The following is a 55,892-nucleotide window of genomic DNA, read 5'->3' as shown; positions in this document are numbered from 1 at the left end:
ACGGCGCGCCAGCTGAAGAGCCGCTGCACGCGCTCGCGCCCGGCGCGTCCCATCTGCTCGCGGCGCGCCGGGTCGTCGAGCAGCTCGAGCAGCGCCAGCTCGAGCTCGCCGACGTCTCCTGGCGTGACGAGGAGCGCGCACTCACCGTCGGGGCCAACGACCTCGGGGATCGCACCGGCCCGCGAGACGACGAGGGGCGTCTCGCACGCCATCAGCTCGGCCGTCGGGAGCGAGAAGCCTTCGTAGAGCGACGGCACGCACGCGATCTCGGCCGAGCCCATCACCTGCACGAGCTCGTCCTGGGAGACGCCGCTGACGAAGGTCACGTGCTCGCCGATGCCGAGGCTGTCGATCAGCTTCTCCGTCCGGCCGCCGGGCTCGGGTCGGGTGACGAGCAGGAGGTGCACGTCGCGCTCGGTGCGCAGCTTGGCGAAGGCTTCGAGCAGCGTCGCGATGCCCTTCATGGGCGCGTCGGCACTCGCCATCGCCAGGATGCGTCCCGGCACGCGGGCCGAGGTCGGCGGGACGAAGGCGTCCTCGACACCGAGCAGGACCGTCTGCATGCGCGCCGGGTCGACCCCGAAGTCGACGGCGATGTCGCGGGCCGACGTGTCGGAGGGCGTGAGGATGGTGCGCGCCTGTCGGGCCACCTTCGCCTGCATGCGCAGGAAGCCGTACCAGCGGCGCAGTGAGAGCTTCTTGCGCAGCGTCGGCGCCGCCTCGATGTCGATGCGCCGGTCGAAGGTGATCGGGTGGTGGATGGTGGTGAGCAGCGGGAGGCCCATCTTCTCGATCTCGAGCATGCCGTAGCCGAGGACCTGGTTGTCGTGGGCGATGTCGAAGTCCCCGACCCGGTCCTTGAGGACGCGCGCCACGCGGGTGCTGAAGGTCTTGGGCTCCGGGAAGCCCGCGGTCCACATGGTGAGGACCTCCTCGACGTCGATGAGGTCGCGGATCTCGCTCGGCTTCGGCGTACGGAACGGGTCGGGCTCGCGGTAGAGGTCGAGGCTGGGCACCTTGGTCAGGCGGACGCCCTCGTCGAGCTCGGGATAGGGCTGGCCGGAGAACACCTCGACGTCGTGACCCAGGTTGACGAGCTCTCGGCTGAGGTGCCGGACGTAGATTCCCTGGCCGCCGCAGTGGGGCTTGCTGCGGTACGACAGCAGTGCGATGCGCACGTGCGGCGACCTTTCTCGAAGTGGCTCTCTCGAAATGGAACGTGTTCCCATTATGTCCCACGCGTTGATAGCCTGTTCCAGGGTGTTCAACCGGCCGGACCGGGACCCTGTTCCACCTCCGGGTCGTGCCGCGCGTCACACACATCTGTCCTCGCCAGCCATCCTGGAGGCCGCCGTCATCGTGGAGACCCGGTGAGCATCCACGCACTGACGACCGAGGACCTCGGCTCGTCCGCCCAGCGCGAACGGCGCGAACGCATCCTGGACGCCACAATCACGCTTGCCAGCCAGGGCGGGTTTGATGCCGTGCAGATGCGAGCGGTCGCCGACCGGGCCGATGTCGCCCTCGGCACGCTCTACCGCTACTTCCCCTCCAAGATCCATCTGCTCGTCACCGCCCTGGCCCGGGAGTTCGAGCGCACCGAGGCAGCACTGGCGGACTCCAGGATCGAGGGCGACACGCCCGCCGACCGGGTGGTCACCGTCCTGCGGTGGACGACGAGCGGCCTGGAGGACGACCCGCACCTCACCGAGGCGCTCACTCGCGCGTTCATGTTCGCGGACAGGTCCGTCGCCACCGAGATCCGCCTGGTCGCCCGACTGCTCACCCGGATCGTGACCCACGCCATGCATCCCGACCGCGACGAGGTCGACGACGAGGACGTCGCGATCGCGCGGGTCGTCGGCGACGTGTGGCTCGCCTCGTTGGTCGGCTGCGTGACCGGGCGGAGCACGACTGCGGAGACCGTGGCGCACATGGAGCGCGCAGTCCGGCTGATCGTGCGCTGACAGGCGTCAGAGCTCGCTTGAGTGCCCCGGGAAGACGTGCGCGCTCGGGTCGATCACCACGGCCGCGTTGTTGACGGCCGTCGCCGCCTCGCCGAAGCCGACGGCGATGAGCCGGACCTTGCCGGGGTATTCGGTGATGTCACCGGCAGCGAAGACGCGGGGCAGGTTGGTGCGCATCGCGGAGTCCACGACGACGTGCCGCTTGTCGGTGGTGATCCCCCACGTCTGCAGTGCACCGAGGTCGGCGATGAACCCGAGCGCGGCGACCACGGCCTGCGCCGGCCGGACGATCGGCTCCTGACCGTCCACGACGATCTCGACCTCCTCCACCGAGGTCTCCCCGCGCAGGGCCGTGACCTGGGCCTTGGTGATGATCTCCACCGAGGACTCCCGGACCGCAGCCACGGTGCGCTCATGGGCCCGGAACGCGTCGCGGCGGTGGACGAGAGTGACCGACCTGGCCATCGGCTCGAGGTGCTGGGCCCAGTCGAAGGCGCTGTCACCGCCGCCGACGATGACGACGTCCTTTCCGTGGTACGGCGCAAAGCTGGGCACGAAGAACTCCAGCCCACGGCCGGCCCACCCGTCACCAGCGGGTAGCGGACGAGGGCTGAACTTCCCGATCCCGGCCGTGATCATGACCGCGCCGGCCTCGATCCGGGTGCCGTCGTCGAGTCCGACCACGACCCGGTCGCCCTCATGGGTGAGGGTCGAGGCAGTGCGGTCGAGGTAGTAGTCCGGCTTGGCCGTGTCGGCCTGCGTCACGAGGCCGGCCACCAGGTCCCGGCCCTTGATGGTCGGGAAGCCGGCGACATCCAGGATCGCCTTTTCGGGATACATCGCCGTGATCTGACCGCCCAACTCCGGCAACGAGTCGACGACGGCCACGCTGAGTCCGCGGAAACCGGCGTAGTAGGCGGCGAAGAGGCCCGTGGGCCCGGCGCCGATGATGAGCAGGTCCGTCTGCGGCACGGTCATCTCCCTCGCGAACTCAGACCTCCGCGGCGCGGAGACTCTGCACAGCTGCTGAGACGTTGCAACCTAACCGAGAGCGTCGACTCCCGCTATCGTCCAGTCGCCCTCGACACGTACGAGATCGACCACCAGGCGGTTGCGGACTACTTGCTCGGCCCTCGAGCGCGCCGAGGACGTCGTCTGGTTGATGAAGACCAGCACCTGCGCCTCGTCCTGGGTCGCCGAGATGATCGCCGAGGAGACGGCTGTCGCCTCCTGCGAGATCCGGTTCCTGGCCGTGTTGGCACGGACCTGCTTCATCGCCTGGGCGTATTCCTCCGCGAACTCCGGGGTCAGCTGTGTCGAGGCTGTCTGGATGTCCTCCTCGAAGCTGTCGTGGTGATAGGTCAGGACCCGTTGGCTGAGCTCGGCCGCCGACATGAGGAGCGTGCTGCGCGCGTCCGCGTCGAGGATCTGGGTCGACTCGAGAGCAGGCTCCGGCGCGGGACTGAGCACGTCGTAGCCCTTGAAGCCCACGAACACCGCCAGCCCGACAACCACGGCCGTCAGGAGCGCAGCCAGCCAAGCGCTGCCGAGCACTCCGGGCGGACGCCCGGTGGTCGGGTCGGTGGCTGGGTCGGCGGCCGTGCTCGTCGAGGTCGTCACGGTGGTCATCCCACGAACTGCAGACCGGCGGTGAGCCACCGGTCCCCTTCCTTGACCATGTCGAGCTGGATCCGCCACGGCACGGTGCGGGACGTGCCGTCGGTCGCGTTGCTGGTGACGACGGTGTCGGCCGCGACGAAGACACTGGCGGTGGTCGCGTCGATGTCGCTGATCCCGACCTCGAGCACGGTCGCCTCGGCAGTGGACTGCTGCGCCCGCGCCGAGCGCCGGAGACTGTCCAGCTCCTCGGCGTACTGCTGCTTGAACTCGCCGGTGGCCCCGTCCAGCACTACCTGCGCCTGAGCATCCACGTTGCCGTGGTCGATCCCCAGGAAGGCTTGCACCTGCGCGGTGGCGGCCCGGGTGACGTCGAGGCTGCGCTGGCCGTGCTGCTCCGCCTCGGTCGCGGTCGACTCCTCACTCTGGACGAGGAACGCGACCGTGGCACCGAGCGCGAGCCCGAGCACCATCAGGACCACGTTGAGCCGGCGTAGGTCCATCAGATGTCGCCCCTGGTGACGTCGTCGGTCCGAGGTGCCGGTGCACACTTCATGCTACGCATATTGGCAGGCCGACCGTGCTGACATCGCGCAGGGAGTCCCGCGCGGCACGGAGTGTTGCGCGCAGGCGACTGGCCGCACCACACACTGGTGCTGGGAACGCGATCACTCCTCGCCGTCGAGCAACCCGTCGCGCTCAGCCGCTTGCACGATGCGGCGGAGGTCCTCGATGTCACCGCAGCCAGCGTCGAGCTGAGCGTTGCGCTCGGAGACGAACGCGTCGCCGAGCGTGGCTCGCACCTCGACGCTCACCTCGTCGCGCGCCGGGTTGAGGATGGTCAGCTCCTCTTCGGTGAGGTGGTGGTTCAGCGCCGTCGCCAGCTCCTCGACGGCGTCGTCGAACTCAGAGGTGTCGGTCGCGTCGAGCTCCAGCACCTTGAGCATTGCCTCGTGCCCCTCGGCGTGCTCCTCCTCCCCGTGCTCGGCCTCATGTGCCGTGATCGCCTGCTCGCGCCGCAGGGTCGGGTAGACGTGCTTCTCCTCCGCCTCGGCGTGCGCGACGTGCAGTGCAGACAGCGCCCGGCGGACGCCGTCGCGGTCCGACGTGCTGTCGCGCAGGTCGCGGAGCAGCGTCTCGAAGCGCCGGTGGTCGTCGAGGATCAGGTCGATGACGTCGCCGGAGACGGGCCGGCCGAGGTCGATGGAAGTGCTCATGGGCGCGACGCTAGCTGCCCAGCCCGACGATGGCACCCTGCGCACCTCCCAAGAGGTTGTCCGCGCCTATGCTGACCGCATGTCGTCGTCCGGTGTGTGGGGTCGCTTCGACCATGACCCCCGATCACCGCAGTCGTCTCGGCTGCGGGCCTCCGACCGCGATCGCGACGTCGCCCACGGGGTGCTCGGTGACGCGTTCGCCGACGGCCGCCTCGACCACGCGGAGTACGACGTCCGATCGTCCGCGGTGATGGTGGCGAACGTCCTCGCCGAGTTGGTGCCGCACCTTGAGGACCTGGTCCCCGACGACCCCGGGTCGGCGATCGCCGCCCGTGGCCCAGAAGCGCTCGGTCTGCACGAACAGGCCGTAGACCTGTGGGCCAAAGACCGACGCGAGGCCGTCATGGGACTCGTCGGCATCTCCGTCATCACCTGGACCATCTGGGCCGCCACCATGCTCGGCGGGTTCCCGTGGCCGCTCTTCCCGATGCTGGCCGCCGCGATGAACACGATGCGCACCCAGCTCAACAAGAGGGACATCATCCAGGAGCACGAGCGCAAGCTCCTGAAACGCGAGCGCAAGGCGGTTGAGGCGCGCGCGGCGAGTGAGCTGGAGCCGGGCTCCGACGCCTGAGGCCTTCAGTGGGCGCCCGCGCTTGCACGGTCGGTGGTCGTGACTACTTCGTCGCCGGCGCTCGCACAGTTCGCGCGTCCCTCCTCATGTCTTCGCTGCCGCTCACTTGGTCGCCGGCGCTCGCTTCGCTCGCGCAGCTCCCCGCTCGTCGGGTGCGCCACAGACCTCGTTCCTCGGCCCGCGCGCACCGCTCCTCACTTCGTCGCTTCCATCATCTGGCGTAGTTCCTTCTTCAGCTCGTTGACCTCGTCGCGAAGGCGAGCAGCGACCTCGAACTGGAGCTCGGCAGCAGCCGCCCTCATCTGGTCGGTCAGCTGCTGGATCAGCTCGGCGAGGTCGGACGACGGGATCCCGGCCGCGTCCGGCAGCGAGTTCTTGAGCTTCGACAGGGCAGGCGTCGGAGACTTGCCGGGCTTGACTCCACCGGCCCGGCCCTTCTGACCCACGTCGGCCCAGGTCTGGAGGAGCTCCTGGGTGTTCTCGTCCTCGCGGGCCAGCATCTCGGTGATGTCGGCGATCTTCTTGCGCAGCGGTTGGGGGTCGATACCGCGCTCGGTGTTGTAGGCCACCTGGATGGCGCGTCGACGGTTGGTCTCGTCGATGGCCGCCTCCATCGAGGGCGTGATCTTGTCGGCATACATGTGGACCTGGCCCGACACGTTGCGAGCCGCGCGACCAATCGTCTGGATGAGCGACTTGTCCGAGCGCAGGAAGCCCTCCTTGTCGGCGTCGAGGATCGAGACGAGCGACACCTCGGGCAGGTCGAGACCCTCGCGGAGCAGGTTGATGCCGACCAGCACGTCGTATTCGCCCATGCGCAGCTCCCGCAACAGCTCGATGCGCCGCAGCGTGTCGACCTCGGAGTGGAGGTAGCGGGTGCGGATGCCGGCGTCGAGGAGGTAGTCAGTGAGGTCCTCGGACATCTTCTTGGTCAACGTCGTGACGAGCACCCGCTCGTTCTTGTCGGCGCGCGTGCGGATCTCGTGGATCAGGTCGTCGATCTGACCCTTCGTCGGCTTGATGACGACCTCGGGGTCGATCAGCCCGGTCGGGCGGATGATCTGCTCGACGGTGTTGTCCTTGCCGCCGACCTTGTCGAGCTCGTAGTTGCCGGGGGTCGCCGAGAGATAGATCGTCTGGCCGATGCGGTCGAGGAACTCCTCGAACTTCAGCGGTCGGTTGTCCATCGCGCTGGGCAGGCGGAACCCGTGATCGACCAGGTTGCGCTTGCGGGACATGTCGCCCTCGTACATCCCGCCGATCTGCGGGATCGCGACGTGCGACTCGTCGACCACGAGCATGAAGTCCTCGGGGAAGTAGTCGAGCAGGGTGTTGGGCGCCGTGCCGCGGGTGCGACCGTCCATGTGCATCGAGTAGTTCTCGATGCCCGAGCACGAACCGACCTGGCGCATCATCTCGACGTCGTAGGTGGTCCGCATCCGCAGGCGCTGCGCCTCGAGCAGCTTGCCCTGGCGCTCGAAGGTGGCGAGCTGGTCCTCCAGCTCCAGCTCGATCCCCTTGATCGCGCGCTCCATGCGTGCCGGGCCGGCGACGTAGTGGGTCGCCGGGAAGACGTAGAGCTCCTTGTCCTCGGTGATGACCTCGCCCGAGATCGGGTGCAGCGTCATCATCCGCTCGATCTCGTCGCCGAAGAACTCGATACGCACGGCGAGCTCCTCGTAGACCGGGAAGATCTCGAGGGTGTCGCCGCGGACCCGGAACGTGCCACGCGTGAAGGTCATGTCGTTGCGGGTGTATTGGATCTCCACGAGGCGGCGCAGGATCGAGTCGCGGTCGTGCTCCTCGCCCACCCGGAGGCGAAGCATGCGGTCGACGTATTCCTGGGGGGTGCCGAGGCCGTAGATGCAGGACACGGTGCTGACCACGATCACGTCGCGCCGGGTCAGCAGTGAGTTGGTCGCGCTGTGGCGAAGCCGCTCGACCTCCTCGTTGATCGAGGAGTCCTTCTCGATGTAGGTGTCGGTCTGCGGGACGTAGGCCTCCGGCTGGTAGTAGTCGTAGTAGCTGACGAAGTATTCGATCGCGTTGTCCGGGAAGAGCATCCGCAGCTCGTTGGCGAACTGCGCCGCCAGCGTCTTGTTGGGCTGGAGCACCAGCATCGGTCGCTGCAGTTTCTCGGCCACCCAGGCGACCGTGGCCGTCTTGCCGGTGCCGGTCGCGCCGAGCAGCACGATGTCCTGCTCGCCGGCGCCGACGCGCTCGGCGATGTCTGCGATCGCGGTCGGTTGATCGCCGGAGGGGGTGTAGTCGGAAACCACCTGGAAGGGGGCCACGCGGCGCTCGAGATCTGTCACTGGACGCATGCGTCGAGCCTACGGGTGACCACCGACAGTGAAGCCGCTCGCTATGTTGTGTCTGTGAGAGCCGACCGTCTGCTGAGAGTCGTGCGCCGTACCCTCATGTCGGTCTTCGGCTTCCAGATCGCCCTCGCGATCGCATTGTCCTTCGTCGACTCCTACCGCCGCCGGGGCAAGAAGCCCAAGCCGTTCCCGGTCACGCCGCCGCGGACCGTCGAGGTCGGCGAGGGCACGCTGACGACCTACACGTTCGGTCGCGACCTCTACGCCGACATGCTTGAGGCGATCAACGGTGCGCAGAAGCAGATCCTCTTCGAGACCTACATCTGGAAGGGCGACGAGGTCGGTGAGGACTTCAAGTCGGCACTGATCGCGGCTGCCGACAGGGGCGTCGAGGTCTATTGCATCTACGACGGCTTCGCCAACCTCGTCGTCTCCCCCGCCTTCAAGCACTTCCCGCCGACCCTCAAGGTGCTGCGCTACCCCGTCTGGACGCCCGGCCTGAGGTTCTGGCGCCTCCGGGGCTACGGCCGCGACCACCGCAAGATCCTCGTGATCGACGAGGAGGTCGGCTTCGTCGGCGGCTACAACATCGGCACTCCGTACGCCACCGAGTGGCGCGACACGCACATCCGCATCACCGGGCCCGGCGTCTGGGATCTCACCCGCGCCTTCGCCGACTTCTGGAACCTCAACCGTCGCAAGCGGATCGGCCACAGCGAGCGGCCGCTCCTCCTCGAGGCGGCGGCCTCCACGTGGGAGCCCCGGATCCGGTTCTCCCGCAACGTGCCGCGACTGTGGATGTTCCCCATCCGGAACATGTACCTCGAGGCCATCAATCGCGCGACGCGCAACATCTGGATGACGCACGCCTATTTCATCCCGGACCAGGACTTCGTGGACACACTCAAGGACGCCTCTGCGCGGGGGGTGGACGTCCGTCTGCTGGTGCCGCTGAAGTCCAACCACATCGTGGCCGACTGGATCTCGCGCGGCTACTTCTCCCAGCTCCTGACCGCCGGGGTGCGGATCTTCCGGTTCAAGGACGCCATGGTGCACGCCAAGACGTCGACCATCGACGGGAACTGGTCGACCGTCGGGACGGCGAACGTCGACCGGCTCAGCCTCCAGGGCAACTACGAGATCAATGTCGAGGTCATCGACGAGGGCATGGCCGAGGTGCTCGAGGAGATCTTCCTCCGCGACCAGTCGAACTGTCTCGAGCTCACCAGCCAGGAGTGGGAGGCGCGCGACCTGCACCGCAAGTTCACCGAGTTCGTGCTGGCCCCCCTGCGCCCACTCCTCTGAGGCCCGCTGCTGCAGTCAGCGACCGGGGGTTCGGCCGGGCAGGTGCGTACGCGGCGCCATCCTTGCGCCGTGGCGCGGGCGTCCTCCCTTGGCCAGCATGATGAGCACCACCGCCCGGTTGCGCTGCGGACGCCACGGCTCGAGGAACTCCGCCAGCTGGCGGTCGTCGAACTCCTCACCAGTCATCGCCCAGCCGACGTCCTTGGCGACGTGGTAGTCCCCGAAGCTCACCGCATCGGGGTCCCCGAGTGCGCGGGAGCGCACCTCAGCACTGGTCCAGGCGCCGATCCCCGGCAGGCTGCACAGGCGACGGTCGAGGTCCGCCGGCCCGTCGTGCCGCTCCAGCGCCTCTGCGACCCGCGCCGCGGTGACGATCGCCCGGGACCGCGCGTGGTCGATGTGCATCTCCAGCCACGCCCAGCTGGGGATCATCCGCACGGTCGCGGCATCGGGCGGCACCCACAGCCGCAGCTGCTGGGCGGGACCGGGCGCGTGGTCGCCGTACCGCATCACGAGGGCGCGGTAGCCCGCGAACGCCTCCTGGCCGGTGACCTTCTGCTCGATGATGCTGGGGATCAGCGCCTGCATCACGAGGCCGGAGGCACCGAAGCGCACGTGCGGGTGGCGCCTGCTGGCCTCGACCAGCAGGGGGTGGCGCGGCTCGAACGTCGACGGGTCGTCGTGCGCACCCAGCAGACTCGGGACGCTGTCGAGCGCCCATCGCGTTCCCGGGCCCCACGCGGCGGCCTGGACCTCACCACGGGGGCCCTGTCGGATGCTCAGCGTCGCAGCGCCCTCGGGGGTACGGATGCCACGCCAGTGCGTCCCGGTCGCGTCGTCGATGCGGTAGGACGGGTCACGGGCCCCGCGGCGTTGCTGGCGCAGCATGCGACCGACCGCGCACGGCCAGGACGGCTCCCAGGTCCGCGTCTGCTCCTGCATGCCCCGAACGGTAGGTCACGGCACCGACGGTCGATAGATTGCCCTCATGGCATCCAAGCGCGAGATCGAGGCCGGCATCGAGAAGGACTTCAAGAGCCAGATGTCGTACGGCGACTACCTGCGCCTGGACCTGCTGCTGGACGCCCAACAACCGCAGAGCGACCCGCTGCTGCACGACGAGCTGCTGTTCATCATCCAGCACCAGACCTCCGAGCTGTGGCTGAAGCTGATGGTGCACGAGCTGCGCTCGGCCCGGGACCTGGTCGCCGGCGACGACCTGGCACCGGCGCTGAAGCGACTGGCGCGGGTCAAGCAGATCCAGCGGGTGCTGACCGACCAGTGGTCCGTGCTCGCCACCCTGACGCCGAGCGAGTACGCCGAGATCCGGCCCTTCCTCGCCACGTCATCGGGCTTCCAGTCCGCGCAGTACCGCGAGGTCGAGTTCCTGCTCGGCAACAAGGACGCCGACATGGTGGGCGTCTTTGCGCACGACCAAGCAGCGCACGACGTGCTGGCCGAGCTGCTCAACGAACGGTCGCTCTACGACGAGTTCCTGGCCTACCTCGCCCGCCGCGGCTATGCCATTCCCGCCGACGTCCTCGACCGGGACGTGACGTCCCCGCACGTCTCGTCCTCGGGCCTGGTCGACGTCTTCGCCGAGGTCTACGCCGACACGACCAAGCACTGGGGCGTCTACGAGGCCTGCGAGGAGCTGGTCGACGTGGAGGACAACTTCCAGCAGTGGCGGTTCCGGCACCTCCAGGTGGTGCAGCGCATCATCGGTCACAAGACGGGCACCGGCGGGTCGTCGGGGGTCTCGTTCCTGCGCCGGGCTCTCGACCTCACGTTCTTCCCGGAGCTGTTCGAGGTGCGCACGCGGATCGGGGACTGACGGGTCCGGTCGGAGCGATTGGCTGCGACATACCGAGCGTTCCTGCTGCACATCAGGGCCCGCAGACAGCAGGATCGCTCGGACCTTCAGCGCGCCGGGTCGTAGGCAGACCGGGCGAAGGCACGTTCCTCGATCCGATCGTGCAGGGTGCCCTGCGGAGGCCGGGCGACCCAGAGCCGCTGCGACTCGGGCTCGAACGCGGCGCGGCTCCGGCCGGCCCGGACCCGCGCCGTCACGACTGGCTCGTCATCCACCTCCGCTCCGGTCACCCGCACCACCTCGATCCCGACCCTGCGCAGCGCGTCCTCCTTCACCACGTCCTTGGTGTGCCGCAGCGCTGCTCGGTGCTCGGCCCCGTCGAACTCGACGACGAGGCCGGCCACGAGGTCCAGCAGGTCGGCGATCCCCAGCAACCGGCCGGAGCGGTCGTAGATGGGGCAGTTGACCTGCCATGTCACCCCGGGCACCGCCGCGACGCAACGCAGGCGGCAACGCACCTCGTTGGGGGACAAGGAGTGCTCGCTCGCGGCATCCAGCACACCCGGAGCGAAGCGCAGACCGCTTGCGCGCAGCTGCCGGATCGAGACCAGCTCGGCAGCGCACATCATGTCGACAACGACGACTGCTTCCACGAAGCCCGGCGCCAGGCGCGCCGCGTCGGCGGTGGCCCACAGTTCGTCCACCGTGGCCAGTCCGTGTCGGATCGCGTGGTGCTCCGCAGGGATCGACCAGTAGGCCACCCTCAGGCCCGCCGACGCCAGCTGGCCGCGGGGGCCGACGCAGACCGGAACCCCGAGCTGGGTACGACCGTCCCGCTCGAGGCCGTCGAAGAAGTTGGCTCCGTTCAGCCGACATGCCGCCCAGCCCGTGATCCGGGCTGCTGGCCTCGACAGCCGGACTGAAGCCTCTGCGATCCGCTGCTCAGGATGGTCCTGGCGAGTCCCCGCCGGGACGTAGAACCCTGCGACGTACGCCGCCAGGCAGGCCCCCGCGCCTGGGCCGGGGTCGGCCCGGTCTTGCCGGTCGGATCGATGCGCACGGGCAGCACGAGTCGGCCGGGGTGAGGTGCACGAGGGTCCCAGCGGTGTGCCATCCGACGATCGTGTCCCAGCAGATTCGCCGGGTCGATCGTTCCTCCACAGCCTCGCCGGGCTTCCGAGCGAACCTGCTGCAAAACAGGCGCCCGGACAGCAGGATCGCTCGGAGGATCGGAACTCGCGCGGCCGTCGGTGAGCCCGGGCACACTGTCCTCATGCTGCTCGCCGACATTGTCGCCACCTCGACAGCCGTCGCTGCCACCAGGTCCCGCAAGGCCAAGGTCGCCGCGCTCGCCGACGCGCTGCGGGCTACGGACCCCGGCGAGCTGGAGACGGTGGTCAGCTACCTCGGCGGTTCGCTGCGGCAACGCCGCACGGGACTGGGCTGGCGGGGGCTCAACGCGCTGCCGGAACCCGCCACGGAGCCGTCGTTGACGGCGACCGAGGTGCACGAGGCGTTCGAGGCCCTCGCGCGGATCGCCGGGTCGGGCTCGCAGGCGAGCCGCAGGGTTGCCGTGGACGCGCTCTTCGCCCGCGCCACTGCGCCGGAGCAGGCGTGGCTGCGCGGTCTGGTCACCGGGGAGGTGCGCCAGGGAGCGCTGGACGCGCTCGTGCAGGAGGCGGTCGCCCAGGTCGCCGGGGTTCCGCTGTCCGCCGTACGCCGCAGCGCGATGCTCTCCGGCAGCACCCTGGCCGCAGCAGTTGCCGCGTTCGACGGTGGCGAGGCAGCGTTGGCGGAGTTCGGCCTCGAGGTCGGCCGGCCGGTGCTGCCGATGCTCGCGTCCAGCGCTCCCGACGTCGGGGCGGCCATGGCCAAGGCTGTCCCGAGCGGTCCGGTGGTCATCGACGCGAAGCTCGACGGCATCCGCATCCAGGCCCATCGGCATGGGGGCGACGTGCTGCTCGTGACTCGCAGCCTCGACGACATCACCGCCCGGCTCCCCGAGGTGGTGGACGTGGTGCGTGCCCTGCCCGGTGGCGACCTGGTCCTCGACGGCGAGGCCCTGATGCTCGGTCCCGACGGACGGCCACGGCCGTTCCAGGAGACGGCGTCGCGGACGGCGCAGTCGACCGGTGCCGCCGTGGTGCCCTACTTCTTCGACCTGCTCCACCTCGACGGCACCGACCTGCTCGACGCCCCTGGGCACGAGCGGACGGCCGCCCTCGACCGGCTGGTGCCCGAGCAGCACCGGGTGCCCCGACTGGTCACCGACGACGCCGAAGCCGCTGCGACCTTCGTCGAAGCCACACTGGCCAGCGGGCACGAGGGCGTCATCGTCAAGGACCCGGACGCCTTCTACGAAGCCGGCCGGCGCGGATCGGCCTGGGTCAAGGTCAAGCCGGTGCACACCCTGGACCTCGTCGTGCTCGCCGTCGAGCGTGGCAGCGGCCGCCGCAAGGGCCTGCTGTCCAACATCCACCTCGGCGCCCGCGACCCGGAGACGGGTGGCTTCGTGATGCTCGGCAAGACCTTCAAGGGGATGACCGACGACATGTTGGCCTGGCAGACGGAGCGCTTCACCGAGCTACAGGTCTCCGACGACGGGTGGGTCGTCACGGTCCGTCCCGAGCAGGTCGTCGAGATCGCCATCGACGGGGTCCAGCGCTCGGTCCGCTATCCCGGCGGCGTCGCCCTGCGCTTCGCGCGAGTGGTCCGCTACCGCGACGACAAGCGACCTGACGAGGCCGACACGCTCGACACCGTCCGAGCGTTCCTCACCTAGGCTCCGCCCATGGACGCTGACCCCACGATCTTCGGCGGACCGGCGTTGGAGGGACCGCCCGGCGACGGCCTCATCCGGTCCATCGAGGAAGAGCTCGACGTGAGGTTGCCCGCGGCCTACGTCGCGCTGAGTCGGATCCACAACGGCGGATACCTCGCTCGCAACGGCTATCCCTCCCCATCGCCGACGACATGGGCGGACGACCATGTCGGCGTCACCTTCATCGCCGCCATCGGCAGGACGGCACGGTTCAGCCTGTGTGGCGAGACTGGAAGCGCCTTCTGGGTCCACGAGTGGGGATACCCAGACGTCGGTGTCTACTTCGCTGACTGTCCCTCCGCTGGGCACGACATGATCGCCCTCGACTATCGAGTCCCCGGCGAGCCCAGCGTCGTGCACGTCGACCAGGAAGCGAGCTACCGGATCACCCCCATCGCCCCCGACTTCGTCACGTTCGTGAACGGCCTGGTGTCGGTTGACGAGTTTGCGTGGTGACGTCCGGAAGGGATGAATTTCCCCGTCGCGCCTGTGCAACTGCCTGTTGCTCGTGCCTAGACTCGTCTCCATGATCAGCCCCGTCGCCGATGAGACCCCGCGGGTCGACGGCCGCCGTTCGGCGGCAGCAGCCCGCCGACACCAGCGCGAGCGCGAGATCCTCGACGCGACGCGCGCGCTCTTCGACCAGCGGGGTGTGCGGGACGCACAGATCGAGGACATCGCCCAGGCGGTCGGCATCAACCGGGCCATCGTCTATCGCCACTTCACCGGCAAGGAGGAGCTCTTCGCCCTCACGCTGGTGGGCTACCTCGACGATCTGCGGGGGCTCCTGCGCGAGAGCGTGCACGGGCTCGACGCAGCCGAGGAACGGTTGCGGGCGACCGTGAGCGCCTTCGTCGACTTCGGCCTGGATCACCCCGCCTTCGTGGACTGCGCGCAGACGTTGATGCGGCGCACCGGTCCCGAGCTGCTCGAGGAGATCAGCGAGAGCGCGATGTTCCGTCTCGGCCGGGCGATCTCGAGCTGCCTCACCGTGGTGGCGCGCGTCCTCGATGACGGCATCGAGTCCGGCGACTTCCACGTCGAGGACACCACCCTGCTCGCCAACCAGCTCTACGCCAGCGGCCTCGGTTCCCTCCAGCTGGCGCGCGTCGGGATGCTGGTGAGCGAGGCCGCGCCCGGCATCCCGCGCATCCACCGCGTCACGGGCGAGCAGGTCAAGACCTATCTCGTCACCTCGGCGCTCGCCCTGGCCCACCAGGGCATCTGAGCACCAGGGCATCTGAGCACCAGACCGCTAGAGCCCCAGGTCGTCCAGCGCGGTCATCACTGAACCGTGGTAGGTCGGGAAGGCGAAGTGCATGCGTCGAACGGTCGACGGCGGGACCTTCGCGTGGATGGCGAGCGCCAGGAGCGCGACGAGGTCGCCGCCGGTCGGGCCGACGGCGCTGGCACCCACCAGCAGTCCCGTCGACGCGTCCGCGACCAGCTTGATGTGACCGAGGTTGCCGGCCCCGTCGAGCCAGCCCCGGGCGGACCCGCTGATGTCCGCGAAGCCGGTGCGGACGTCGAGACCCTGCTTGCTCGCCTGCTCCTCGCTCAGGCCGACGGACCCGATCTCGGGGTCGGTGAAGGTGACCCGGCTGACGGCGCGGTAGTCGGCGATCGGGCCGTCCTCACCCAGGATGTCGGCCTTCGCCACCTCGGCCTGGTAGCTCGAGACGTGGGTGAAGCGACCGTGGCCGGTGATGTCACCGATCGCCCAGAGCTTCTCCCCCGCCCGCATCCGCTCGTCGGTCTCGACCCGGGGTGCGCTCGGGTCCAGGCCGACGGCCTCGAGCCCGATGTCGGTGACGTTGTCGCTGCGACCCGCAGCCACGAGCAGTCGTTCCGCCTCGACGCGGAGGTCGCCTGCGGTGACGGTGAAGCCCGCGTCATGGTCGACTCGGGAGATCTCCACGCCTGTGTGCACGGTGATGCCCTCGTCGTCGAACACCCGCGTGACCAGCGCGCTCGACTCGGGTTCCTCCACCGCGAGCAGCCGGTCGGCCATCTCGAGGACGGTGACCTCGACACCGAAGCGGGCCATCGCCTGGGCGATCTCGCAGCCGATGGGGCCGCCCCCGATGATCGCCAGGCTCGCCGGCAGCTCGGTGACCTGCACGACGTCACGGTTTGTCCAGTACGGCGTCTGGTCGAGCCCGTCGATGGGCAGCACGAGCGGCTCGGTGCCGGTGTTGAGGACGACACCGCGGGCAGCGGTGTACGAGACGCCGTCGACCTCCACGACGCCGGGCGCAGTCAGCCGCCCGCGACCGCGGACCAGGCGCACCCCGGCTTTCTGCACCGCGTCCGCGTTGGCATCGTCGGTCCAGCCCTTCGTCGCCTCGTCGGTGATCCGACCCGCCGGACGGGACCAGTCCGGGGTCACCGACGCGGGCCCGCTGAGGCGGTCCGCGAGGTGCACGCTGCCGATGAGATGGGAGGCGCGGATCATCAGCTTGGTCGGCGTACACCCGTAGAAGGGGCACTCGCCGCCCACCAGGTGCATCTCGACACCCACGACGTCCAGACCCGCCTCGGCCAGCTCCGTGGCCAGCTCCTGACCTCCCGGACCGAGCCCGAGGACGATGACGTCACACGCGACGTGTTGGCTCATGCCAGGCCGCTCAACGGTCCAGGTGACGGGCCCGGGCGAAGCAGAAGAGTCCGTAGCACGCGATGCCCAGCGCGATCGCCAGCAGCATCGGCACCCCGAACGGCTGCTCGAGGACGGTCTGCAGGGCCTGGTCGAGGCCGCCCGACTTCTTCGCCTTGTGCGTGATCGCGGCATAGGCGAACAGCCCGCCGACGATCATGATCGCGATGCCCTTGGCGATGTAGCCGATCTTGCCGAAGAGGACGTAGGTGGAGCCGTCCTTGCCGGACTGACCCTGGGCGTCGAGGTGCTCGGTGAATTTCTCGGTCCAGCCTCGGATGATCAGCGAGATGCCGTACGCGATGACGCCCAGCGCCACCGCGCCGACGATCAGCTGGCCACCGGGCAGGCCCATCAGCTTGGCCGTCGTGGAGTCGGTGCCGCCGCTGGAGCCGTCTCCGGCTGCGGTCTTGATCGCGCTCCAGGCCAGCGCGCCGTAGATGACAGCCTTCCCGAGCGATCCGGCACGCTTGCGCCACTTCTTCTTGTCGTCGGACTCGTCGCGGTAGCCGGTCGCGAACTCCAGCAGCCGCCAGGCGACGAGGAGCAGCATGCCGATGGCGACCAGCCACACCAGGAAGGCACCCATCGGCTGCTCCGCCAGCGAGTGGAGAGCACCGGCGTTCGACGCGCTCTCCGACTTGTCACCCAACGCCAGCTGGGCGGCCAGCCAAGCGACAATCAGGTGGACGACCCCGTAGGCCACCAGTCCGGCGCGGACCGCGTGGTCAATCCAGTCGCTCTGGTCGGCTTTGCGCCCCAGCTCGTCAGCCTTCTCGGCAACTTCTCCCATGGGCACACCCAACCATGCGCACCGTGGGGCGCGGCTCACCCCTGGGGTCACGACGTCAGCGGGTCAGGCAGGCCCAGCGGGTGTGGCCTTGGCGATCGCGCCGAGGATGCCGTTGACGAACGTGGGCGACTCGTCGGTCGACAACTCGCGCACCAGCGCGATGGCTTCGGAGACCGCCACCGCGTCGGGCACGTCGTCGACATACGTCATCTCGAAGACGCCGATGCGCAGGACGTTGCGGTCGACCGCGGGCATGCGGGCCAGGGTCCATCCCTGGCTGTACGTCGACAAGACCTCGTCGATGCTGGCCTGGTGCTCGACGACCCCACGCACGAGCAGGTCCGTGTAGTCGTTCGTCGGGCCTTCGCCCTCCGCGATGGCGCGGTCGAGCGCCACGACGGCGTTCTCGCTGCGCATCTCCGAGGCGTAGAGCAGGTCGAGAGCGCGCTTGCGGGCCTTGCCGCGAGCAGACACTCTCAGCCCTTGACGCGGCCGAGGTAGGACGAGTCGCGAGTGTCGACCTTGACCTTCTCGCCGCTGGTGATGAAGAGCGGGACCTGGATCTGGTGCCCGGTCTCGAGCGTCGCAGGCTTGGTGCCACCGGTGGAGCGGTCGCCCTGCAGGCCCGGCTCGGTCTCGGCGATCAGCAGCTCGACGGAGGCCGGCAGCTCCACGAAGAGCACCCGGCCCTCGTTGGTGGCCACGATGGCGTCCTGGTTCTCCAGCATGAAGTTCTTCGCGTTGCCGACGACCTCGGGGGCGACCTCGAGCTGGTCGTAGGTCGAGGTGTCCATGAAGACGTAGGACGTGCCGTCGTTGTAGAGGTACTGCATGGTGCGCTTGTCGACGTTGGCCGTCTCGACCTTGGTGCCGGCGTTGAACGTCTTGTCGACGTTCTTGCCGGACTCGACGTTGCGGAGCTTGGTGCGCACGAATGCCGGGCCCTTGCCGGGCTTGACGTGCTGGAACTCGACGACGGCCCAGAGCTGGCCCTCGATGTTGAGGACCATGCCGTTCTTCAGGTCATTGGTGGTTGCCATGCGCGCCAGTCCGCCTTCTCGTCGTGTGTCTGCCCTCGACCCGACTCGGGCCGACCGCCAAGTCTAGAGGGCGGCCACGAGGCTTGAGGAAATGGGCGTCCCGTGACCATGACCTCTGACGTCATGGACCCCACGCGGTCCCACGTCGAGGCTGGACGCATGACAACGACAACGGACGCCCTTCACCTCCACGACGACCTCACCCACCCGGCCCTGCGGCCGTTCCTGCTGGGCGACGCCGCCCTCACCACCGCCAACGGCCTCGTCTACCTGCTCACCGCCCGATGGCTCGCCGAGCTCTTCGGGGTCGGCACCTCGGTGCTCCTCGGCCTCGGCGCCTTCCTGGTGCTGGTCGGCGCAGGAGTCGCCTACCTCGCCACCCGCCGACCCGTGCCGCGCACGGGCCTCCTCGAGCTGGCCGCCCTCAACGCCGCCTGGGTCGCAGCCAGCCTCGCCTATGCAGTGGCCGGCGACCTCACCACCGTCGGCCGGGTGTGGGACGTCCTCCAGGCGGTCCTGGTGGGAGCCTGTGCCGCCGGCCAGCTGTGGTTCGCGCGACGTGGCTGAGCTGGCCTGCCATCGTGGGCACATGACCGTCGAGCCCGAGCTCCTGCAGGACCACGTCGGGGCGTTGGTACGCCGCTGGCGCGAACGCCGTCGCCTGTCCCAGCAGGCGCTGTCGGACCGTTGCGGGGTGTCCACCCGGCACCTGTCCTGCATCGAGACCGGCAAGTCCGTGCCGAGCCCGACGATGATCGGCCAGCTGGGCAGTGCCCTCGATGTCCCGCTGCGAGTGCAGCGGCGGATGTTCACCGCCGCCGGCTTCGCTCCCGGCGCCACCGAGCTCCCGCTCGACTCCCCCGCGCTGGCCCAGGTGAACGAGGCTCTCGAGCTCATCCTGGCCGGCCACGAGCCCTACCCGGCGCTGGTCATCGACGGCGGGTGGGACCTGGTGGCGGCCAACGAGGCGGCATACCGCCTGCTGGCAGACATCCCCGCCGACCTGCTCGAGCCCCCGGTCAACGTCGTCCGGCTCACTCTCGACCCGCGCGGGCTGGCTCCCCGGATCGTCAACCTCGACGAGTGGCGGGCTGGGATCCTCCACCGCATCCAGCACGAGTTCGACACGTCCGGCGACCCGCGGCTGGGTGAGCTCCTCGCCGACCACCCCGCCCCGCAGCACTCCACGCCGCCCGACATCGTGCAGACCGTGCGGTTCCGGTATGGCGACGACGTGCTGTCGTTCCTCACGACGACCACCGTCTTCGGGACCCCCCGGGACGTGACGGTGGCGGAGCTGGCGATCGAGGCCCTCTATCCGGCCGACGCCGCGACCCGCGATCAGCTGACGGCGTCGGCGACCGCGGACAGTGCCTCGCGGTAGCCGTCGATCCCTCGACCAGCAATGGTCAGCATCGCGTGCGGCTCCACCACCGAGGTGTGCCGGAACTCCTCGGGACGCTGCTTCGGGTCCGAGATGTGCACCTCGACGAGCGGGGCGCTCAGCTGTGCGCACGCGTCCCAGAGCGCGAGCGAGTAGTGCGTCCAGGCGCCGGCGTTGAGCACGACCGGGGTGCCGTCGTCGGCCGCCCTGTTGAGCCAGTCGAGCAGCTCGCCCTCGTGGTTGGTCTGGCGGACCTCGACGTCCAGGCCCACGGCACTTCCCCAGGCGATGCACCGTTCGGCGAGCTCGGAGTGCGTGGTGTGGCCGTAGATCTCCGGCTGCCGGCGACCCAGGCGGCCGAGGTTGGGTCCGTTGAGGACGAGGACCTTCACGACGCCGAGCCGATCCCCGAGTCGTTCAGTGCCGCGTATGCCGCCCGCAGGTGCTCTTCGGACGGGCCGGCCAGGATCCGTGGCCGAGCCAGGTCGTCGAGCACCACGAAGCGCAGCTGGTTGCCCCGCGACTTCTTGTCCACCTTCATCACGGCGTGCAGGTCCTCGAAGGAGGCGTCGGCGAAGGTCGTCGGGAGGCCGACGCGCGCGAAGACGGCGCGGTGCCGATCGACGAGTGCGGGGTCGAGGGACCCGGCCCTGGCGGCCAGCTCCGCGACGTACACCGATCCGATGGCGACGGCCTCGCCGTGGCGGACGGCGTAGTCAGTGGTCCGCTCGATCGCGTGGGCGAGTGTGTGGCCGTAGTTGAGCACCTCGCGGCCCGGGTGGCCCTCCCCAAGATCGGCAGAGCCGCCCATCTCCTTGAAATCCTCGATGACGACGTCGATCTTGACCCGGATGGCCCGCTCGATCAGCTCACGGGTGACCGGGGAGTCGGCCGTCAGGTCGGCCGGGTCGGTGGACTCCACGAGGTCGAGGATGACCGGGTCGGCGATGAAGCCGCACTTGATGACCTCGCCGAGCCCGGCGACGAGCTCTGCTCGCGGCAGCGTCGCGATCAGGGACAGGTCGCACAGCACCCCGGCCGGCTCGTGGAAGGCACCGACGAGGTTCTTGCCCGCGGGGGTGTTGATGCCCGTCTTGCCGCCCACGGCCGCGTCGACCATCCCGAGCACCGTGGTCGGCACGTGGACGACCCGCACTCCTCGCAGCCACGTGGCTGCGACGAACCCGCCGAGGTCGGTGGTGGCGCCACCCCCGAAGGTGACGACGGCGTCCGAGCGGGTGAAGCCGCTCTCGCCGAGTGCCTGCCAGCAGTCGGCCGCCACCGGCGCGGTCTTGGCTCGCTCGCCGTCGGGCAGGCCCAGCGCGAGCACGTCGTAGTGCTCGACCAGCGAGTCGACCAGGGGCTGCACGAGCTCGCCCAGCTCGCCCGCGTAGAGGACGGCGACCCGCTCCACGGACTCGCCCAGCATGGCGGGCAGTTGTCCGGCCAGGTCGTGGCCGACGACGACGTCGTACGGCGCAGCGCCCCCGACGTGCAGCACGGTGTCGTTCATCCGCGTCCCTCTCGGGCGAGCGCGGCGACGATCTCGGAGGCCACCTCGTCGGGCGTGCGTGCGTCGGTGTCGACCACCATCGTGGCGGTCGACTCGTAGATCGGCGTGCGCTCGTCGAGCAGGGCCTTGACCCGCGACCGGACGTTGCCCAGCAGCAGCGGGCGGCCCACTCCCAGCCCGACGCGCTTGACTGCTTCGGCGAGGCCGACGCGGAGGAAGACCACGGTCTGTCCGGCCAGCAGCTCGCGGGTGGCCGGGTCGAGGACGGCCCCGCCCCCGAGTGAGAGCACGCCGTCGTGGGTGGCGAGCGCGTCGGCCACGGCCGCGGCCTCACGGGTGCGGAAGTAGCCCTCCCCGGAGTCGACGAAGATCTCGGCGATCGTGCGCCCCTCGGCGTCCTCGACGTCGTTGTCGGTGTCGCGCGCAGCCACGCCCCAGGCGGTCGCCAGCAAGGAGGCCACCGTGCTCTTGCCGGCCCCCATCGGGCCGATCAGGACGACCCGGGGGTTCATCTGAACCTCAGCGTGTCCAGGTAGCCCTCGACGTTGCGGCGGGTCTCGCCCACCGAGTCGCCGCCGAACTTCTCGAGCACGGCCTCGGCCAGGACCAGCGCCACCATGGCTTCGGCCACGATCCCCGCAGCCGGCACGGCGCACACGTCGGAGCGCTGGTGGTGGGCGACGGTCTCCTCGCCTGTGGCGACGTCGACCGTCCTCAGTGCCCGGGGGACGGTCGCGATCGGCTTCATGGCGGCGCGGACACGAAGGACCTCACCCGTGGACATCCCGCCCTCGGTGCCGCCCGAGCGACCGGACGTACGCCGCAGGCCCCCCGGGGTGGCGACGATCTCGTCGTGCGCCAGCGAGCCCGGGGTGCGGGCGGTCTCGAATCCGTCGCCGACCTCGACGCCCTTGATCGCCTGGATGCCCATGAGCGCACCGGCAAGGCGTGCGTCCAGCCGTCGGTCCCAGTGCACGTGGGATCCGAGCCCCGGCGGGAGTCCGTGGACGACGACCTCGACGATCCCGCCGAGGGTGTCACCGTCCTTGTGCGCCTGGTCGATCCGCTCGACCATCGCTGCCGCGGCTTCGGGGTCCAGGCAGCGCACCGGGTCCGCGTCGAGGCGCTCCACGTCCCCGGGCTCCGGGACCGAGCCCGCGGGAGCGCGCACCCCACCCAGCTCGACCACGTGACTGACGACCTCCGCACCGACGGACTGGAGGAGGAAGTTGCTGGCGACCCGGCCGAGCGCGACCCGGGCCGCGGTCTCGCGGGCGGAGGCACGCTCCAGGATCGGGCGGGCCTCCTCGAAGTCGTACTTCTGCATGCCGACCAGATCGGCGTGCCCGGGTCGCGGCCGGGTCAGTGCGGCGTTGCGAGCCAGCGCCTCCAGCTCGGCGGGGTCCACCGGGTCGGCCGACATCACCTTCTCCCACTTGGGCCACTCGGTGTTGCCCACCTGGATCGCGACGGGTCCGCCCATGGTCTCGCCGTGGCGGACGCCGCCGGTGATCGTCACCTCATCGGCCTCGAACTTCATCCGTGCGCCCCGGCCGTAGCCGAGCCGGCGCCGCGCAAGCGCGTCGGAGATGTCGGCAGAGGTGATCTGGACGTGAGCCGGCATCCCCTCGAGGATGGCGACCAGGGAGGGGCCGTGGGACTCGCCCGCGGTGAGCCAACGCAGCATTGGCGCAGTCTTTCACGCGAGCACTTCTGCTCGACCCCGGCGCTGCGCGGCGAGATGGTGCTGCCGCTGCGCGGCGAGATGGTGGCGCCGTCAGGCGGCGAGGTCGCCCCACATCCAGACCGCGAACGCCGGCCCAGCGACGATCCCGAGCAGGGCCCCGATCAGCATCCATGGTCCGAAGGGGTTGTGACGCCGGTCGACCACCTTGAGGGCGATGAGCAACAGTCCGCCTGGTGCGCCCAGCACCCACGCCGAGGCGCCGCCGAGCGCGAGCTCTCCCCAACCGAGGTAGCCCAGGACGATCCCGAGGATGCCGCTGAGCCGGACGTCGCCGTACCCGGTCCCGGGGGGGTAGATCAGCCACGCGAGGAAGTAGTACCCCCCGAGGACGGCCCAGCCGATGGCTGCTCGCACCAGGAGCCACGGGTCACCGCTCGCCAGCGCGGCGATGACGACCAGCAGGATCAGCGCGATGTAGGTCCGCTTGATGATCCACGTGGGCAGCAGCCGGGTCCGCCAGTCGATGAGAGCCAGGGCCACGCCGACAGGCACCAGCGGGACCAGGAAGAGCAGCGACCAGTCGAGTCCGACTGCCCCACCGACCAGGGCCCCCACGATCGCGCAGGTCACGGTGCTGCCCGGTGCCAGACGAGGTCCGGCCGCGATGTCGACGTACAGCTCCTTCTCCTCGACAGCCTGTGCAAGCCCCGACTCGAGCCCCGACTCGAGCCCCGACTCGAGCTCAGCGTCGGACTCGGACTCGAGCTCGAGGTCCGGTTCGGGCTTGGGTTCGGGCTCGGGCACCGCTGCGATGAGCCGCGGCACGAGGAGTCCGAGCAATCCGCACAGGAGGCCCGCCACGAGGGCACCGAGGACGCTCAAGGGGACGTCCGCTCCGCCAGGGCCCGCTCCCCGGCCGCCCGCATCGCGGCCACGGGCGCGGGTGCGCCGGTGAACAGCTCGAACTGGACGGCCGCCTGGTGGACCAGCAGGTCGAGCCCACCCACCAGCACCCGGTCGCCGACCGATGCCGCCAGCGGGGTGGGCCATGGGTGATACGTCACTTCGAAGACGACCGGTATGTCGCTGCACGCCGCCACGAGACGCGCGTCCTGTGCCTCCGGCGGGATCGTGGACGCCACCAGGTCGGCCTCCAGTGCGGTCAACTCGTCGAGCCGGCGCGCCGTGACGTCCGGGCGGCCGGGGTGGCTGGCCACCGTCTCGACTGCCTCGAAGGCACGCTCGGTCGAGCGGGCGAGGATCTCCAGTCGGCGTACGCCCAGGTCGGCCAGCGCGAGCCCGACCGACGTCGCGGTGGCGCCACCGCCGATGATCACTGCGCTCGCCAGCGGTGCCGACGTGCGTTCCCGGATGGCCGCGATCGCCCCCGGGATGTCGGTGTTGTCGCCGAGCAGACGGTCGTCCTGGAGGACGATCGTGTTGACGGCGCGTGCGAGCCTTGCCCGCTCGGTCAGCTCGTCGACCAGCGGCACAGCCTCGCGCTTGAGCGGCATCGTCAGCGAGAGGCCGCGCCAGTCGCCGGTCGGGTCCTGGCGCAGGCCGTCCACGAAGGCGGGAAGCCCGCCGGAGCCGACCCGGTGGGCGGCGTACTCCCAGTCCAGGCCCAGGGCGTCGTAGCCCGCCTGATGGAGGACCGGCGAGAGCGAGTGAGCGATCGGGTCACCCAGCACCCCGCACCGACGCGCCATCAGCAGGCGTCGGACGTGGTGCAGTACTGGGTGAACTCATCCTTGTAGTCCAAGAACTCGTCGTAGGTCTCGGCGAACTTGGTCTCGCCGGTCGCCAGGTCGACCGTGACGTAGTAGTACCAGCCACCGTCGGCGGGGTTGGCCGCGGCGGCGATGGCCGCGTCGCCCGGCGCCTCGATCGGCGTCGGCGGCAGACCCACCCGGGTGTAGGTGTTGTAGGGCGTGTCCTGCGCCAGCTGCTCGGTGGTCAGGGCGACCCCGAGCTCCTGGTCGAGGCCGTAGTTGACGCTCGCGTCGATCTGCAGCAGCCCGTTGGTGCCGCCCTTGTCGCCCGGTCCGTCGAGACGGTTGTAGATGACCCGGGAGATCTTGGGCATGTCGTCGCCGCGGCCCTCGGCCTCGATCAGCGACGCGATGATCATCAGCTCCGCCGGCGTCTTGCCCAGCTCGGCAGCCTTCTCCTCGAGACCGGCTTCGTCCGCGGCCTGCCGCCAACGGTCCACCATCTTGGCCAGGATGTCCTTGGGCTTGTCCTTCGGACCGATCTCGTAGGTCGCCGGGAACAGATAGCCCTCGGGGTTGCCCTCAGCGTATTCGGGGAGGCCGATGGCGGCGTCGTCGGCCAGTGCCGCGTTCCACTTGGCTGCGCCCCACTCGGTGTCTTTCGCCAACAGGGTGACGATGTCCTCCACCCGCAGTCCTTCCGGCACGGTGACGACGCTCTTGACCTGGTTGGCCGGGTCGAGCAGCACGGCGAGAGCGTCCTCGGCGGCCATCTCCTTCTTCAGCTCGTAGAAACCGACCTGGATCCCGGAGGAGTCCGGGTCGGCAGCGGCTGCGTCGAGGAAGGACTGCACCGACGCGACCACGCCCTCGGCCTTGAGGTTGCGGCCGATGGCCGCAACTGCGTCGCCCTCACTGACCTCGAAGGCCACCTTGCCCTTGCCGGGGCCGGAGAAGTCCTCCGCGGTCGAGAACTGGCCCTGGACCCAGTCCACCCCCCGGTCGACGGCAAAGTAGAAACCACCCACGATCACAGCCAGCGCGACCAGCACGGCCAGACAGCCGGGAAGTCCGCGCTTCTTCTTCGCGCGACGCGACCCGCCCTCGTAGTAGCCGTCATCCTCGACGGTGGTCTCTTCACTCACTGCTCGACCTCGACGATCTCTCCAGGCGCGGTGCCACTCGCGCGTTCGGTGTCCAATGCGTTCTGCAGGATGAGTACGGCGGCTGCCATGTCGACCACCGATCGCCGGTCCTGTCCCTTGCGACCGCGGTCGCGGAGCATGGACTCCGCCGATACGGTGGTCAGTCGCTCATCACACAGTCTGACTCGTACGGGCGCGATCTGCCGCGCCAACACGGCAGCGAAGCCGCGCACCTTGAGCGCCGACGGGCCCTCGTCCCCCGACAACGAGCGGGGCAGCCCGACGACCACCTCGACCGCTTCGGTCTCCCGGACGAGCCGAGCCAGCCGCGACACGTCACCTCGACCGCGACGCACCGTCTCGACGGGCGTCGCCAGGAACCCGCTGGGGTCGCTCCGCGCGACCCCGATCCGGGCGTCTCCCGGATCCAGTCCGAGGCGTACTCCGCTCCGCACGACTCAGCCGGCCGTCCGGGCGATCTCGGTGCTGACCAGGACCAGGGCCTCGTCAAGACGAGTGGCGTCGCTGCCGCCGCCCTGCGCGACGTCGTCCTTGCCGCCGCCCTTGCCGCCGATGAGCGAGCCGACGGCGCGCACGAGATCGTTGGCGCTCACGCCGCGCTCGCGTGCGAGGTCGTTGACCGCCGCGACGACCGCGACCTTCCCGCCCTGGACACCAGCGATGACCACGGCCCCCGGGCGGGACGAGTCGAGCCGTGCCCGCACGTCCATCGCGAGGGTGCGGACGTCGCCGCCGCCCGCGCCGTCGACGCGGTGCGCCACGACGGCGACGCCGCTGACATCGGCCGCCTGCGCCGCGAGATCCGATCCGCCCGCCAGCAGCTGGACCATCCGGGCCTTCTCGACCTCCTTCTCGACCGACTTGAGGCGGTCGACGAGGTCGCTGACGCGTCCTACGAGGGAGTCGGGCTGGGTCTTGAGCATGCCCGTCAGCTGGGCCACGACATCGCGCTCACGGGCGAGGTAGTCGAAGCCCTCGACGCCGGTGAAGGCCTCGATGCGCCGACTGCCCGAGCCGACGCTGGCCTCGCCGGTGACCACGATGGTGCCGATCTGGGAGGAGTGGTCGACGTGCGTCCCGCCGCAGAGCTCGCGCGACCACGGTCCGCCGATCTCGACGACGCGCACCTGGGTGTTGTCGTAGGTCTCGCCGAAGAGCGCGATCGCGCCCCAGTCCTTGGCCTGCTCCAACGTCATGTAGTCCCAGGCCACGGGCAGGTCGGCGCGCAGCGCCTGCTGCGAGACCTGCTCGATGTCGCGCACCTGCTGACGGCTCAAGGCCTGCGTCCAGCCGAAGTCGAGACGGAGGTAGCCCGGCCGGTTGAAGGACCCCGACTGGAGGGCACTGGGGCCCAGGACCTCGCGGAGCGCCGCGTGCACGACGTGCGTGCCCGAGTGAGCCTGCCGGGCGCCGAGCCGCCAGCCGGGGTCGACCACGGCGTGGAGTCCAGCAGCGTCCGCCGACAGCTCGCCCTCGGTGACGCGCACCTGGTGGACGACCAGTCCCTTGATGGGACGCTGCACGTCGAGCACCTCGAGCCGGCCACCCTCGAAGACGATGGTCCCGGCATCAGCCGCCTGTCCGCCGGACTCGGCGTAGAAGGGCGTGCGGTCCAGGACGAGCTCGCCGACCTCGCCCTCACCCAGGGCCCGGACGGGCGCACCGCCGGAGAGCAGTGCCAGCGGCTTCGACTCGGTCTCGAGGGTCTCGTAGGCGAGCCACTCCGTGGGCCCGTGCGTGTCCAGGAGGCCGCGGTAGACCGTGGTGTCGGCGTGCTGCCCCTTCTTCGACTTCGCGTCGGCCTTCGCGCGGTCCCGCTGCTCGGCCATCAGGGCGCGGAAGCCCGGCTCGTCGACGGTGAGGCCCTGCTCGGAGGCCATCTCGAGGGTCAGGTCGATCGGGAACCCGTAGGTGTCGTGCAGGGCGAAGGCCTGGTCGCCGCCGAGCGTCGCGGCGCCGGCCGTCTTCGCGTCCCGGGCGGCCAGGTCGAAGATCTGCGTGCCGGCCTGCAGTGTCTTGCGGAAGGCGTCCTCCTCGGCATAGGCCACCTGCGCGATGCGCTCCCAGTCGGTGACCAGGTTGTCGTAGGTCGGACTCATCGCGTCGCGGGAGACCGGCATCAGCTCGGGCAGCGCGGGATCGTCGAAGCCCAGGAGGCGCATGGAGCGTACGGCGCGGCGCAGGAGCCGGCGCAGGACGTAGCCGCGTCCCTCGTTGCCCGGGGTGACGCCGTCGCCGATCAGCATCATCGAGCTGCGCACGTGGTCGGCAACGACGCTGAACCTGATGTCGTCGACATTGGTGCGATCGGCGCCGTATGTCTTGCCGGTCAGCTGCTCGGCCCGTGCGATCACCGGGTGCACGATGTCGATCTCGTACATGGTCCGCTTGCCCTGTAGCAGCAGCGCGACGCGGTCCAACCCCATGCCGGTGTCGATGTTCTTCTTGGGCAGGGACCCCGCGATGTCGAAGTCGGACTTGGTGCGGACGGCGCTGAGGTCGTCCTGCATGAAGACCAGGTTCCAGATCTCCAGCAGCCGGTCCTCGAGCTCGACGGGCATGTCGGGGCCGAGCGTGGCCGTGTCGAAGTCAGGGCCGAAGTCCGGGCCGCGGTCGAACAGGATCTCCGAGCACGGGCCGCCTGGGCCGGGAACCCCCATTGACCAGTAGTTCTCCTTGGGGCCGAGCTGGATGATCCGCTCACGCGGCAGCCCGGTGACCTTGATCCAGAGCTCGATGGCCTCCTCGTCGCCAACCAGCACGGACGGGTAGAGGCGGTCCCGGTCCAGCCCGTAGCCGCCGTCGGCCACCGGCTTGGTGATCAGGTCCCAGGCCAGCTCGATCGCGCCTTCCTTGAAGTAGTCGCCAAACGAGAAGTTGCCGCACATCTCGAAGAAGGTCGCGTGCCGCGTCGTCTTGCCGACGTCCTCGATGTCGGGTGTGCGGATGCACTTCTGCACGCTCGTGGCGCGACCAAAGCCCGGGGACTCCTGACCGAGGAAATAGGGCTTGAACGGGACCATGCCAGCGTTGACGAACAGCAGGTTGGGGTCGTCGGCGAGCGTCGAGGCGGAAGGCACCACCGCGTGTCCGGCAGCCTCGAAGTGCGCGAGGAAGCGGCGGCGGATCTCGGCGGTGTCCATCAGTGGTCCTTCATCGTGTCGTGTGTCGTCAGCTCGGGAACCCCATGAGGCACGAGGCCCATGCGCTCGCGCAACTCGGCTTCCTTCTCGGCCTGTCCGGCGGCCACCTCGTCGCGGAAGAGTCTCACGCCGACCCCGATTCCACTCAGCCGATCCTTGAGACCGGCCGAGGTGAGGGCCTCGGCAGCCCTCCGGGCGCGGGACATCGCATAGACGCCTGCCCCCGCTCCGGCCACGAACCACAGCGATCTGGCCATCAGGCGGCGTCCTCCCCGTCCTGCCCCTCGACAGGGTGTGCGCGTTCTCGGGCCTGGACGTCACGGAGCGCGGCCTTCATGTCGGCACGGCGCTGCTTGCGCGAACGCTTGACCTCGCGCTTCATCTCGAACCTGATCCGGTTGCGCGTCTCGGCCGACAGGGCTCGCCGGAGACCGTGCGCCAGACCGGCGGCCTTGATCACGGTCTCTCGAGCCACGATGTCCGCGAACATCGGGGCGTCGATACGCGCGGACACGACTCCGTCGACGGTGGCCACGGGGTCCAGGTCGGCGTCGTCGAGGCGTGTGATGACGTAGGACGACGGGTCGGCCGCGACGGGTCCCGCAGTCCCGGGTGGTCCCAACCGCTCGGGCCGCTCGGGCCGCGCGGGCCGCTCGGCCTCGAGCGCCTCGAGCGCCTCGAGCGACTCAACTCGTGCGACAAGCCGGCGGGAGGTGCGCCACAGCTGGGCACAGACGACCAGCAGGACCAGCGCCACTGCGCCTCCCGCCGTCATCCACAGCCCGACCTGGTCACCGTTCATCTGCGAAACCCTATAACCCGGCCGTCAGGCGGGCTGGGGGCGCTGGCAGGAGGGCCGGCTCCCGGGTACCTGCCCCTCATCGAACGCGGTGCACCGCAAGCGCCGCCACAGGAGGACCCATGACGGGGTCAAGCGCGAGTGGTACGCGGAGATCCTCGAGTAGCGGCCGGACGAGAACTCGGTCACGTTCCACACGGCTTGTCTGAACGAGGAGCCCGGCACACCACGGATGCCGGGCCCTCCAAGCATTTCAGGAGCGAGAATCGGCGCGCACAGGAACTACGGGCGCGCTCCAGGCCCTATGGTGCTGAGAGGCTTAGCACCTATCCCAGGAGGCAAGACGTGCACGACGGCGCTGAGTACGTCGGGGACGACTTCTACTGCGACGTCGCCCTTGCTCATCCCGCGGAGCTCGACATCGTGCACGAGGACGATCGGGTGCTCGCCTTCCACCACACCAAGCCGAAGTGGGAGTTCCACCTCGTGGTCATCCCGAAGCGGCACATCGCTTCGCTGACTCGTGCCTCCGCGATCGACCAGGACGACGTCGCCGCCGTGCTCAAGGTCGCCCAGTCGCTGGCGCGAGGCGTGGAGGAGGAGCTCGGGGCTCAACCAGTCATGAGCAACCTGGGCAACTACCAGGACTCGCAGCACCTGCGCGTCCACATCCATTCCGGCGCGCGTCTTCGCTCCTCCTCCTCCCCGCTCGTCTCGAACGATGACGCAGTCGCCGAATGAGATCGTCGCTGGGTTCGCACGGCAGCTGACCGGCCTCGGCTGGGTGAGGGCGCTCCACGTCGGTGGTTCACTCGCGACCGGTGACCACCATGACGGCGTCAGCGATCTGGACCTCGTGGCGGTGACGGCCGACGTCCTGAGCCGGGAGCAACGCGCCGCCGTCACCGCGATCCACCACGCCGTCGAACCCACCAGCAAGCTGGGGTGCACCTACGTCCCCGCCGATCTCTTCGACCGACCCGGTCAGGAGCACGACACCTGGACGCACGGGCAGTTCATCCGACGCCGACTCTCCGGGATCGCCCGAGCCGAGCTGGCCCAGCACGGCTATGCCGTCTTCGGCGTGCAGCCCGCCGACGTCTGGCCCAGCATGAGCGCGGACGACATCGCGCGTGCGGCGGGCGAGGAGCTGACCGGATACTGGTCGTGGGCAGTACGCCGACCGTGGCTGTGGCTCGGAGCCGACCACCTCGACCTGGCGGTCACCACGATGCTTCGCGCCGACCGCGCACTGGCAACAGGCGAGCTCATCACCAAGTCGGCGGCCCTCGAGGACTCGTCGCGCTGTGACGTCCCGACCGCGCTCGCGGCGGCAGTGCGCGCCCGTCGCGCCGGTCGGACCACGCATGGCTGTGCGCGACGACCCCTGGACGCTCTCGCGTCGTGGCGGCTGACCCTGGACATGATCAGGAAGGCTCGGGCCGACCCGCGGCTGACGTCACACGCCTGAGCGACGGACGCGGGCCCACTGGTAGTGACCGCCAACCTGGCCGCGACTCCACGTGCCGAAGGCCAGGATCTCGCCCATGGCCGAGAGCAGCGACTGGATGTCCTCGTCAGTGCGGCTGTAGAAGTAGCGGCCGTGCTGGTCGGTCCACTCCCGCTCCTCGGTGCCACCCCATATCCCCACCTCGATGAGGCCCCTCGGCCGCACGACCCGCTGCATCTCGGCGAGCGCGGTCCTCATGCCGTCTGCCGGGAGGTGCATCAACGTGCTCATCGACCAAGCGGCATCGAATGACCCGTCTGCGAAGGGCAGGGTCACCGCCGATGCCTGGACGGCCTTCAGTCCCAGACCGCTGCACATCCTCGCGGCCGCGGAGGTGAAGTCCACGCCTGCGTAGTCGAGTCCGGCGGCGTGCAGGACCGTTCCGTCCCGCCCGGCACCACAACCCACCTCGACCACCGAGGACAATCCTTCGTCGCCGCACCGGTGAAGGAACTCCGTCAACCGAGTCTCCCGGTGCTCGCCCAAGGGACGATCTGCCCGGTCGCTCATCTCCCGGTCGTAGTAGCTGCGAAGGGCTTCCTCGATCCCCGGCACGCCAGCGCGATCCACGGCTATCTCGCCTTCCCGCGGATGATCTGACGGACGCGCTCCCAGCGGTCCTTGATCGCCGCCTCGGCACCCAGTGCGGTCGGCCGGTAGTAGGCCGCTTCCGCGATCACGTCCGGGGCGTACTGCTGCTCGGCAATGCCGAAGGGCTCGTCGTGGCTGTAGACGTAGGGCTTGGGAGCGCCCTTGTTGTGCCCCAGCTTCTCCGCCCCGGCGTAGTGCCCGTCACGCAGGTGCGGCGGGACGTTGCCGATCTTCCCCGCCCGGACATCGGCGCTGGCGGCGTCGATGGCCAGGATGACCGCATTCGACTTCGGGGCGATGGCCAGCGCGATGGTGGCCTGGGCCAGGTTGAGCCGCGCCTCCGGCATGCCGATCAGCTGGACGGCCTGCGCGGCGGCCACCGCCGTGGTCAGGGCCGAGGGGTCAGCGAGTCCGACGTCCTCGCTGGCCAGGATCACCAGGCGGCGTGCGATGAAGCGGGGGTCCTCGCCTGCCTCCATCATCCGCGCGAGGTAGTGCAACGAGGCATCGACGTCCGAGCCGCGCACCGACTTGATGAAGGCGCTGATCACGTCGTAGTGCTGGTCGCCCTGGCGGTCGTAGCGCACGGCCGCCTGATCGACTGCCGTCTCGGCCGTGGCAACGTCGATCAGCGTGTTGTCCTGGGAGCGTGCCGCGCCGGCAGCCGCCTCGAGGTAGGTCAGCACGCGGCGGGCGTCGCCGCCGGCCAACCGGACGAGGTGAGCCTGCGCGTCCTCGTCGATCTCGAAGCCGCCTGCAAGTCCACGCTCGTCGACGAGGGCCTGCTCCACGACGGCGACGATGTCGTCGTCGGTCAGCGACTCGAGCCGGAGCAGCAGGCTGCGCGAGAGCAACGGGGAGATCACCGAGAAGAACGGGTTCTCCGTCGTCGCCGCCACCAGGGTGACCCAGCGGTTCTCCACGCCCGGAAGGAGCGCGTCCTGCTGGGCCTTGGTGAACCGGTGCACCTCGTCGACGAAGAGCACCGTCTCGCTACCCCCGCGCGCGAGCTCGGACCGGGCGGCGTCGATGGCTGCGCGTACCTCCTTGACCCCAGCCGCGACAGCCGAGACCTCGACGAACCGCCGCTTGGTCTGCTGACTGACGATCGAAGCGATGGTCGTCTTGCCGGTGCCGGGAGGTCCCCACAACAGCAACGACATCGACTGATCGCCCTCGATCAGCTGCCGCAGCGGAGATCCCGCTGCCCGTAGCTGTCCCTGCCCGACGAGCTCGTCGAGCGTGCGCGGTCGCATGCGCACCGCGAGCGGTGCTGAGGCGTGCGTGTTGGCGCCCAGTGATCCCTTGCCGACAGCGGAGACGGGCACGCCCGTCCCCGCGTGTTCGGGTATGTCGAAGAGGGAGTCCACTCAGGCCGAGGTCAGCTGCTTGGTCTTGAGGTCATACCACTCCGGCTCGTAGCCCGGGCCCGTCATCAACGGCGCGGCGGTCGCGGTGCCGGTCGGGGTGCCCTGGTCGTCGACGCCGAGCAGCTCGGTCGTCACCGGGGTCGCCGGGTGGGCACCCAGCTCGCCGGCGAAGTGACAGGCGACCTTGTGCCGCCAGCCGATCTGCAGCAACGGCGGCTCGACCCGTGCGCAGATCTCCTGCGCATACGAGCACCGGGTGCGGAAGCGGCAGCCGGACGGCGGGTTGATCGGGCTCGGCACATCGCCCTCGAGGCGGATGCGCTCGCGACGACCACCGATCGCCGCCTGCTTCACGTCCGGGACGGCCGAGATCAGCGCTTGGGTGTAGGGGTGGTGCGAGTGGGAGTAGAGAGTCTCGCGGTCGGCGATCTCGACGATCTTGCCGAGATACATCACCGCCACCTCGGGGCAGAAGTGCCGCACGATCGCCAGGTCGTGGGCGATGAAGAGGAAGGCGATGTCGAACTCCTTCTGCAGGTCCTGCAGGAGGTTGACGACCTGGGCCTGGATGGAGACGTCGAGGGCCGAGACAGGTTCGTCGGCCACCAGCAGCTTCGGGTTGAGCGTCAGCGCGCGGGCGATACCGATGCGCTGCCGTTGGCCGCCGGAGAACTCGTTGGGATAACGGTTGTAGTGCTCCGGGTTGAGACCGACGACCTCGAGGAGCTCCTGGACCCGTCCGAGGATCTTGTTCTTCGGGACGATGTCGTGCACCGCCAGCGGCGCGCCCACGATGGCGCCCACGGTGTGGCGGGGGTTGAGCGAGGTGTAGGGGTCCTGGAAGATCATCTGGACGTCGCGACGGTAGGGCTTCATCTCCCGTTGGGAGAGCTGCGCGAGGTCCTTGCCCTCGAACATCATCGAGCCGGCGGTGGGGTCGTAGAGCCGGGTGATCAGGCGACCGGTGGTGGACTTGCCGCAGCCGGACTCGCCCACCAGGCCGAGGGAGCCGCCGCGGGGCACCTGGAAGGAGATGCCGTCCACGGCCTGCACGTGGCCGATGGTGCGGCGCAGCAGGCCCGACGACTTGACCGGGAAGTACATCTTGAGGTTTTCGACCTCGAGCACTGCCTCCGCGGTCGGGTCGAGCCTCGACGCGGTGTGGCCCTCGAAGTTGCTGGCGATCGCGATCTCGTGGTCGCTGTAGCCGTCCTCCTGGACGCCGACTGCACCGTCGGCCGGGACAGTGGTCTCGCGCTCCCCGGTGTCGGCGGCACTGGCGCCCACCTCGCTCGGTGCGATTTGTGCTTCAGCGTTGGGGTCCTGGGTCATCGGATCTCCTCGACCAGGTCGGGAGCGATCTCCGGCAGGACTTCGGCCCGGTAGATCGCGTCGGGGTTGGCCAGGTGACAGCGCTTGAGGTGCTCGATGCGGCCCGAACCCGGTGCCAGCTCGGGCATCTTGTCGTAGCACAGCCGCCCGGGCACCTTGTCCTTGAACCCGCAGCGCGGGTGGAAGGCACAGCCGGTGGGCGGGCTGAACAGGCTGGGCGGGTTGCCCGGAATGGGGATCAGCCGCGCGTCGGTGCTGGCGGAGATGTCGGGGATGCTGGACAGGAGACCCCAGGTGTAGGGCATCTCCGGGTGCGTGAGGATCTCCTTCGTGGTGCCGTACTCGACGCAGCGGCCGGCGTACATGACCAGCACGTCGTCGGCTGTCTCGGCGATGACCCCGAGGTCGTGGGTGATGATGATGACCGCGGAGTTGAACTCGCGCTGGAGGTCCTGCAGGAGATCGAGGATCTGCGCCTGCACCGTCACGTCCAGGGCGGTGGTGGGCTCGTCGGCGATGAGCAGGGACGGGTCGTTGATCAGGCCCATCGCGATCATCGCGCGCTGCCGCATACCGCCGGAGAACTGGTGCGGGAAGTCGTCGACCCGGCTGTCGGGCTGAGGAATGCCGACGCGGTCGAGCATCTCGATGGCCTTGCGCCGGGCATCGCGATCACTCGCGTCGGGGTGGTGGACCTGGTAGGCCTCTGCGAGCTGCGCACCGATCTTGTAGAACGGGTGCAGGGCCGCGAGCGCGTCCTGGAAGATCATCGAGACGGTGTTGCCACGAAGCTTGCGGAAGCGGTTCTCGGAGAGCCCCACGACCTCGGTGCCGTCGATACGGATCGAGCCGGTGATCTTGCTCGACTTGGCATCGTGCAGGCCGAGGACGGCCATGCTCGACACGGACTTGCCCGAGCCGGACTCGCCCACGATGCCGAGGGTCTTGCCCATCTCCACGGAGTAGCTCAGGCCTTGCACCGCCGAGACGGGTCCGTCCTCGGTGGGGAAGGTGACCGTGAGGTCCTCCACCACGAGGATCGGGCCCTCGGTGCGGCCGGCGGTGGAGTCGGAGCCGGAACTTGGGCCGGGACTTGAGCTGGGAACGGTGCTGGTCACGAAAGCCTCACCCTGGGGTCGAGAAAGCTGTAGACGACGTCGACGATCAAGTTGCTGCAGATGAGCATCACCGAGGAGAACAGCGCGGTGGCTGCCACCACGGGCAGGTCCTTGTTGCCCACCGCCTGCAGGCTCCAGTAGCCGATGCCCTGGATCTCGAAGATGCGCTCGGTGAAGATGGTGCCGGCGAGCAGGGTGCCGAAGTCGATGCCGAAGATGGTCACGACGGGCACCAGCGCGGCGCGCAGGCCGTGCCGGTAGACGACGGTGCGTGCGGGCAGTCCCTTGGCCTTCGCGGTGCGGATGTAGTCCTCGCTCAACGCCTCGACCATGGCACCTCGCGTGTAGCGCGTGTATTGGGTGCAGCCGAAGATGCCGAGCGCGACCCAGGCCAGGAACAGGCCCCCGAACCACTTCAGCGGTCCCTCGGAGAACGGTGAGAAGTAGCCGACGTCGGAGACGAACGGTGCCTCCCACAGGACGGTGAGATAGAGCCAGGTCAGCAGCGCGAACAGGTAATAGGGGATGGAGCTGAGGAACAAGAAGCTGGAGACGAGCGCTTTGTCGGCCACCGAGCCCCGCCGTCGAGCGGCGGCGACGCCGATGGGCACGCCCAGCAGCAGATAGAGGAAGGCGCCGCCGACAGCGACCGAGATGGTCGCGGGCAGACGACTGACGAGCTCCTCGGTGACGGGCTGCTTCGTGTTGTAGGACAGACCCAGGCAAGGCGCGTCGCACTGGTAGACGTCGGTACGGAACGCGATCTCGCGACCGAAGGCGACGCCCTTCACGAACTTGCCGTACTCGGTGTAGATCGGGTTGTCGTAGCCAAGGCTCTTTTCGTAGGCCACGAGTCGCTCCGGGCTGCAGCGGACGCCCAGCTCGCGGTCGCAGATGGGCTTCGCCGGGCTGGACGGGCCGTACCAGAACAGGACAAAGACCCCCATGGACACCAGGGTCACGACGAGGAAGCCCGAGATCAGCCGCTTGACGATATACGCGAACATCGCAGTCTCTCCCAGAGATGGGTGGAGGGGATGGAGGGTGATGAACACCCGGGCTGGCGAGTGGGGGCTCCTGGTCCAGGAGCCCCCACCCGACAGGTGAAGCTGTGTTGCTCAAACCTTGCTACAAGGAGTGACACTCACCGTGAAGACTCACGGTAGAGGGTCACTGCATCACGAAGAAGTCCTTGTAGTTCGGCGCACCCAGAGCAGCGTCGCCGCTCGGGTTGCCGATCTTCTCACCGAAGACGAACAGGTCGTTGCGGAACGCGGTGGGGATGATCGGGAAGAATTCTTCCATGATCTTCGCGTCCAGCTCGCCCCAGGCAGCGCCCTGCTCCTCGAGCGGCAGGCCGGCGATCTCTTCCATCTCGGCGTCGATCTCAGGCTCGGAGAAGAGCGCGGTGTTGTAGACACCGTCGCCGCTCAGGAGCGGGGGCAGCATGGTGGAGCCGGCCGGCCAGTCGGAGCACCAGTTGACGCCACGCAGGTTGAGGGTCTTGTTGACCTTGTCGTCCGGGTTCAACCAGATGTCGTAGGGCGAGACCTGGACCGGGATCGCCTTGACCTTGAAGCCGGCCGACTCGAAGCCCTTGGTGATCTGCTTCTGGACGGCAACGGCCAGCGGGTCGACCTCGTAGAAGATCATCGTGATCTCGTAGCCTTCTTCGCCAGCCTCGGCGAGGAGCTCCTTGGCCTTCTCCGGGTCGTAGACGATCTGCTCACCGTCCGGCTGGAAGCCCTCCTTCTTGCCCGCCATGCCGGGAGGCATGATCGAGTTGGCGGGAACGCGGGTCACGCCCGGAACCTCGCCGCCGGCCAGCCACACGTCCTGGTAGGGGTAGGCGTACGCCAGTGCCTTGCGGACGTTGATGTCGGTGATCTTGGTGTAGTCCGGCGTCAGCGTCGAGACGCACTGCGAGGTCTGCTGCACGAGACGCTCACCGAGCTCGGAGTTGGCCTGCTCGTACTTGTCCGAACCGATGGACGTGGCGATCGCGGTCTGCGAGTCGGAGTTGCCCGACAGCATGATCTGGTCGACCTTGGCCTGGTCCTGGTCGAACTTGATGATCCACTCGTCGACGTACTGGTGACGAGCCGGGTCGCTCTCGGCGATCCACTGGTCGTTCTTGGTGAGGATGAGCTCCTCAGAGGGCGTCCACTTCTCGATCTTGTAGGGACCGTTGGACAGCGGGTCGGTGCCGTAGTTCGGCGGCTGCGAAGCCTTGCCGAGCGGCGCCGGGCCCATCGCCATGAAGGCGCCCCAGTAGTCCATGTCCGGGAAGGGCTTCTCCATCTTGATGGTGACGTCCTGACCATCGAAGCTGATCGCGTCGTAGGCCTTGTCCTTGTCGGTGTAGGGACCGGCGTAGTCCTGACCGCCGGCGAAGTAACCCTTGGAGTACTCAGCACCGGGACCGGCAGGGAACGTCTCGGCGTCGAGCGAGCGCTGGATGCCCCAGGCCACCTCTTCGGCCGTGACGGGCTTGCCGTCCTCCCACGTCGCGTCATCACGAATCGTGAACGTCCACTCGGTGAAGTCCTCGTTGGGCACGCCCAGGTCGACCGCGAGGTCGGGGACCAGGACGGGCTGACCGTCCTCGCCACGCTTGTACTGCGTCAGCGAGCGGTGGGTCAGCGCCTGCTGGATCGAGTTGCCGAGGACTGACCAGCCATCGGTCGGGTCGAGCGAGTTGGGGCCGGGGTCGCCAGCGACGTACACCGTGACGGTGCCGCCTTCGGTGGCGCCTTCGACCTCCTGGGCGGGACCCTCGAGGGTCGCGTCCTTGGTGCCACCTTCCTGTGCTCCGAACTTCTTCTCGGTGCCCGTCGTGCCTTCATTCTCTTCACCGTCGCCGCCACCACAGGCGGCGAGAGTGATGAGAGCGGCACCGGCGACGAGCGCGAGCGGCTTGTTCCGCTTCATGTGTCCCAGCCTTTCTTATTCTGTGTACGTGCCGTCGGCAGGTGCTGCGGCAACGTCTCGGTCGCTTCTCGGTTGATCAGCGACGAGTCTTGGGGTCCAGGGCGTCGCGAATGGCGTCGCCGAGGAGGTTGAGGGAGAGGACGAGCAGGACGACGCCGATGAGCGGCTCCCACAGGTAGAGGGGGTACTGCTCGAAGTACTTGACGGCCTTGGAGATCGTCTGGCCCCACGAGGCGCCACTGGTGACGCCGATGCCGAGGAAGGCGAGGCCGGCCTCGGCCGCCACGAACGCCGGCAGCATCAGCGAGACGCTGATGATGATCGGGGCGGCGAGGTTGGGCATGAGCTCCTTGAGGAGGACCCGCGAGGTGGGCATGCCGAGGACCCGGGCCGCCTGGACGAACTCGCGCTCGCGCAGTGAGAGGACCTCGCCGCGGATGAGGCGCGCCGTCCCCATCCAGCCGAAGACCGCCAGCACGCCGATCAACGAGAACTTCTGGATCGTGACGTAGCTGTCGGCGGTGTTGAACCGTTCGTTGAGGATCGGGGCGAGGGTCAGCGCCGCCAGCAGGAAGGGCACCGTCAGGAACAGGTCGATGAAGAACGAGAGCACCTTGTCGACGATGCCGCCGAGGAAGCCCGCCAGCAGCCCGATCGTGACGCCCAGCACCGAGGCGAAGAGCGTGGCCAGGGCTGCGATCGTCAGCGAGGTGCGACATCCCTCGACCCAGTAGGCGAGGTTGTCGTCCGCGGTCTGCGGTGCGATGCCGAAGGGGTGGTCGGGGTCGAAGCCGTTGTTCGGCGGGCCTTCGAGGGGCATGCCGCCCCCGAGGATGTCGAGGTACTGGCTGGGGAACACCGTCTCGGTGTCGACCCCGAAAAACTTGTTGATCCACGGCGCGAACACCGCGACGATGATGAAGAAGAGGATGACGATCGCGCAGACGACGGCGATCTTGTCGCGCATCAACCGACCCAGAGCGATCTGCATCGGTGAGCGGCCGGTGATGGCCTTGGCCTTCTTGCTGTTCGGATCGATCGGGGTCTCGTCGGTCAACGATCCCAATGTCTCCGGTGCAGTCGGCTGCGACATGCTCTCCCTATCTGGCCGGGTGCTGGTCAGTGGTGCGATGGTGCGCCGGGGGTGACCCGGTCGGTGCGGTCTGGACCCGGGGGATCCTCAGCGCCGATTCGGGACTCTATGTGACGCGGACCTCACGGACGATCACCGGCGCGTAACGATCCGGACACGACCAACGCCCACCGGGCGCCGCAGATCTGCTGATGGGTCAGCCCTCCGGCGACAAATCCTCCGCCGGCTTCGCGTCAACACCGGCTTCCTTGCGCTGTTCGGGCGAGATCGGCGCCGGCGCCGCCGTGAGCGGGTCGAACCCTCCGCCGGACTTCGGGAACGCGATCACGTCGCGGATCGAGTCGGTGCCGGCCAGCAGGGCAACGATGCGGTCCCAGCCGAAGGCGATGCCGCCGTGCGGAGGCGCGCCGTACTTGAACGCGTCGAGCAGGAAGCCGAACTTCTCCTGCGCCTCGGCCTCGGCCAGGCCCATCACGGCGAACACCCGCTTCTGGATGTCCTCGCGGTGGATACGGATGGAACCACCGCCGATCTCGTTGCCGTTGCACACGATGTCGTAGGCCCACGCCAGGGAGCTGCCGGGGTCGGAGTCGAACGAGTCGAGGTCCTTGGGTGAGGTGAATGCGTGGTGCACGGCCGTCCAGGCGCCGCTGCCGACGGCCACGTCGCCCGCCGCGGTGGCGTCACCGGCGGGTTCGAAGAGAGGCGCGTCCACGACCCACAGGAAGCTCCAGGCACTCTCGTCGATCAGACCGCCCCGTCGACCGATCTCGAGGCGTGCGGCGCCCAGCAGCGCACGGCTGCTCTTGACCGGGCCCGCGGCGAAGAAGATGCAGTCTCCTGGCGCGGCTCCCACATGGGCGGCGAGGCCCGCCCTCTCCGTGTCGGTGAGGTTCTTCGCGACCGGCCCGCCGAGCTCGCCGTCCTCGGTGACCAGGACGTACGCCAGCCCCTTCGCCCCGCGCTGCTTGGCCCACTCCTGCCAGGCGTCGAGCTGCTTGCGGGGCTGACCCGCGCCGCCCGGCATCACCACGGCGCCGACGTAGTCGGCCTGGAAGACCCGGAACGTGGTGTCCTTGAAGTAGTCGGTGCACTCGACGAGCTCCTGGCCCATCCGGAGGTCGGGCTTGTCGCTGCCGAAGCGGGTCATCGCTTCGGCGTACGTCATCCGCGGCAGCGGGGTCGGCACCTCGTGCCCGATCAGCTTCCACAGCGCGACCAGGATCTCCTCGGCCAAGGTCAGCACGTCGTCCTGCTCGACGAAGCTCATCTCGATGTCGAGCTGGGTGAACTCCGGCTGGCGGTCTGCGCGGAAGTCCTCGTCGCGGTAGCAGCGGGCGATCTGGAAGTAGCGCTCCATCCCGGCCACCATCAGCAGCTGCTTGAACAGCTGTGGACTCTGCGGCAGGGCGTACCAGCTCCCGGGCTGCAGCCGTGCCGGCACGAGGAAGTCGCGCGCACCCTCGGGCGTGCTGCGGGTCAGCGTGGGCGTCTCGATCTCGACGAAGTCGTGGCGGTCCAGCACGTCGCGGGCGGCCTTGTTGACCTTGCTGCGCAGACGGAGCGCGTTGTTGGGGCCGCTGCGCCGCAGGTCGAGGTAGCGGTGCTTGAGACGGGCCTCCTCCCCCACGTCGCCGCCCTTGGCGGTGCCGGCGTCGTCGATGGGGAAGGGCAGTGGGGCACTCGCGGAGAGCACCTCGACCGAGGTGGCGACGACCTCGATCTCACCGGTGTCGAGGTTGGGGTTCTCGTTGCCGGCCTTGCGGGCCACCACCTCCCCCGTCACCTTGAGGCAGAACTCGGCTCGCAGCTCCCCGGCGACGTCCGCGTCCCGCACGACCACCTGGACCACGCCGCTGGCCTCTCGCAGGTCGAGGAACGCGACGCCACCGTGGTCGCGGCGTCGCGCCACCCATCCGGCGAGGACGACTGTCTGGCCGACGTGCTCGGCGCGCAACGCGCCGGCGTCATGGGTGCGGATCACTGGTTCTCCTTGATGTCGGTCGTGAGTTCGAAGAGGACCTGCGGTCGCAGGTCTGCCTCGGGTGGTGTCCAGGTCGCAGGGTCGGCCGCGAGCTGGTCGCCGGTGCGGATGTCCTTGACCTCGTGGGTGCCGTCGTCCTGGGTGAACCAGACGAACGGGATGCCGCGGCGCTCGGCGGCCTTGATCTGCTTGCCGAACTTCGCCGCGTCGGCAGAGAGCTCGCACGGGATCCCTCGCGCGCGCAGAGCCGCTCCGACGGCCGCACTCGTGGGCCGCCGTTCCTCGTCGGTGACGGCCACCAGGACGGCGCTCGGCACCTTGCGGCTGCCGGAGAGGACACCGTCGGCGATGAGCGGGATGAGCGTGCGGGAGACCCCGAACGAGACCCCGACGCCGGGATAGGTGGTCCGGCCGTCACTGGCCAGAGCGTCGTAGCGCCCGCCGCCGCCGATGGACTTGAGGCGCTCGTAGCCGGCCATGAACACCTCGAGCACGGTGCCGGTGTAGTAGTCGAGGCCGCGTGCGATGCGCAGGTTGGCCTCCACGGTGACGCGCTTGGAGGCAGCGTCGGCGCACCCCTCGATCACGGCCGCAAGCTCGGCCAGGCCGGTCTCGAGGAGCTCGTCCTCGACTCCGAGCGCCCTGACCTGCTCCACGAACGACGTGTCGCCCACCCTGATCGAGGCGAGCCGCAGACATTGCTGCGCCTGTTCGGGCGTCGCGCCGGCCTGCTCGACGAGCTGATCGGCGACGGTGTCGGCGGTGAGCTTGTCGAGCTTGTCGATCACCTTGATCGCGGTGGTGACGTCGGGGATCCCGAGGCCACGGTAGAAGCCCTGGATCAGCTTGCGGTTGTTCACCTGGAACGACAGCGGCGGGAGTGACAGGCCGCCGAGGGCCTCCACCATGACGCGGACGACCTCGACGTCGTGGTGGAAGCCGAGGGTGTCGCGGCCGACGATGTCGATGTCGGCCTGGGTGAACTGGCGGTAGCGGCCCTCCTGCGGGCGCTCACCGCGCCAGGCGGGCTGTATCTGGAAGCGGCGGAACGGGAACTCGAGCTTGCCGGCGTTCTCCAGCACGTAGCGCGCGAAGGGCACTGTGAGGTCGAAGTGCATGCCGAGCTCGGCGCTGGCTGCGGGGTCGGCATTGAGACGCTGGAGGACGTAGATCTCCTTGTCGATCTCGCCGCCCTTCGCCAACCGGTCGATCGGCTCGACGACGCGCGTCTCGATGTTGGCGAAGCCGTGCAGCTCGAAGGTGCGCGAGAGAGCGGCGATGACCTCGCGCTCGACGACGCGCTGCTCGGGGAGGAGCTCGGGGAATCCGGTGAGCGGAGCGATCTTGTTTGCCATCACAGGTCCTGGAGGAAGGGGTTGGTCGCGCGTTCGCGCCCGATGGAGGTCTGCTCGCCGTGGCCCGGAAGCACGACGATGTCGTCGGCGAGCGGCAGCACCTTGCTCGCCAGGCTGCGCATCATCGTGGGGTGGTCGCCCCCGGGGAGGTCGGTGCGACCAATGGAACCGGCGAAGAGCAGGTCGCCGGAGAACATGACCTCGCTGATGTCCGCCCGCGTCGAGGAGGCGCCGTCGGCGTACGGCGCACGAAAGGTGACCGAACCCTCGGTGTGGCCCGGGGTGTGGTCGACGACGAACCGCAGACCCGCGAGCTCGAGCTCCTGGAGGTCGCCGAGCTCCCGGACGTCGTCGGGTTCGGCCCACGTGTAGTCGCCACCGAGAAGCATCTGCGTGGTCTCCCGACTCATCCCGGCCATCGGGTCGGCCAGCAGGTGGCGGTCGCTGGGATGGATCCAGGCCGTCGCGTCGTACGTGCCGGCGACCGGCGCGACGCACCACATGTGGTCGACGTGCCCGTGCGTGACCAGCACCGAGACCGGCTTGAGCCGGTGCTCTCGCACCACCTCGGCGACACCCGCCGCGGCGTCCTTGCCGGGATCGATGACGACGCACTCACTGCCGGGTCCGGTGGCGACGACGTAGCAGTTGGTACCCCAGGGTCCAGCGGGGAAGCCGGCGATGAACACGAGTGAGAAGTCCTTCTGCGATGGCAGGGTCGAGGTCGGTGAGCAGACGCCAAGCGTCCGGGGCGTCACCCTACCGAGAGTGCTCGTGACTACGATGATCGACCATGAGCGCCGACAAGCAGTCCGACTGGGGCCGAGTGGCCGATGACGGAACCGTCTATGTGAACATCCCGGGCGGCGAACGGAGCGTCGGACAATATGCCGAAGGGACACCTGAGGAGGCGCTGAAGTTCTTCACCGACCGATACGACGCCCTCGCCTTCGAGGTGCACCTCCTGGAGCAACGCATCGGCGCCGGCAAGCTCAGCCCCGAAGAGGCGGTGTCGGCCGTCAAGTCGTTGCGCGAACAGGTCGTGGAGGCCAACGCCGTCGGTGACCTCGTCGGCCTCGCCGGCCGGCTGGACGCCCTCGCCCCGCTGATCGCCATCCAGCGCGACGCCAAGCGCGCCGAGAAGGCGCAGCGCACCGCGGAGTCGAAGGCGGAGAAGGAGCGGATCGTCCTCGAGGCCGAGAAGCTCGCCGAGAGCAAGGATTGGCGCAACGGCGCCAACCGGCTGCGCGACCTGCTCGACCAGTGGAAGGCGCTGCCCCGCCTCGACAAGGCCACCGACGACACGCTCTGGCGCCGCTTCAGCGGCGCGCGCACGACCTACACCCGCCACCGCAAGGCACACTTCGCCGAGGAGCACGAGCGCCGCGACGGCGCACGGGTGATCAAGGAGCGGCTGGCGAGCGAGGCCGAAGCCCTGTCGACCTCGACCGAGTGGGGCCCCACCGCCGGCAAGTACCGCGACCTCATGCGGGACTGGAAGGCCGCCGGCCCTGCGCCCCGCGACATCGACGACGAGCTGTGGCAGCGATTCCGGGGCGCCCAGGACTCGTTCTTCGGTGCTCGAGATGCTGCGGACGCAGAGGCCGAGAAGGAGTTCGCCGCCAACGCCGAGGCCAAGGAGGCGATCCTGGTCGAGGCCGAGAAGCTGCTGCCGGTCACCGACCTGGACGCTGCCAAGAAGGCCTTCCGCGACCTCGCCGACAGGTGGGACGCGGCAGGCAAGGTCCCCCGTGACCGGATGAAGGACCTCGAGGGCCGCATGCGCAAGGTCGAGCAGACCATCCGCTCCGTCGAGGACGACAAGTGGAAGCAGTCCGACCCGGAGAAGTCCGCTCGGGCCGACGACATGATCGGCAAGCTCGAGGCCGGCATCGCCGATGAACAGGCCAAGCTGGACAAGGCCAGGTCGGCCGGGGACGACCGGGCCGTCAAGCGCCTCGAGGAGTCGCTGACCAACAAGCAGGCGTTCCTCGACATGGCCCGCAGGGCGGCCGCCGACTTCGGCTGAGGCCGTGCCCACAAGCGTCTGTGGTGTACGCGCAGCACCCGACATCTCCTGAACGCCCGGCGCCCCCGGGCTGTCTGGACTGAGGAGCGAGCAAGCGTGACGAGCGCAGCGAGGCAGCGCCGTCGAGCGACGAGGGAAGACAGTCCGTTCAGGGGCGACGAGCACGCGCGAGCGAAGCGAGCGCCAACTAGCTGGTGACGCGATAGGCGTCGAAGACGCCGGGAACGCTGCGCACGGTGCGCAGCACGCTGTCCAGGTGAGAGGCGTCTCCCATCTCGAAGGTGAAGCGGCTCTTGGCGACGCGGTCGCGCGTCGTGGTGAGGGACGCGCTGAGGATGTTCACGTGGGCGTCCGAGAGCACCATCGTGATGTCGGAGAGCAGTCGGGCACGGTCGAGGGCCTCGACCTGGATGTTCACCAGGAACGTGGACTGCGAGGTCGGCGCCCACTCCACCTCGAGCACCCGCTCGGGCTGGGTCTGCAGGCTCCCCGCATTGGTGCAGTCGCGCCGGTGCACCGAGACTCCCCCACCCTTGGTGACGAAGCCCAGGATCGCGTCGGGCGGGACGGGGGTGCAGCACTTGGCGAGCTTGACCCACACGTCGTCGACACCCTTGACGACGACTCCGGAGTCCGTGCTGCTCGACACCGTGCGTGAGCGGCGGGTGATCGTGACGCCCTCGGAGAGATCCTCCGCGGCCCCGTCGTCACCGCCGTGCAGGTCGATGACCCGGCGTACGACCGCCTGGGCGCTGAGGTTTCCTTCCCCCACGGCGGCGTAGAGCGCGCTGACGTCGGCGTGGTTGAAGTGGGTGGCGGCCTGGGTGAGGGACTCGTGGGTCATCAGCCGCTTGAGGGGCAGGCCCTCCTTGCGCATCAGGCGGGCGATCTGCTCCTTGCCGCGCTCGATCGCCTCCTCGCGCCGCTCCTTGGTGAACCACTGACGGATCTTGGAGCGCGCCCGCGGCGACTTGACGAAGTTGAGCCAGTCGCGCGACGGGGCGGCGCTGGGCGCCTTGGAGGTGAACACCTCGACCACGTCGCCGTTGTCGAGCGTCGACTCGAGCGGCACCAGGCGACCGTTGACCCGCGAACCGATCGTGTGGTGACCGACCTCGGTGTGCACGGCGTAGGCGAAGTCGACCGGAGTTGCTCCGACCGGCAGCGGGATCACGTCGCCGGCGGGGGTGAAGACGTAGACCTGTGCGCGGTTCATCTCGAAGCGCAGCGACTCCAGGAACTCGCCCGGGTCCTCGACCTCCTGCTGCCAGTCGAGCAGCTGCTGGAGCCACGACATGTCGTCCCCGAGCTGGGACGAGCCGGCGCGGGCGTCGGTGTCGACACCGGCCTTGCCGTTCTCCTTGTACTTCCAGTGCGCCGCCACGCCGTACTCCGCGCGGCGGTGCATCGAGAAGGTGCGGATCTGCAGCTCCACCGGCTTGCCCTGCGGACCGATGACCGTGGTGTGCAACGACTGGTACATGTTGAACTTCGGCATCGCGACGTAGTCCTTGAACCGGCCGAGCACCGGGTTCCAGCGCGAGTGGAGGACACCGAGGACGGCGTAGCAGTCGCGGTCCTCCTCGACGAGCACCCGGATGCCGACGAGGTCGTAGATGTCGGAGAACTCACGACCACCCACGATCATCTTCTGGTAGATCGAGTAGTAGTGCTTGGGCCGTCCGGTCACCTTGGCCTTGATCTTGGCCTCGCGCAGGTCCGCCTCGACCCCGGCGATCACCTCGGCCAGGAACTGGTCACGCGACGGCGCCCGATCCGCGACGAGTCGAACGATCTCGTCGTACATCTTCGGGTGCAGCGTGGCGAACGCCAGGTCCTCGAGCTCCCACTTGAGGGTGTTCATGCCGAGCCGGTGCGCCAGCGGTGCATAGATGTCGAGCGTCTCGCGTGACGTGCGCTCCTGGGAGGCGTGGGGCACGTAGCGGAGCGTGCGCATGTTGTGCAGGCGGTCGGCGAGCTTGATGACCAGGACGCGGATGTCGCGCGACATCGCCACGATCATCTTGCGGATCGTCTCCGCCTGGGCGGAGTCGCCGTACTGCACCTTGTCGAGCTTGGTGACACCGTCGACCAGCAGCGCCACCTCGTCGCCGAAGTCGGCGCGCAGCTCGTCGAGGGTGTACGGCGTGTCCTCGACCGTGTCGTGGAGCAGCGCTGCGACCAGCGTCGGCTCGGTCATGCCGATGTCGGCCAGGATCGTGGTCACGGCCAAGGGGTGGGTGATGTAGGGGTCACCGCTCTTGCGCATCTGGCTGCCGTGCATCTTCTCGGCCACTTCGTAGGCGCGCTCCAGCAACGCCAGGTCGGCCTTGGGATGATTGGCACGCACCGAGCGGAACAACGGCTCGAGCACCGGGTTGCCGGTCGGTGCCTTGGCACCGATCCGGGCCAGCCGCGAACGCATGCTCCGAGCCGACACCGGGACCCCCGCGGCGCGCTCCTGCGTCACAGGGGTGCTGGGTTCCTCGGCCATCTGCTCAGTCTAGTGACCGGTGATCTCACACCGTCATGACGGCGTGGATCGGCAGATCACCCAGTGCTGCACGGCCACCGAGGGCGGTGAGCTCCATCAGGACGGCGACCCCGATGCAGGTTCCCTCGCACGCCTCGATCAGCCGCCGGGTCGCCGCGATGGTGCCGCCGGTGGCCAGCACGTCGTCGATCAGCAGGACGCGTTCGCCCGGTGCGACCGCGTCCTGGTGGACCTCCAACGTGGCTTCTCCGTACTCCAACGAGTAGGACACCGCGTGGGTGGCACGCGGGAGCTTGCCCGCCTTGCGCACGGGCACGAAGCCCGCGCCGAGGGCGAGCGCGACGGGTGCCCCGAGGATGAAGCCCCGCGCCTCCATGCCGACCACCTTGTCGATGACGACGGTGCCGTCCGGGCCGCGGCCATGCTCGGCGAGCGCAACGACCACGGAAGCCAGGCCCGAGGGGTCGGCGAGCAGGGGCGTGATGTCCTTGAACATCACCCCCGGCAGCGGGTAGTCGGGGACGTCGAGCACCAGGCGAGTCATGGCCTCCCGGGCGACGTCTCCGGACTCTTGAGGGGTCCACGGGCGGCTTGCCCCGCGTGTGTTCACTTCTTGCCCCGCTTGGACCGGGGTTGTCGCGTGGGCTGCACCCGGCCGGCCGACGGGCTCGGCTTGACCGGACCGTGCGGCTTGGGCACCACCCGGCCCTTGTTGACTGCTTCTGCCTGACGTGGCGGAGCCGTCTTCGGTTTGGTGGCGACTGTGCCGTCCGCGCGGACCTGACGCGGGTCGGGCGGCGGGGTGGCACTGGAATCTGCCCCCCGGACGCTCGAGTAGAGGTCGGCCCCAGCCTCGCGGCGTCTCGCTGCTGCTCGACGCTCGTCATGGTCGAGGTCCTTCTCGCCCGACTTGAGCTGCACGAGGAGCGGGGTGGCGATGAAGATCGACGAGTAGGCGCCGACTGCCATCCCCACGAACAACGCCAGGGCCAGGTCCTTGAGCGAACCTGAGCCGAGCTGTACGACGCCGACGTACAGGATCGCGGCAACTGGGATGAGCGCGACGATCGAGGTGTTGATCGAGCGGACGAGCGTCTGGTTGACCGCGAGGTTCGCCGCTTCGGCGTACGAGAGGCGCGACTTCTTCAGCTGGTGGGTGTTCTCCCTCACCTTGTCAAAGACCACGACGGTGTCGTAGAGCGAGAAGCCGAGGATCGTCAGCACGCCGGTCACGGTGGCGGGCGAGACCTCGAACCCGGAGAGGGCGTAGATGCCGATCGTGATCAGGACGTCGTGAGCCAGGGCGACCAGCGCCGCGACCGACATCTTCCACTCACGGAAGTAGGCCCAGATGAACAGCGTGACCAGAACCAGGAACACGGCCAGTCCGAGCAGGGACCGCTCGGCGACCTCCTTGCCCCAGCTCGGACCGATCTCGGTCTGGGAGATGTCCGCCTCGGTGGCGCCGGTGACCTCGAGGATCGTCGACACCAGTTCAGCGCTCTCATCGTCGTTGACGGGCTGCGTCTGGACAAGGATGGCCTCATCGCCGGACGTGGTGACCTGGGAGTCCGACGCACTGTCGATCCCCGTGCTGGCCACTGCTGAACGCAGCTCGTCGGCCGTCTCCTGCGTGGCCTTCTCCGCCGGTACGGTCACGCGGTATTCAGCCCCGCCGGTGAACTCGATGCCCATGTTGAGGCCGTCGCGCAGCAGTCCGAAGCTGGCCAAGGCCATGATGAGGGCGGAGACGGCGTACCAGACCCATCGGCGTCCGACGAAGTCGATCGAACGTCGGCCGGAGTAGAGATCGTTGCCCAGTCGGGAGAAAGCGCCCATCAGGCCTGCCCTCCAGCAGTCGCGGTGCGGGTGAGACCGAGAGTGTCGGCGCTGAGCCCCGACATCGCGTGACCGCGGTTGAAGAACCGGAAGCGTGCCAACCACGACACCATCGGGTGGGTGAACCAGAAGAACACAGCGAGGTCGATCAGCGTGGACAGGCCCAGTGCGAACGCGAAGCCCTTCACCACTCCGGCCGCGAAGACGAAGAGCACCACTGCCGCGAGCAACGAGACCGCGTCGGCAGCAAGACAGGTGTTGCGCGCCCGGACCCAGCCGGCTTCGACCGCCGTCGGCATGGACTTGCCGTCACGCATCTCGTCGCGGATGCGTTCGAAGAAGACGATGAACGAGTCGGCGGTGATGCCCACGGCCACGATGAGCCCCGCGATGCCGGGCAGCGTCAGCGTGAAGCCCACGGCCTCGCTGAGCAGCACGACGAGCGAGTACGTCAGGGTGGCAGCCACCAGCAGCGAGGCGATGACGACCAGGCCGAGGCCGCGGTAGTAGAGCAGGCAGTAGAGCATCACCAGGAGCAGCCCCGCGAGGCCGGCGGTGATGCCGGCGGAGAGCTGGTTGCCGGCCAGCGACGGTCCGACCAGCTCGACCGGTGGGTCGCTCTCGAACGAGACGGGCAGGGCGCCGTACTTCAGGCTGGTCGCGAGGCTGCGGGCCTCGGCCTCGGTGAACTGCCCGGTGATCTGGGCGTTCCCGTCGTTGATCAACCCGTTCATCGTCGGAGCGGAGATGACCTGTCCGTCGAGAACGACGGCAAATTGCTTCTCGGTGCCCACGAGAGCCTGCGAGATCTCCGAGAACTCCTCGGTCCCCCCACGGTTGAAGTCGAGGTTCACACCCCACTCCACGCTCGACTGGTTGGGCGCGAGGGTGTCTGCTGCGTCGAGGTCGGTGCCCTCGATCATGGCGATGGACAGCAACAGCTTCGTCCCGTTCTGGTCACACGTGACCAGCGGCTTGTCGGGGTCGTCGACGACATCGACCGGCTCGCCCGGCGGGGGGCAGCTGAACTGCTCGAAGGCGGCGACGGATGCTGCGTCGGGGTTGTCCATCCAGGTGAGCGGATCATCGATGCCCGAAGGCTGGTCTGACTCGTCCTCGGGGACCGGTGCCTGCGTCGCCGTGGACTCCGACGGGCTGGGTGCCGGGGTCTCGGACTCCTCGGACTCCTCCTGTCCAGCGGTGGCCGCCCAGGCGTAGGGCGCGCGGTTGTTGCCTGCGGGCGCGCTCTGGGGCTTGTCCCGCGGCTTGTTCCGCTGCTTCTCGGGAGCCGGGCTGGGTGGCGCTGGACTCGACCCTGTCGGGTCCGGCACGGCCGGAGTCGCACCGGGGACGCCGCCGGCGGCAGCGGCCACCACCCGAAAGCGGAGCTGGGCCTGACGCTTGACGGTCTCGACGAGGTCGCGCCGACTCTCGCCGGGGATCTCGACGACGACGTACTTGTTGCCCTGGGTCGTGACCTCGGCCTCCGCGACGCGGGAACCGTTGACGCGGTCCTCGATGATGCCGCGGGCCTCGGCCAGGCTCTCGCTGTCGACCTCGCCCTTCGTGACGAGCGTGATCCGGGTCCCGCCCTGGAGGTCGAGCCCGAGCTTGGGCGTCCAGACGCCGGCCATGGCCATGACCCCATAGGTCAGGGCGGTGAGCAGCAGGAAGACGACGACGGTACGTCCCGGGTTGGGCTTGCGGGGTGCCACGTCAGCCCTGCTCGTCGCCGGGCTCGGGCCTGGACTCGGGCCTGGACTCGGGCCTGGACTCGGACTCGGACTCGGTCGCCGTGTCGGCGGGCTGCTCGAGCGCTCCGATGGCCGCGCGGACGACCTCGATCTCAGCGCCGGGCGCGATCTCCACGATCGCCCGGTCATCGTCCAGGGACCGGATGGTGCCGAAGATCCCTGAGGACAACATCACTCGCTGACCGGGCTGCAGGTCGGCCTGGAGCTGGGCGATGGCCTTCTGCCGGCGCGATGCGGGACGCACCACCATCAACCAGAAGAGCAGCGCGATGGCCACCAGTGGCAGGAAGGAGTAAGGCTGGTCCACGAGAAGTTCCTCAGCTGTGGAATGACGACAGGAGTGTGGTCCTCGCTCAGTGCCGGACGGCACCGGGAGCGACCAACGGTGGAGTGTACGCGGGCGTCGCGACGGCGCCGGGTCAGATGTCCTCGAAGAGCGTGGAGTCGGGTCCGGCCGGCAGAGTGGGTGGACTCAGGCCCAGGTGGTGCCAAGCGGCGGGGGTCGCCACCCTCCCACGCGGGGTGCGGGCCAGGAAGCCCTTGCGGACCAGGAACGGCTCCGCGACCTCCTCGACGGTCTCGCGCTCCTCGCCGACGGCGACCGCGAGGGTGGAGACGCCCACCGGACCGCCACCGAAGCGTCGGCACAGGACGTCGAGCACGGCACGGTCAAGGCGATCGAGACCGGACTCGTCGACCTCGTAGAGCTCGAGCGCGGCGCGCGCCACCTCGATGGTGACGACGCCGTCGGCTCGCACCTGGGCGAAGTCGCGAACTCGTCGCAGGAGCCGGTTGGCGATGCGGGGCGTGCCCCGGGACCGGCCCGCGATCTCGGCCGAACCCTCGTCGGTGAGCTCGACCTCGAGCAGGCGTGCCGAGCGGTGCACGATCAGGTCGAGCTCGTGGGGCTCGTAGAACTCGAGGTGGGCGGTGAAGCCGAAGCGGTCGCGGAGGGGTCCGGGCAGCAAGCCCGCCCGGGTGGTGGCCCCGACCAGCGTGAACGGGGGGATCTCGAGCGGGATCGCGGTGGCCCCGGGCCCCTTGCCGATGATGACGTCGACGCGGAAGTCCTCCATCGCCATGTAGAGCATCTCCTCGGCCGGGCGCGACATCCGGTGGATCTCGTCGACGAAGAGCACGTCGCCCTCGTTGAGGCCGGACAGGATCGCCGCCAGGTCACCGGCATGGGTGATCGCTGGCCCGCTCGTCAGCCGCAGCGGCGCGCTCATCTCGGCGGCGATGATCATCGCCAGCGTCGTCTTACCGAGCCCGGGAGGCCCGGACAACAGCACGTGGTCGGGGGCCCGGCCGCGCCGGCGAGCCGCCTCGAGGACCAGTCCGAGCTGGTCGCGGACCCTGGTCTGGCCGACCACCTCGTCCAGGCTCTTCGGGCGTAGCGCGGCCTCGACCGCCCGCTCGTCCCCGTCGGCCTCCGCGGAGGTGAGCCGCCGGAAGTGCGCGGCCTCTGCCTCGGTCAGCTCGACGTCGTCGGTGTCGCTCTCCCAGTCCATGACGTGCCTCTCAGGCCTTGCTCAGCGTACGCAGGGCAGCGCGCAGCAGGGCAGGCACGTCGGGATCGCGACCGGCGTCAGGACTGACGGCCTCTACAGCCTTGTCGGCCTCCTTGGCGGACCAGCCGAGTCCCACCAGACCCTGGTGCACCTGGTCACGCCACGGGGCAGCGGTTGCCGCGGGCTGCCCGGCGAGGCGGGCGCCCGTCGGTGCACCGATGCGGTCCTTGAGCTCGAGGATGATCCGCTGCGCCCCCTTCTGACCGATCCCGGGGACACGGGTGAGCGTCTTGACGTCCTCGCTGGCCACCGCGGTGCGTACGTCGTCAGGCGAGAGCACCGCGACCATGGCCTGGGCCACCTTGGGCCCGACGCCGGAGGCGGTCTGCACCAGCTCGAAGATCTGCTTCTCGTCGTCGTCGAGGAAGCCGAAGACGGTCAGCGAGTCCTCGCGGACCACCATGCTGCTCGACAAGGTCGCCACGGACCCGACCCTCAGCGTGGCCAACGTGCCGGGTGTGCACATGAGCTCGAGCCCGATCCCGCCCACGTCGAGCACCGCGCTGGTCAGGGTGAGGGCGGCGACATCCCCACGAACGAAGGCGATCACGGCTTCCTCCCTGCCGCAGCCAGTGCTGCGTCGATGCGGGCCTGCGCGCCCCCGCGCCAGATGTGGGTGATGGCGAGAGCGAGAGCATCGGCGGCGTCGGCGGGTTTGGGTGGCGCGTCCAGCCGCAGGATGCGGGTGACCATCGCAGTCACCTGCGCCTTGTCCGCCCGACCACTGCCCGACACAGCGGCCTTGACCTCGCTCGGGGTGTGCAGGGCGATCGGCAGACCGCGTCGCGCGGCCACCACCAGCGCGATGCCGCTCGCCTGGGCGGTGCCCATGATGGTGCTGGAGTCGGAGCGCGCGAAGACCCGCTCCACCGCGACGGCATCCGGCTCGAACTCATCGAGCCAGGCGTCCAGGCCGCGCTCGATCGTCACCAGTCGTTGCGCGATCGGCTCGCTCGCGCTCGTGCGGAGGACGTTGACGTCAATCAGTGTCAGTGGGCGCCCGACGGAGCCCTCGACCACGCCGACGCCACAGCGCGTCAGACCGGGATCGATCCCGAGCACCCGCATGAAGTCGCACCTCTCGTCCGAACGTCTGTTCGGGCCAACGCTAACCCGCGCCCCCACCGCCGCGGGGTGCGACACGCACGGATGACGCGTCGTGGTTGTCCGACGCCGGCTAATGATCGGCGCGGGCTTGTAACGCCGGGTTATCTGCTGTTGCCCCTCTGCTGCAGTGGGGGCGATACAAACACTAACCCGGCGTTACATGCCCGGCGGTTACTTGGTCTGCGCGTCGGCGTGGGGCCGCGAGACGTGCACAGGCACCTCCCGAAGAGGGTCCTCCACAAGGGGCCCACGGCGCGGCTGCGGCTCTCGCGGTCGGTCGGCACGCTGGCCAGATGTATCTGCCAGTCCGGGCTCTCATGCAGTCGCAGCACGGCCTCGTCACAGCCGGCCAGCTCGCCGAGGCGGGTGTCACCCACCTCGACGTCCGCCGGCTGCTCAAGGCGCGGCTCCTGGTGCGACTTCGACGCGGGGTGTACGCCGACGCGCAGATGTGGCAATCGATGGACCCCTACCTCGAGCAGCCGACGCTGCGCATCCGAGCCGCCGCCCTCACCTTGCGGGCGACGCCGTTCGTGTTCAGCCACGACTCCGCCGCCATCGTCTTGGGCATGGGCGCACCACACCCTGCGACATCGCTGGTTCACCTCACCCGACCCAACGTGCACGGCGACGCGGTGCGAGCCGGGGTGAAGCACCATCTGGCGCCGTACCGGGAAGAGGACGTCGTCACGGTCGAGGGTCTGCGGGTTCTGGGTGCGGCGCGCACTGCGCTGGACATGACGCGCGAGCATGGACGTGTCGCGGGACTCGCCGCGTGCGATGGCGCCATGCGGGAAGGTGCGACGCGTGGCGAGCTCGCCGAGGAGCTGGCCCGCATGTGGTGCTGGCCCAGGAGTCGGCTCATGCGGTGGTGCATCGACATGGCGGACGGTGGTGCCGAGACCTACCTGGAGTCCCAGGGCCGCGATCTTGTGCTGGAGCTCGGCATCGGCCGGCCGGAGACCCAGTTCGGCCTGAGCGACGGCAATCGCAGTGTCTACTGCGACTTCCGCGTCGGTCGGCACATCTTCGAGGTGGATGGGGAGTTGAAGTACGACGAGAACAATCCCAGCGGTGAGGATCCGAAGGTCGTGGTCCTGAAGGAGAAGCGGCGACTGACTTCATCACGGGGTTCAAGCTCGGCGCCTCCCGCATCACCGCGTACGACTGCGGCAGCGGACGGAACCAGGCGTTGGTGAGGTCGGCTCGCGAGTTCGCGGACACGTGCCAACGCTTTGGCACCTCGATCGACGACCTTGCGCCGTACGTCATCAAGCGGTCTCGTCAACGCGCGGGGTGACCCCGCCGGGCTTGCTGTAACGCCGGGTTACCGGACCTGCCCTCCCTGCCGCAACAGGTGCTAACCCGGCGTTACATCGGACCGGTGTCAAACGATGCTCAGTCCTCGGCGTCGAGCTGCGCCAGCACGTCGTCGGGGATGTCGACATTGGTGAAGACGTTCTGCACGTCGTCGAGGTCCTCGAGCGCGTCGGCGAGCTTGAGCACCTTGACCGCCGCGTCCTTGTCGACCGGGATCTCCATGCTGGGCACGAACTCGACGTCTGCCGAGTCGTAGTCGATCGCCGCGGTCTGGAGCGACTGGCGCACGTCCACGATGTCGGTCGCCTCGGAGATGACCTGGAAGGACTCGTCGTGGTCGTTGACGTCCTCGGCACCGGCGTCGAGGGTCGCCTCGAGGACCATGTCCTCGGAGACCTCGGCCGGAGCGCCGTCCTTCTCCTGCATCTTCGGCACCACGATCACGCCCTTGCGTGTGAACAGGCGCGAGACCGAGCCGGGATCGGCCAGCGTGCCGCCGTTGCGGGTCACGGCGGTGCGCACCTCCATCGCGGCGCGGTTCTTGTTGTCGGTCAGGCACTCGACCAGGAACGCGACGCCGGCGGGTCCGTAGACCTCGTACATGATCGTCGAGTATTCGGCGCCCCCTGCTTCGGCACCGGAGCCGCGCTTGACCGCGCGGTCGATGTTGTCGTTGGGGACCGAGCTCTTCTTCGCCTTCTGCACCGCGTCGAAGAGCGTCGGGTTGCCCGACAGGTCCCCGCCGCCCTGGCGGGCTGCGACCTCGATGTTCTTGATCAGCTTGGCGAACAGCTTGCCGCGCTTGGCGTCGACCGCGGCCTTCTTGTGCTTCGTGGTCGCCCACTTGGAGTGGCCGGACATGGGGGCTCCCTCTGCTAAGCGGTCGTGACCATGTCGACGAAGTAG

The 55,892-nt window shown here is 69.0% G+C and carries 56 protein-coding genes (2 of these 56 running past the window's edge); 13 read left to right on the top strand and 43 right to left on the bottom strand.

Annotated elements, in window-relative coordinates:
* Positions 1–1,178, bottom strand: partial view of a glycosyltransferase family 4 protein gene (locus VNJ48_RS08455; protein WP_325601029.1) — the 5' portion only. The gene continues 139 nt to the left of window position 1, outside the view; only the first 1,178 of its 1,317 coding nucleotides appear in the window; it begins with the start codon at positions 1,176–1,178; its stop codon lies beyond the left edge, outside the window.
* Between the two features lie 192 nt (positions 1,179–1,370).
* On the opposite strand from VNJ48_RS08455, the gene VNJ48_RS08450 reads away from it, so the two are divergent.
* Positions 1,371–1,967: a TetR family transcriptional regulator gene (locus VNJ48_RS08450; protein ID WP_325601027.1), complete on the top strand. Its 597-nt coding sequence runs from the start codon at positions 1,371–1,373 to the stop codon at positions 1,965–1,967.
* Positions 1,968–1,973: 6 nt separating this feature from the next.
* Here the strand turns inward: VNJ48_RS08450 and VNJ48_RS08445 are convergent, their stop codons facing one another.
* The 4 genes from VNJ48_RS08445 to VNJ48_RS08430 all read right to left on the bottom strand — a co-directional run bounded on the left by VNJ48_RS08445 (position 1,974) and on the right by VNJ48_RS08430 (position 4,801).
* A complete protein-coding gene (locus VNJ48_RS08445) occupies positions 1,974–2,939 on the bottom strand; it encodes an NAD(P)/FAD-dependent oxidoreductase (RefSeq protein WP_325601025.1) in 966 nt (321 codons plus the stop codon).
* 69 nt (positions 2,940–3,008) lie between these two features.
* Positions 3,009–3,596 carry a hypothetical protein gene (locus VNJ48_RS08440; RefSeq protein WP_325601023.1) on the bottom strand — a complete coding sequence of 196 codons (588 nt, stop codon included), beginning with the start codon at positions 3,594–3,596 and terminating at the stop codon, positions 3,009–3,011.
* A complete protein-coding gene (locus VNJ48_RS08435; RefSeq protein WP_325601021.1) occupies positions 3,593–4,087 on the bottom strand; it encodes a hypothetical protein in 495 nt (164 codons plus the stop codon). The genes VNJ48_RS08440 and VNJ48_RS08435 overlap by 4 nt, the downstream gene beginning before the upstream one ends.
* A 165-nt stretch (positions 4,088–4,252) precedes the next feature.
* Positions 4,253–4,801, bottom strand: coding sequence for a hemerythrin domain-containing protein (locus VNJ48_RS08430; protein WP_325601019.1), 549 nt, complete (start codon positions 4,799–4,801; stop codon positions 4,253–4,255).
* A 79-nt stretch (positions 4,802–4,880) separates the two neighbouring features.
* On the opposite strand from VNJ48_RS08430, the gene VNJ48_RS08425 reads away from it, so the two are divergent.
* Positions 4,881–5,435 (top strand): DUF1707 domain-containing protein, encoded by a 555-nt coding sequence (locus VNJ48_RS08425; protein ID WP_325601017.1) that lies wholly within the window; start codon positions 4,881–4,883, stop codon positions 5,433–5,435.
* 194 nt (positions 5,436–5,629) lie between these two features.
* Here the strand turns inward: VNJ48_RS08425 and uvrB are convergent, their stop codons facing one another.
* Entirely contained in the window at positions 5,630–7,759 is a 2,130-nt protein-coding gene (gene uvrB, locus VNJ48_RS08420) for an excinuclease ABC subunit UvrB (protein WP_325601015.1), read from the bottom strand.
* Between the two features lie 54 nt (positions 7,760–7,813).
* Here uvrB and VNJ48_RS08415 point away from each other — a divergent pair, with 54 nt between their 5' ends.
* Positions 7,814–9,061 (top strand): phospholipase D-like domain-containing protein, encoded by a 1,248-nt coding sequence (locus VNJ48_RS08415; protein ID WP_325601014.1) that lies wholly within the window; start codon positions 7,814–7,816, stop codon positions 9,059–9,061.
* Positions 9,062–9,076: 15 nt separating this feature from the next.
* On the opposite strand, the gene VNJ48_RS08410 is transcribed toward VNJ48_RS08415, so the two are convergent.
* Positions 9,077–10,003 carry a DNA-3-methyladenine glycosylase 2 family protein gene (locus tag VNJ48_RS08410; protein ID WP_325601012.1) on the bottom strand — a complete coding sequence of 309 codons (927 nt, stop codon included), beginning with the start codon at positions 10,001–10,003 and terminating at the stop codon, positions 9,077–9,079.
* Positions 10,004–10,049: 46 nt separating this feature from the next.
* Here VNJ48_RS08410 and VNJ48_RS08405 point away from each other — a divergent pair, with 46 nt between their 5' ends.
* Positions 10,050–10,895, top strand: a complete 846-nt coding sequence (locus VNJ48_RS08405; protein WP_325601010.1) for a tryptophan 2,3-dioxygenase — start codon at positions 10,050–10,052, stop codon at positions 10,893–10,895.
* A gap of 86 nt (positions 10,896–10,981) precedes the next feature.
* Here VNJ48_RS08405 and VNJ48_RS08400 read toward each other — a convergent pair whose 3' ends face one another.
* The gene (locus VNJ48_RS08400) at positions 10,982–11,578 is read right to left on the bottom strand and encodes a DUF559 domain-containing protein (RefSeq protein ID WP_325601008.1); all 597 of its coding nucleotides are present in this window, start codon (positions 11,576–11,578) and stop codon (positions 10,982–10,984) included.
* Between the two features lie 569 nt (positions 11,579–12,147).
* Here VNJ48_RS08400 and VNJ48_RS08395 point away from each other — a divergent pair.
* From VNJ48_RS08395 to VNJ48_RS08385, 3 genes are all read left to right on the top strand, one after another.
* Complete coding sequence (locus VNJ48_RS08395; RefSeq protein WP_325601005.1) at positions 12,148–13,656, top strand: ATP-dependent DNA ligase; 1,509 nt, start codon at positions 12,148–12,150, stop codon at positions 13,654–13,656.
* Positions 13,657–13,665: 9 nt separating this feature from the next.
* On the top strand, positions 13,666–14,151 hold the full coding sequence (locus VNJ48_RS08390) for an SMI1/KNR4 family protein (RefSeq protein ID WP_325601003.1): 486 nt from the start codon (positions 13,666–13,668) through the stop codon (positions 14,149–14,151).
* A gap of 70 nt (positions 14,152–14,221) precedes the next feature.
* Positions 14,222–14,923 (top strand): TetR/AcrR family transcriptional regulator, encoded by a 702-nt coding sequence (locus VNJ48_RS08385; RefSeq protein ID WP_325601001.1) that lies wholly within the window; start codon positions 14,222–14,224, stop codon positions 14,921–14,923.
* A gap of 27 nt (positions 14,924–14,950) precedes the next feature.
* Here the strand turns inward: VNJ48_RS08385 and VNJ48_RS08380 are convergent, their stop codons facing one another.
* The 4 genes from VNJ48_RS08380 to efp all read right to left on the bottom strand — a co-directional run bounded on the left by VNJ48_RS08380 (position 14,951) and on the right by efp (position 18,184).
* Entirely contained in the window at positions 14,951–16,312 is a 1,362-nt protein-coding gene (locus VNJ48_RS08380; protein WP_325600999.1) for an NAD(P)/FAD-dependent oxidoreductase, read from the bottom strand.
* 10 nt (positions 16,313–16,322) lie between these two features.
* Complete coding sequence (locus VNJ48_RS08375; protein ID WP_325600997.1) at positions 16,323–17,144, bottom strand: DUF1206 domain-containing protein; 822 nt, start codon at positions 17,142–17,144, stop codon at positions 16,323–16,325.
* 63 nt (positions 17,145–17,207) lie between these two features.
* A complete protein-coding gene (gene nusB / locus VNJ48_RS08370) occupies positions 17,208–17,618 on the bottom strand; it encodes a transcription antitermination factor NusB (RefSeq protein ID WP_325600995.1) in 411 nt (136 codons plus the stop codon).
* Positions 17,619–17,620: 2 nt separating this feature from the next.
* Positions 17,621–18,184 carry an elongation factor P gene (efp, locus tag VNJ48_RS08365; protein WP_297733542.1) on the bottom strand — a complete coding sequence of 188 codons (564 nt, stop codon included), beginning with the start codon at positions 18,182–18,184 and terminating at the stop codon, positions 17,621–17,623.
* A 159-nt stretch (positions 18,185–18,343) separates the two neighbouring features.
* On the opposite strand from efp, the gene VNJ48_RS08360 reads away from it, so the two are divergent.
* On the top strand, positions 18,344–18,751 hold the full coding sequence (locus VNJ48_RS08360) for a hypothetical protein (RefSeq protein WP_325600992.1): 408 nt from the start codon (positions 18,344–18,346) through the stop codon (positions 18,749–18,751).
* 22 nt (positions 18,752–18,773) lie between these two features.
* Entirely contained in the window at positions 18,774–19,568 is a 795-nt protein-coding gene (locus tag VNJ48_RS08355) for a helix-turn-helix transcriptional regulator (protein WP_325600990.1), read from the top strand.
* On the opposite strand, the gene VNJ48_RS08350 is transcribed toward VNJ48_RS08355, so the two are convergent.
* The 11 genes from VNJ48_RS08350 to VNJ48_RS08300 all read right to left on the bottom strand — a co-directional run bounded on the left by VNJ48_RS08350 (position 19,526) and on the right by VNJ48_RS08300 (position 29,591).
* Positions 19,526–19,960: a type II 3-dehydroquinate dehydratase gene (locus VNJ48_RS08350; RefSeq protein WP_325600988.1), complete on the bottom strand. Its 435-nt coding sequence runs from the start codon at positions 19,958–19,960 to the stop codon at positions 19,526–19,528. The genes VNJ48_RS08355 and VNJ48_RS08350 overlap by 43 nt on opposite strands.
* Positions 19,957–21,081 (bottom strand): 3-dehydroquinate synthase, encoded by a 1,125-nt coding sequence (gene aroB / locus VNJ48_RS08345; RefSeq protein ID WP_325600986.1) that lies wholly within the window; start codon positions 21,079–21,081, stop codon positions 19,957–19,959. The genes VNJ48_RS08350 and aroB overlap by 4 nt, the downstream gene beginning before the upstream one ends.
* Positions 21,078–21,593: a shikimate kinase gene (locus VNJ48_RS08340; RefSeq protein ID WP_325600983.1), complete on the bottom strand. Its 516-nt coding sequence runs from the start codon at positions 21,591–21,593 to the stop codon at positions 21,078–21,080. The genes aroB and VNJ48_RS08340 overlap by 4 nt, the downstream gene beginning before the upstream one ends.
* Positions 21,590–22,768 (bottom strand): chorismate synthase, encoded by a 1,179-nt coding sequence (gene aroC, locus VNJ48_RS08335; protein ID WP_325600982.1) that lies wholly within the window; start codon positions 22,766–22,768, stop codon positions 21,590–21,592. Before aroC ends, VNJ48_RS08340 begins: the two co-directional genes overlap by 4 nt.
* Positions 22,769–22,858: 90 nt before the next feature.
* The gene (locus VNJ48_RS08330) at positions 22,859–23,650 is read right to left on the bottom strand and encodes an A24 family peptidase (RefSeq protein ID WP_325600980.1); all 792 of its coding nucleotides are present in this window, start codon (positions 23,648–23,650) and stop codon (positions 22,859–22,861) included.
* Positions 23,647–24,477 carry a shikimate dehydrogenase gene (locus VNJ48_RS08325; RefSeq protein ID WP_325600978.1) on the bottom strand — a complete coding sequence of 277 codons (831 nt, stop codon included), beginning with the start codon at positions 24,475–24,477 and terminating at the stop codon, positions 23,647–23,649. The genes VNJ48_RS08330 and VNJ48_RS08325 overlap by 4 nt, the downstream gene beginning before the upstream one ends.
* A complete protein-coding gene (mltG, locus tag VNJ48_RS08320) occupies positions 24,477–25,625 on the bottom strand; it encodes an endolytic transglycosylase MltG (RefSeq protein WP_325600976.1) in 1,149 nt (382 codons plus the stop codon). Before mltG ends, VNJ48_RS08325 begins: the two co-directional genes overlap by 1 nt.
* Positions 25,622–26,080 (bottom strand): Holliday junction resolvase RuvX, encoded by a 459-nt coding sequence (ruvX, locus tag VNJ48_RS08315; RefSeq protein ID WP_325600974.1) that lies wholly within the window; start codon positions 26,078–26,080, stop codon positions 25,622–25,624. Before ruvX ends, mltG begins: the two co-directional genes overlap by 4 nt.
* A gap of 3 nt (positions 26,081–26,083) precedes the next feature.
* On the bottom strand, positions 26,084–28,789 hold the full coding sequence (gene alaS, locus VNJ48_RS08310) for an alanine--tRNA ligase (RefSeq protein ID WP_325600972.1): 2,706 nt from the start codon (positions 28,787–28,789) through the stop codon (positions 26,084–26,086).
* On the bottom strand, positions 28,789–29,046 hold the full coding sequence (locus VNJ48_RS08305) for a DUF6167 family protein (protein WP_325600970.1): 258 nt from the start codon (positions 29,044–29,046) through the stop codon (positions 28,789–28,791). The genes alaS and VNJ48_RS08305 overlap by 1 nt, the downstream gene beginning before the upstream one ends.
* On the bottom strand, positions 29,046–29,591 hold the full coding sequence (locus VNJ48_RS08300) for a hypothetical protein (protein ID WP_325600968.1): 546 nt from the start codon (positions 29,589–29,591) through the stop codon (positions 29,046–29,048). The genes VNJ48_RS08305 and VNJ48_RS08300 overlap by 1 nt, the downstream gene beginning before the upstream one ends.
* Positions 29,592–29,933: 342 nt before the next feature.
* Between VNJ48_RS08300 and VNJ48_RS08295 the strand changes: the two genes are divergently transcribed.
* Positions 29,934–30,329, top strand: coding sequence for an HIT domain-containing protein (locus VNJ48_RS08295; protein ID WP_325600966.1), 396 nt, complete (start codon positions 29,934–29,936; stop codon positions 30,327–30,329).
* Positions 30,310–31,059, top strand: coding sequence for a nucleotidyltransferase domain-containing protein (locus VNJ48_RS08290; RefSeq protein ID WP_325600964.1), 750 nt, complete (start codon positions 30,310–30,312; stop codon positions 31,057–31,059). Before VNJ48_RS08295 ends, VNJ48_RS08290 begins: the two co-directional genes overlap by 20 nt.
* On the opposite strand, the gene VNJ48_RS08285 is transcribed toward VNJ48_RS08290, so the two are convergent.
* The 10 genes from VNJ48_RS08285 to VNJ48_RS08240 form a co-directional block, all read right to left on the bottom strand.
* Positions 31,048–31,668 carry a class I SAM-dependent methyltransferase gene (locus VNJ48_RS08285; protein WP_325600962.1) on the bottom strand — a complete coding sequence of 207 codons (621 nt, stop codon included), beginning with the start codon at positions 31,666–31,668 and terminating at the stop codon, positions 31,048–31,050. The genes VNJ48_RS08290 and VNJ48_RS08285 overlap by 12 nt on opposite strands.
* 2 nt (positions 31,669–31,670) lie before the next feature.
* Entirely contained in the window at positions 31,671–33,017 is a 1,347-nt protein-coding gene (locus VNJ48_RS08280; protein ID WP_325600960.1) for a replication-associated recombination protein A, read from the bottom strand.
* 42 nt (positions 33,018–33,059) lie between these two features.
* The gene (locus tag VNJ48_RS08275; protein ID WP_414689928.1) at positions 33,060–34,163 is read right to left on the bottom strand and encodes an ABC transporter ATP-binding protein; all 1,104 of its coding nucleotides are present in this window, start codon (positions 34,161–34,163) and stop codon (positions 33,060–33,062) included.
* Between the two features lie 224 nt (positions 34,164–34,387).
* The gene (locus VNJ48_RS08270) at positions 34,388–35,509 is read right to left on the bottom strand and encodes an ABC transporter ATP-binding protein (RefSeq protein WP_414689924.1); all 1,122 of its coding nucleotides are present in this window, start codon (positions 35,507–35,509) and stop codon (positions 34,388–34,390) included.
* Complete coding sequence (locus VNJ48_RS08265; RefSeq protein WP_325600956.1) at positions 35,506–36,516, bottom strand: ABC transporter permease; 1,011 nt, start codon at positions 36,514–36,516, stop codon at positions 35,506–35,508. Before VNJ48_RS08265 ends, VNJ48_RS08270 begins: the two co-directional genes overlap by 4 nt.
* A gap of 163 nt (positions 36,517–36,679) precedes the next feature.
* The gene (locus VNJ48_RS08260; protein ID WP_325600954.1) at positions 36,680–38,440 is read right to left on the bottom strand and encodes an ABC transporter substrate-binding protein; all 1,761 of its coding nucleotides are present in this window, start codon (positions 38,438–38,440) and stop codon (positions 36,680–36,682) included.
* 76 nt (positions 38,441–38,516) lie between these two features.
* Complete coding sequence (locus VNJ48_RS08255; RefSeq protein WP_325600952.1) at positions 38,517–39,533, bottom strand: ABC transporter permease; 1,017 nt, start codon at positions 39,531–39,533, stop codon at positions 38,517–38,519.
* Positions 39,534–39,729: 196 nt separating this feature from the next.
* Positions 39,730–41,517 carry an aspartate--tRNA ligase gene (aspS, locus tag VNJ48_RS08250; protein WP_325600950.1) on the bottom strand — a complete coding sequence of 596 codons (1,788 nt, stop codon included), beginning with the start codon at positions 41,515–41,517 and terminating at the stop codon, positions 39,730–39,732.
* Positions 41,514–42,872: a histidine--tRNA ligase gene (hisS, locus tag VNJ48_RS08245; RefSeq protein ID WP_325600948.1), complete on the bottom strand. Its 1,359-nt coding sequence runs from the start codon at positions 42,870–42,872 to the stop codon at positions 41,514–41,516. Before hisS ends, aspS begins: the two co-directional genes overlap by 4 nt.
* Positions 42,872–43,561 (bottom strand): MBL fold metallo-hydrolase, encoded by a 690-nt coding sequence (locus tag VNJ48_RS08240; protein ID WP_325601345.1) that lies wholly within the window; start codon positions 43,559–43,561, stop codon positions 42,872–42,874. Before VNJ48_RS08240 ends, hisS begins: the two co-directional genes overlap by 1 nt.
* 104 nt (positions 43,562–43,665) lie before the next feature.
* Here VNJ48_RS08240 and VNJ48_RS08235 point away from each other — a divergent pair, with 104 nt between their 5' ends.
* Positions 43,666–44,901, top strand: coding sequence for a DUF349 domain-containing protein (locus VNJ48_RS08235; RefSeq protein ID WP_325600946.1), 1,236 nt, complete (start codon positions 43,666–43,668; stop codon positions 44,899–44,901).
* Between the two features lie 187 nt (positions 44,902–45,088).
* On the opposite strand, the gene VNJ48_RS08230 is transcribed toward VNJ48_RS08235, so the two are convergent.
* The 8 genes from VNJ48_RS08230 to ruvC all read right to left on the bottom strand — a co-directional run bounded on the left by VNJ48_RS08230 (position 45,089) and on the right by ruvC (position 53,627).
* Positions 45,089–47,326, bottom strand: coding sequence for a bifunctional (p)ppGpp synthetase/guanosine-3',5'-bis(diphosphate) 3'-pyrophosphohydrolase (locus VNJ48_RS08230; protein ID WP_325601343.1), 2,238 nt, complete (start codon positions 47,324–47,326; stop codon positions 45,089–45,091).
* Positions 47,327–47,420: 94 nt separating this feature from the next.
* Complete coding sequence (locus VNJ48_RS08225; RefSeq protein ID WP_325600944.1) at positions 47,421–47,939, bottom strand: adenine phosphoribosyltransferase; 519 nt, start codon at positions 47,937–47,939, stop codon at positions 47,421–47,423.
* A gap of 62 nt (positions 47,940–48,001) precedes the next feature.
* Positions 48,002–49,234, bottom strand: a complete 1,233-nt coding sequence (secF, locus tag VNJ48_RS08220; RefSeq protein ID WP_325600942.1) for a protein translocase subunit SecF — start codon at positions 49,232–49,234, stop codon at positions 48,002–48,004.
* The gene (secD, locus tag VNJ48_RS08215; protein WP_325600940.1) at positions 49,234–50,949 is read right to left on the bottom strand and encodes a protein translocase subunit SecD; all 1,716 of its coding nucleotides are present in this window, start codon (positions 50,947–50,949) and stop codon (positions 49,234–49,236) included. Before secD ends, secF begins: the two co-directional genes overlap by 1 nt.
* Position 50,950: 1 nt before the next feature.
* On the bottom strand, positions 50,951–51,295 hold the full coding sequence (yajC, locus tag VNJ48_RS08210) for a preprotein translocase subunit YajC (RefSeq protein WP_325600938.1): 345 nt from the start codon (positions 51,293–51,295) through the stop codon (positions 50,951–50,953).
* 112 nt (positions 51,296–51,407) lie between these two features.
* Entirely contained in the window at positions 51,408–52,499 is a 1,092-nt protein-coding gene (gene ruvB / locus VNJ48_RS08205; protein ID WP_325600936.1) for a Holliday junction branch migration DNA helicase RuvB, read from the bottom strand.
* Between the two features lie 10 nt (positions 52,500–52,509).
* The gene (ruvA, locus tag VNJ48_RS08200) at positions 52,510–53,109 is read right to left on the bottom strand and encodes a Holliday junction branch migration protein RuvA (RefSeq protein WP_325600934.1); all 600 of its coding nucleotides are present in this window, start codon (positions 53,107–53,109) and stop codon (positions 52,510–52,512) included.
* On the bottom strand, positions 53,106–53,627 hold the full coding sequence (gene ruvC / locus VNJ48_RS08195; RefSeq protein WP_325600932.1) for a crossover junction endodeoxyribonuclease RuvC: 522 nt from the start codon (positions 53,625–53,627) through the stop codon (positions 53,106–53,108). The genes ruvA and ruvC overlap by 4 nt, the downstream gene beginning before the upstream one ends.
* A gap of 332 nt (positions 53,628–53,959) precedes the next feature.
* Between ruvC and VNJ48_RS08190 the strand changes: the two genes are divergently transcribed.
* Positions 53,960–54,865, top strand: coding sequence for a type IV toxin-antitoxin system AbiEi family antitoxin domain-containing protein (locus tag VNJ48_RS08190; protein WP_325600930.1), 906 nt, complete (start codon positions 53,960–53,962; stop codon positions 54,863–54,865).
* Positions 54,866–55,064: 199 nt separating this feature from the next.
* Here VNJ48_RS08190 and VNJ48_RS08185 read toward each other — a convergent pair whose 3' ends face one another.
* Both VNJ48_RS08185 and pdxT read right to left on the bottom strand, forming a co-directional pair.
* Entirely contained in the window at positions 55,065–55,847 is a 783-nt protein-coding gene (locus VNJ48_RS08185) for a YebC/PmpR family DNA-binding transcriptional regulator (protein WP_325600928.1), read from the bottom strand.
* 14 nt (positions 55,848–55,861) lie between these two features.
* Positions 55,862–55,892, bottom strand: the final stretch of a protein-coding gene (gene pdxT, locus VNJ48_RS08180) for a pyridoxal 5'-phosphate synthase glutaminase subunit PdxT (RefSeq protein ID WP_325600926.1). 569 nt of this gene lie beyond the right edge of the window; 31 of the gene's 600 nt are visible here — the last part of the coding sequence; its start codon lies off the right edge, out of view; it ends in the stop codon at positions 55,862–55,864.

It is taken from the genome of Nocardioides sp. (genome assembly GCF_035576065.1).
GTDB lineage: Bacteria > Actinomycetota > Actinomycetes > Propionibacteriales > Nocardioidaceae > Nocardioides.
Note: the sequence above shows the minus strand (reverse complement) of the source record. Positions and strands in the feature narration are given on the sequence as shown.

Bases quoted from the DNA above. Each gene is read 5' to 3' on its own strand.
- VNJ48_RS08290 (WP_325600964.1), top strand. From the start codon at position 30,310: ATGACGCAGTCGCCGAATGAGATCGTCGCTGGGTTCGCACGGCAGCTG.
- VNJ48_RS08395 (WP_325601005.1), top strand. From the start codon at position 12,148: ATGCTGCTCGCCGACATTGTCGCCACCTCGACAGCCGTCGCTGCCACC.
- secF (WP_325600942.1), bottom strand. From the start codon at position 49,234: ATGGGCGCTTTCTCCCGACTGGGCAACGATCTCTACTCCGGCCGACGT.
- VNJ48_RS08355 (WP_325600990.1), top strand. From the start codon at position 18,774: ATGACCGTCGAGCCCGAGCTCCTGCAGGACCACGTCGGGGCGTTGGTA.
- ruvC (WP_325600932.1), bottom strand. From the start codon at position 53,627: ATGCGGGTGCTCGGGATCGATCCCGGTCTGACGCGCTGTGGCGTCGGC.
- VNJ48_RS08225 (WP_325600944.1), bottom strand. From the start codon at position 47,939: ATGACTCGCCTGGTGCTCGACGTCCCCGACTACCCGCTGCCGGGGGTG.
- VNJ48_RS08230 (WP_325601343.1), bottom strand. From the start codon at position 47,326: ATGCGTTCGCGGCTGGCCCGGATCGGTGCCAAGGCACCGACCGGCAAC.
- VNJ48_RS08305 (WP_325600970.1), bottom strand. From the start codon at position 29,046: ATGGCCAGATCGCTGTGGTTCGTGGCCGGAGCGGGGGCAGGCGTCTAT.
- VNJ48_RS08380 (WP_325600999.1), bottom strand. From the start codon at position 16,312: ATGAGCCAACACGTCGCGTGTGACGTCATCGTCCTCGGGCTCGGTCCG.
- VNJ48_RS08440 (WP_325601023.1), bottom strand. From the start codon at position 3,596: ATGACCACCGTGACGACCTCGACGAGCACGGCCGCCGACCCAGCCACC.
- VNJ48_RS08410 (WP_325601012.1), bottom strand. From the start codon at position 10,003: ATGCAGGAGCAGACGCGGACCTGGGAGCCGTCCTGGCCGTGCGCGGTC.
- VNJ48_RS08375 (WP_325600997.1), bottom strand. From the start codon at position 17,144: ATGGGAGAAGTTGCCGAGAAGGCTGACGAGCTGGGGCGCAAAGCCGAC.
- VNJ48_RS08390 (WP_325601003.1), top strand. From the start codon at position 13,666: ATGGACGCTGACCCCACGATCTTCGGCGGACCGGCGTTGGAGGGACCG.
- alaS (WP_325600972.1), bottom strand. From the start codon at position 28,789: ATGGACACCGCCGAGATCCGCCGCCGCTTCCTCGCGCACTTCGAGGCT.
- efp (WP_297733542.1), bottom strand. From the start codon at position 18,184: ATGGCAACCACCAATGACCTGAAGAACGGCATGGTCCTCAACATCGAG.
- VNJ48_RS08235 (WP_325600946.1), top strand. From the start codon at position 43,666: ATGAGCGCCGACAAGCAGTCCGACTGGGGCCGAGTGGCCGATGACGGA.
- VNJ48_RS08340 (WP_325600983.1), bottom strand. From the start codon at position 21,593: ATGAACCCCCGGGTCGTCCTGATCGGCCCGATGGGGGCCGGCAAGAGC.
- VNJ48_RS08275 (WP_414689928.1), bottom strand. From the start codon at position 34,163: ATGTACTTCCCGGTCAAGTCGTCGGGCCTGCTGCGCCGCACCATCGGC.
- VNJ48_RS08405 (WP_325601010.1), top strand. From the start codon at position 10,050: ATGGCATCCAAGCGCGAGATCGAGGCCGGCATCGAGAAGGACTTCAAG.
- hisS (WP_325600948.1), bottom strand. From the start codon at position 42,872: ATGGCAAACAAGATCGCTCCGCTCACCGGATTCCCCGAGCTCCTCCCC.
- aroC (WP_325600982.1), bottom strand. From the start codon at position 22,768: ATGCTGCGTTGGCTCACCGCGGGCGAGTCCCACGGCCCCTCCCTGGTC.
- VNJ48_RS08360 (WP_325600992.1), top strand. From the start codon at position 18,344: ATGACAACGACAACGGACGCCCTTCACCTCCACGACGACCTCACCCAC.
- aroB (WP_325600986.1), bottom strand. From the start codon at position 21,081: ATGAACGACACCGTGCTGCACGTCGGGGGCGCTGCGCCGTACGACGTC.
- VNJ48_RS08260 (WP_325600954.1), bottom strand. From the start codon at position 38,440: ATGAAGCGGAACAAGCCGCTCGCGCTCGTCGCCGGTGCCGCTCTCATC.
- VNJ48_RS08435 (WP_325601021.1), bottom strand. From the start codon at position 4,087: ATGGACCTACGCCGGCTCAACGTGGTCCTGATGGTGCTCGGGCTCGCG.
- ruvB (WP_325600936.1), bottom strand. From the start codon at position 52,499: ATGGACTGGGAGAGCGACACCGACGACGTCGAGCTGACCGAGGCAGAG.
- VNJ48_RS08425 (WP_325601017.1), top strand. From the start codon at position 4,881: ATGTCGTCGTCCGGTGTGTGGGGTCGCTTCGACCATGACCCCCGATCA.
- VNJ48_RS08265 (WP_325600956.1), bottom strand. From the start codon at position 36,516: ATGTTCGCGTATATCGTCAAGCGGCTGATCTCGGGCTTCCTCGTCGTG.
- uvrB (WP_325601015.1), bottom strand. From the start codon at position 7,759: ATGCGTCCAGTGACAGATCTCGAGCGCCGCGTGGCCCCCTTCCAGGTG.
- VNJ48_RS08325 (WP_325600978.1), bottom strand. From the start codon at position 24,477: ATGGCGCGTCGGTGCGGGGTGCTGGGTGACCCGATCGCTCACTCGCTC.
- VNJ48_RS08300 (WP_325600968.1), bottom strand. From the start codon at position 29,591: ATGAACGGTGACCAGGTCGGGCTGTGGATGACGGCGGGAGGCGCAGTG.
- VNJ48_RS08255 (WP_325600952.1), bottom strand. From the start codon at position 39,533: ATGTCGCAGCCGACTGCACCGGAGACATTGGGATCGTTGACCGACGAG.
- VNJ48_RS08185 (WP_325600928.1), bottom strand. From the start codon at position 55,847: ATGTCCGGCCACTCCAAGTGGGCGACCACGAAGCACAAGAAGGCCGCG.
- VNJ48_RS08190 (WP_325600930.1), top strand. From the start codon at position 53,960: ATGTATCTGCCAGTCCGGGCTCTCATGCAGTCGCAGCACGGCCTCGTC.
- VNJ48_RS08430 (WP_325601019.1), bottom strand. From the start codon at position 4,801: ATGAGCACTTCCATCGACCTCGGCCGGCCCGTCTCCGGCGACGTCATC.
- VNJ48_RS08385 (WP_325601001.1), top strand. From the start codon at position 14,222: ATGATCAGCCCCGTCGCCGATGAGACCCCGCGGGTCGACGGCCGCCGT.